The 56,373-nt window shown below is 66.8% G+C and carries 57 protein-coding genes (2 of these 57 cut by a window edge); 41 read left to right on the top strand and 16 right to left on the bottom strand.

The window, feature by feature from the left end; translation table 11 throughout:
• Positions 1-358, bottom strand: the 5' portion of a protein-coding gene (locus V2B31_RS19880) for a pyridoxamine 5'-phosphate oxidase family protein (RefSeq protein ID WP_328281931.1). The gene continues 248 nt to the left of window position 1, outside the view; 358 of the gene's 606 nt are visible here — the first part of the coding sequence; its start codon is at positions 356-358; its stop codon lies off the left edge, out of view.
• 73 nt (positions 359-431) lie between these two features.
• On the bottom strand, positions 432-983 hold the full coding sequence (locus V2B31_RS19875; protein WP_328281929.1) for a carboxymuconolactone decarboxylase family protein: 552 nt from the start codon (positions 981-983) through the stop codon (positions 432-434).
• A gap of 143 nt (positions 984-1,126) precedes the next feature.
• On the opposite strand from V2B31_RS19875, the gene V2B31_RS19870 reads away from it, so the two are divergent.
• The 13 genes from V2B31_RS19870 (at position 1,127) to V2B31_RS19810 (ending at position 13,389) form a co-directional block, all read left to right on the top strand.
• Positions 1,127-2,005, top strand: coding sequence for a LysR family transcriptional regulator (locus V2B31_RS19870; RefSeq protein ID WP_328281927.1), 879 nt, complete (start codon positions 1,127-1,129; stop codon positions 2,003-2,005).
• Between the two features lie 150 nt (positions 2,006-2,155).
• Positions 2,156-3,145, top strand: a complete 990-nt coding sequence (locus tag V2B31_RS19865) for an SPFH domain-containing protein (protein ID WP_328281925.1) — start codon at positions 2,156-2,158, stop codon at positions 3,143-3,145.
• Between the two features lie 7 nt (positions 3,146-3,152).
• The gene (locus V2B31_RS19860; RefSeq protein WP_328281924.1) at positions 3,153-3,818 is read left to right on the top strand and encodes a DUF4178 domain-containing protein; all 666 of its coding nucleotides are present in this window, start codon (positions 3,153-3,155) and stop codon (positions 3,816-3,818) included.
• Entirely contained in the window at positions 3,808-5,151 is a 1,344-nt protein-coding gene (locus V2B31_RS19855; RefSeq protein ID WP_328281922.1) for a DUF4178 domain-containing protein, read from the top strand. Before V2B31_RS19860 ends, V2B31_RS19855 begins: the two co-directional genes overlap by 11 nt.
• Entirely contained in the window at positions 5,148-5,294 is a 147-nt protein-coding gene (locus V2B31_RS19850) for a hypothetical protein (protein WP_328281920.1), read from the top strand. The genes V2B31_RS19855 and V2B31_RS19850 overlap by 4 nt, the downstream gene beginning before the upstream one ends.
• A 9-nt stretch (positions 5,295-5,303) precedes the next feature.
• Positions 5,304-5,516 (top strand): DUF350 domain-containing protein, encoded by a 213-nt coding sequence (locus tag V2B31_RS19845; protein WP_328281918.1) that lies wholly within the window; start codon positions 5,304-5,306, stop codon positions 5,514-5,516.
• Positions 5,509-7,059 (top strand): polyamine aminopropyltransferase, encoded by a 1,551-nt coding sequence (locus V2B31_RS19840; RefSeq protein ID WP_328281917.1) that lies wholly within the window; start codon positions 5,509-5,511, stop codon positions 7,057-7,059. The genes V2B31_RS19845 and V2B31_RS19840 overlap by 8 nt, the downstream gene beginning before the upstream one ends.
• Positions 7,049-8,644 (top strand): NAD(P)-binding protein, encoded by a 1,596-nt coding sequence (locus V2B31_RS19835; protein WP_328281916.1) that lies wholly within the window; start codon positions 7,049-7,051, stop codon positions 8,642-8,644. The genes V2B31_RS19840 and V2B31_RS19835 overlap by 11 nt, the downstream gene beginning before the upstream one ends.
• The gene (speD, locus tag V2B31_RS19830) at positions 8,641-8,994 is read left to right on the top strand and encodes an adenosylmethionine decarboxylase (protein ID WP_328281914.1); all 354 of its coding nucleotides are present in this window, start codon (positions 8,641-8,643) and stop codon (positions 8,992-8,994) included. The genes V2B31_RS19835 and speD overlap by 4 nt, the downstream gene beginning before the upstream one ends.
• Before the next feature lie 93 nt (positions 8,995-9,087).
• Positions 9,088-9,519: a MarR family winged helix-turn-helix transcriptional regulator gene (locus V2B31_RS19825; protein WP_328281912.1), complete on the top strand. Its 432-nt coding sequence runs from the start codon at positions 9,088-9,090 to the stop codon at positions 9,517-9,519.
• A 71-nt stretch (positions 9,520-9,590) separates the two neighbouring features.
• On the top strand, positions 9,591-10,097 hold the full coding sequence (locus V2B31_RS19820) for a 2Fe-2S iron-sulfur cluster-binding protein (RefSeq protein ID WP_328281910.1): 507 nt from the start codon (positions 9,591-9,593) through the stop codon (positions 10,095-10,097).
• Entirely contained in the window at positions 10,094-11,080 is a 987-nt protein-coding gene (locus tag V2B31_RS19815) for an FAD binding domain-containing protein (protein ID WP_328281909.1), read from the top strand. Before V2B31_RS19820 ends, V2B31_RS19815 begins: the two co-directional genes overlap by 4 nt.
• Positions 11,077-13,389, top strand: coding sequence for a xanthine dehydrogenase family protein molybdopterin-binding subunit (locus V2B31_RS19810; protein ID WP_328281907.1), 2,313 nt, complete (start codon positions 11,077-11,079; stop codon positions 13,387-13,389). The genes V2B31_RS19815 and V2B31_RS19810 overlap by 4 nt, the downstream gene beginning before the upstream one ends.
• Before the next feature lie 296 nt (positions 13,390-13,685).
• Here the strand turns inward: V2B31_RS19810 and V2B31_RS19805 are convergent, their stop codons facing one another.
• The 7 genes from V2B31_RS19805 to V2B31_RS19775 form a co-directional block, all read right to left on the bottom strand.
• Positions 13,686-13,955 carry a hypothetical protein gene (locus V2B31_RS19805; protein WP_328281905.1) on the bottom strand — a complete coding sequence of 90 codons (270 nt, stop codon included), beginning with the start codon at positions 13,953-13,955 and terminating at the stop codon, positions 13,686-13,688.
• A gap of 15 nt (positions 13,956-13,970) precedes the next feature.
• Complete coding sequence (locus tag V2B31_RS19800) at positions 13,971-14,615, bottom strand: TadE/TadG family type IV pilus assembly protein (protein WP_328281903.1); 645 nt, start codon at positions 14,613-14,615, stop codon at positions 13,971-13,973.
• A gap of 8 nt (positions 14,616-14,623) precedes the next feature.
• Entirely contained in the window at positions 14,624-15,226 is a 603-nt protein-coding gene (locus tag V2B31_RS19795; protein WP_328281901.1) for a TadE/TadG family type IV pilus assembly protein, read from the bottom strand.
• On the bottom strand, positions 15,223-17,196 hold the full coding sequence (locus V2B31_RS19790) for a pilus assembly protein (protein WP_328281899.1): 1,974 nt from the start codon (positions 17,194-17,196) through the stop codon (positions 15,223-15,225). Before V2B31_RS19790 ends, V2B31_RS19795 begins: the two co-directional genes overlap by 4 nt.
• A gap of 119 nt (positions 17,197-17,315) precedes the next feature.
• Complete coding sequence (locus V2B31_RS19785; RefSeq protein WP_328281946.1) at positions 17,316-18,773, bottom strand: TolC family protein; 1,458 nt, start codon at positions 18,771-18,773, stop codon at positions 17,316-17,318.
• A gap of 2 nt (positions 18,774-18,775) precedes the next feature.
• Positions 18,776-19,840 carry an efflux RND transporter periplasmic adaptor subunit gene (locus V2B31_RS19780; protein WP_328281897.1) on the bottom strand — a complete coding sequence of 355 codons (1,065 nt, stop codon included), beginning with the start codon at positions 19,838-19,840 and terminating at the stop codon, positions 18,776-18,778.
• Positions 19,837-21,519 (bottom strand): ABC transporter ATP-binding protein, encoded by a 1,683-nt coding sequence (locus V2B31_RS19775; protein WP_328281944.1) that lies wholly within the window; start codon positions 21,517-21,519, stop codon positions 19,837-19,839. The genes V2B31_RS19780 and V2B31_RS19775 overlap by 4 nt, the downstream gene beginning before the upstream one ends.
• Before the next feature lie 498 nt (positions 21,520-22,017).
• Between V2B31_RS19775 and V2B31_RS19770 the strand changes: the two genes are divergently transcribed.
• Both V2B31_RS19770 and V2B31_RS19765 read left to right on the top strand, forming a co-directional pair.
• Positions 22,018-23,748 (top strand): glycosyltransferase, encoded by a 1,731-nt coding sequence (locus V2B31_RS19770; RefSeq protein ID WP_328281896.1) that lies wholly within the window; start codon positions 22,018-22,020, stop codon positions 23,746-23,748.
• Complete coding sequence (locus V2B31_RS19765; protein WP_328281895.1) at positions 23,745-24,182, top strand: SPOR domain-containing protein; 438 nt, start codon at positions 23,745-23,747, stop codon at positions 24,180-24,182. The genes V2B31_RS19770 and V2B31_RS19765 overlap by 4 nt, the downstream gene beginning before the upstream one ends.
• On the opposite strand, the gene V2B31_RS19760 is transcribed toward V2B31_RS19765, so the two are convergent.
• Genes V2B31_RS19760 through V2B31_RS19750 form a run of 3 tightly spaced genes read right to left on the bottom strand, consistent with a single transcriptional unit; the run spans position 24,172 to position 26,145 of the window.
• On the bottom strand, positions 24,172-24,588 hold the full coding sequence (locus V2B31_RS19760) for an ATP-binding protein (RefSeq protein ID WP_328281894.1): 417 nt from the start codon (positions 24,586-24,588) through the stop codon (positions 24,172-24,174). The two genes, V2B31_RS19765 and V2B31_RS19760, sit on opposite strands and share 11 nt — an antisense overlap.
• The gene (locus V2B31_RS19755; protein ID WP_328281892.1) at positions 24,581-24,916 is read right to left on the bottom strand and encodes an STAS domain-containing protein; all 336 of its coding nucleotides are present in this window, start codon (positions 24,914-24,916) and stop codon (positions 24,581-24,583) included. The genes V2B31_RS19760 and V2B31_RS19755 overlap by 8 nt, the downstream gene beginning before the upstream one ends.
• Positions 24,913-26,145, bottom strand: a complete 1,233-nt coding sequence (locus tag V2B31_RS19750) for a PP2C family protein-serine/threonine phosphatase (RefSeq protein ID WP_328281890.1) — start codon at positions 26,143-26,145, stop codon at positions 24,913-24,915. Before V2B31_RS19750 ends, V2B31_RS19755 begins: the two co-directional genes overlap by 4 nt.
• A gap of 148 nt (positions 26,146-26,293) precedes the next feature.
• Here V2B31_RS19750 and bcsS point away from each other — a divergent pair, with 148 nt between their 5' ends.
• The 5 genes from bcsS to V2B31_RS19725 are packed head-to-tail and all read left to right on the top strand — an operon-like array spanning position 26,294 to position 30,964.
• Complete coding sequence (gene bcsS / locus V2B31_RS19745) at positions 26,294-26,980, top strand: cellulose biosynthesis protein BcsS (protein ID WP_328281888.1); 687 nt, start codon at positions 26,294-26,296, stop codon at positions 26,978-26,980.
• Between the two features lie 9 nt (positions 26,981-26,989).
• Entirely contained in the window at positions 26,990-27,859 is an 870-nt protein-coding gene (locus tag V2B31_RS19740) for a glycoside hydrolase family 16 protein (RefSeq protein ID WP_328281886.1), read from the top strand.
• Positions 27,856-30,339 carry a CHASE3 domain-containing protein gene (locus tag V2B31_RS19735; protein WP_328281884.1) on the top strand — a complete coding sequence of 828 codons (2,484 nt, stop codon included), beginning with the start codon at positions 27,856-27,858 and terminating at the stop codon, positions 30,337-30,339. Before V2B31_RS19740 ends, V2B31_RS19735 begins: the two co-directional genes overlap by 4 nt.
• Complete coding sequence (locus V2B31_RS19730; RefSeq protein WP_328281882.1) at positions 30,336-30,698, top strand: response regulator; 363 nt, start codon at positions 30,336-30,338, stop codon at positions 30,696-30,698. The genes V2B31_RS19735 and V2B31_RS19730 overlap by 4 nt, the downstream gene beginning before the upstream one ends.
• Entirely contained in the window at positions 30,695-30,964 is a 270-nt protein-coding gene (locus V2B31_RS19725; protein ID WP_328281880.1) for an Hpt domain-containing protein, read from the top strand. Before V2B31_RS19730 ends, V2B31_RS19725 begins: the two co-directional genes overlap by 4 nt.
• A gap of 24 nt (positions 30,965-30,988) precedes the next feature.
• On the opposite strand, the gene V2B31_RS19720 is transcribed toward V2B31_RS19725, so the two are convergent.
• From V2B31_RS19720 to V2B31_RS19705, 4 genes are read right to left on the bottom strand one after another with little or no spacing between them, the layout of a single operon-like run.
• Positions 30,989-31,327, bottom strand: coding sequence for a hypothetical protein (locus V2B31_RS19720; RefSeq protein ID WP_328281878.1), 339 nt, complete (start codon positions 31,325-31,327; stop codon positions 30,989-30,991).
• Positions 31,324-32,100, bottom strand: a complete 777-nt coding sequence (locus V2B31_RS19715) for an ion channel (RefSeq protein WP_328281876.1) — start codon at positions 32,098-32,100, stop codon at positions 31,324-31,326. Before V2B31_RS19715 ends, V2B31_RS19720 begins: the two co-directional genes overlap by 4 nt.
• 45 nt (positions 32,101-32,145) lie before the next feature.
• Positions 32,146-32,736, bottom strand: coding sequence for a hypothetical protein (locus V2B31_RS19710; RefSeq protein WP_328281874.1), 591 nt, complete (start codon positions 32,734-32,736; stop codon positions 32,146-32,148).
• A gap of 12 nt (positions 32,737-32,748) precedes the next feature.
• The gene (locus V2B31_RS19705) at positions 32,749-33,924 is read right to left on the bottom strand and encodes a zinc-dependent alcohol dehydrogenase (RefSeq protein ID WP_328281873.1); all 1,176 of its coding nucleotides are present in this window, start codon (positions 33,922-33,924) and stop codon (positions 32,749-32,751) included.
• Between the two features lie 135 nt (positions 33,925-34,059).
• Between V2B31_RS19705 and V2B31_RS19700 the strand changes: the two genes are divergently transcribed.
• The 21 genes from V2B31_RS19700 to V2B31_RS19600 form a co-directional block, all read left to right on the top strand.
• Positions 34,060-35,523, top strand: a complete 1,464-nt coding sequence (locus tag V2B31_RS19700; protein ID WP_328281871.1) for a PAS domain-containing protein — start codon at positions 34,060-34,062, stop codon at positions 35,521-35,523.
• Between the two features lie 162 nt (positions 35,524-35,685).
• Positions 35,686-36,891 (top strand): SorA family sulfite dehydrogenase catalytic subunit, encoded by a 1,206-nt coding sequence (sorA, locus tag V2B31_RS19695; protein WP_328281869.1) that lies wholly within the window; start codon positions 35,686-35,688, stop codon positions 36,889-36,891.
• A gap of 8 nt (positions 36,892-36,899) precedes the next feature.
• Complete coding sequence (sorB, locus tag V2B31_RS19690; RefSeq protein WP_328281867.1) at positions 36,900-37,220, top strand: SorB family sulfite dehydrogenase c-type cytochrome subunit; 321 nt, start codon at positions 36,900-36,902, stop codon at positions 37,218-37,220.
• 108 nt (positions 37,221-37,328) lie between these two features.
• Entirely contained in the window at positions 37,329-38,309 is a 981-nt protein-coding gene (locus tag V2B31_RS19685; RefSeq protein ID WP_328281865.1) for a bile acid:sodium symporter family protein, read from the top strand.
• 1 nt (position 38,310) lies between these two features.
• Positions 38,311-38,478: an AtzG-like protein gene (locus V2B31_RS19680; RefSeq protein ID WP_328281863.1), complete on the top strand. Its 168-nt coding sequence runs from the start codon at positions 38,311-38,313 to the stop codon at positions 38,476-38,478.
• Complete coding sequence (locus tag V2B31_RS19675) at positions 38,475-39,815, top strand: AtzE family amidohydrolase (RefSeq protein ID WP_328281942.1); 1,341 nt, start codon at positions 38,475-38,477, stop codon at positions 39,813-39,815. The genes V2B31_RS19680 and V2B31_RS19675 overlap by 4 nt, the downstream gene beginning before the upstream one ends.
• The gene (locus V2B31_RS19670) at positions 39,812-41,182 is read left to right on the top strand and encodes an NCS2 family permease (protein WP_328281861.1); all 1,371 of its coding nucleotides are present in this window, start codon (positions 39,812-39,814) and stop codon (positions 41,180-41,182) included. Before V2B31_RS19675 ends, V2B31_RS19670 begins: the two co-directional genes overlap by 4 nt.
• Complete coding sequence (locus tag V2B31_RS19665; protein ID WP_328281859.1) at positions 41,179-42,105, top strand: 5'-methylthioadenosine/S-adenosylhomocysteine nucleosidase; 927 nt, start codon at positions 41,179-41,181, stop codon at positions 42,103-42,105. The genes V2B31_RS19670 and V2B31_RS19665 overlap by 4 nt, the downstream gene beginning before the upstream one ends.
• Positions 42,105-43,688, top strand: a complete 1,584-nt coding sequence (locus tag V2B31_RS19660) for a gamma-glutamyltransferase family protein (protein WP_328281857.1) — start codon at positions 42,105-42,107, stop codon at positions 43,686-43,688. Before V2B31_RS19665 ends, V2B31_RS19660 begins: the two co-directional genes overlap by 1 nt.
• Positions 43,682-44,989 carry a Zn-dependent hydrolase gene (locus tag V2B31_RS19655; protein ID WP_328281855.1) on the top strand — a complete coding sequence of 436 codons (1,308 nt, stop codon included), beginning with the start codon at positions 43,682-43,684 and terminating at the stop codon, positions 44,987-44,989. Before V2B31_RS19660 ends, V2B31_RS19655 begins: the two co-directional genes overlap by 7 nt.
• 43 nt (positions 44,990-45,032) lie before the next feature.
• A complete protein-coding gene (locus V2B31_RS19650; RefSeq protein WP_328281940.1) occupies positions 45,033-46,214 on the top strand; it encodes a pyridoxal-phosphate-dependent aminotransferase family protein in 1,182 nt (393 codons plus the stop codon).
• Positions 46,211-47,080, top strand: coding sequence for an allantoinase PuuE (puuE, locus tag V2B31_RS19645; RefSeq protein WP_328281853.1), 870 nt, complete (start codon positions 46,211-46,213; stop codon positions 47,078-47,080). The genes V2B31_RS19650 and puuE overlap by 4 nt, the downstream gene beginning before the upstream one ends.
• The gene (gene hpxZ / locus V2B31_RS19640; protein WP_328281851.1) at positions 47,077-47,457 is read left to right on the top strand and encodes an oxalurate catabolism protein HpxZ; all 381 of its coding nucleotides are present in this window, start codon (positions 47,077-47,079) and stop codon (positions 47,455-47,457) included. Before puuE ends, hpxZ begins: the two co-directional genes overlap by 4 nt.
• Entirely contained in the window at positions 47,454-47,903 is a 450-nt protein-coding gene (uraD, locus tag V2B31_RS19635; RefSeq protein ID WP_328281849.1) for a 2-oxo-4-hydroxy-4-carboxy-5-ureidoimidazoline decarboxylase, read from the top strand. Before hpxZ ends, uraD begins: the two co-directional genes overlap by 4 nt.
• A gap of 124 nt (positions 47,904-48,027) precedes the next feature.
• Positions 48,028-49,449, top strand: a complete 1,422-nt coding sequence (locus tag V2B31_RS19630; protein WP_328281847.1) for an NAD(P)/FAD-dependent oxidoreductase — start codon at positions 48,028-48,030, stop codon at positions 49,447-49,449.
• Positions 49,446-49,778 carry a hydroxyisourate hydrolase gene (gene uraH / locus V2B31_RS19625; RefSeq protein ID WP_328281846.1) on the top strand — a complete coding sequence of 111 codons (333 nt, stop codon included), beginning with the start codon at positions 49,446-49,448 and terminating at the stop codon, positions 49,776-49,778. Before V2B31_RS19630 ends, uraH begins: the two co-directional genes overlap by 4 nt.
• A gap of 1 nt (position 49,779) precedes the next feature.
• Positions 49,780-51,210 (top strand): xanthine dehydrogenase small subunit, encoded by a 1,431-nt coding sequence (xdhA, locus tag V2B31_RS19620; protein ID WP_328281843.1) that lies wholly within the window; start codon positions 49,780-49,782, stop codon positions 51,208-51,210.
• Positions 51,203-53,512 carry a xanthine dehydrogenase molybdopterin binding subunit gene (gene xdhB, locus V2B31_RS19615; protein ID WP_328281841.1) on the top strand — a complete coding sequence of 770 codons (2,310 nt, stop codon included), beginning with the start codon at positions 51,203-51,205 and terminating at the stop codon, positions 53,510-53,512. Before xdhA ends, xdhB begins: the two co-directional genes overlap by 8 nt.
• A complete protein-coding gene (gene xdhC / locus V2B31_RS19610) occupies positions 53,509-54,429 on the top strand; it encodes a xanthine dehydrogenase accessory protein XdhC (protein WP_328281839.1) in 921 nt (306 codons plus the stop codon). The genes xdhB and xdhC overlap by 4 nt, the downstream gene beginning before the upstream one ends.
• A complete protein-coding gene (gene guaD, locus V2B31_RS19605) occupies positions 54,426-55,724 on the top strand; it encodes a guanine deaminase (protein ID WP_328281837.1) in 1,299 nt (432 codons plus the stop codon). The genes xdhC and guaD overlap by 4 nt, the downstream gene beginning before the upstream one ends.
• Positions 55,721-56,373, top strand: partial view of an adenosine deaminase gene (locus V2B31_RS19600; protein ID WP_328281835.1) — the 5' portion only. The gene runs 364 nt beyond the window's last position; the window shows 653 of its 1,017 coding nt (coding positions 1-653); the start codon lies at positions 55,721-55,723; its stop codon lies beyond the right edge, outside the window. Before guaD ends, V2B31_RS19600 begins: the two co-directional genes overlap by 4 nt.

The raw sequence follows: 56,373 nt of genomic DNA, 5'->3' as shown, positions 1-56,373 counted from the left end.
TGCGGCGCCGGTTGGCATAGTCCATCAGGAACAGGAAGGCCTTGTCGTTTTCGGCAAGGTTGCCGCTGGTCAGATACTGCCGATTGCCGGTGAAATCCGCAAAGCCGAGCGTCTGCTCATCGAGCACCCGGATGAACCCGGGAGGGCCGCCACGATGCTGGGCATAGGGCTGCCCTTCGGCCGTGGCCGTCGCCAGATAGGCGGTATCGATCCCGGCCAGGAAATCCGTCAGATCGGAGGTGATCTTGGTACGGAACCCGCCGCGCTGTTCGATCCGGGCGTAGCTGTCGCGCGATCCGCGCGCGGCCTGAAGCGCTTTCACCGTTGGCGTGAAGGCAATGTCGCTGGAAAATGTCATGCCATGCGTCCCCTGAAACTATGTCGCGGAAAGCCGCGAGCGCCCGCCGAAGCCGGCGCCGCCACCGTGCCGGTCAGGCCGCCTGGCGGGCGTCCACCACCGGAAAGTCGATGTCGGTCTGAAAGACATTGTTGAACATGTTGGTCCAGATGTTCAGCGCCACATGCTGGACGATCTCGATAATCTGGGCGTCGGTATAGCCGGCCTGCTTCACCGCAGCGAAATCCGCGTCGCTGACATGCCCGCGTGACCGCGCCACGTTGGCGGCAAAGCGTATGGCGGCGTCGGCCTTGGGATCGTTCGACGCGCCGCTCCTATTGGCGGCGATCTCGGCATCGTCCAGCTTGGCAAGGGTCTTGCCGAGATAGGTGTGGGCCGAGAGGCAATAGGCGCAGCCGTTGATCTCGGCGATCGCCAATGCGATGCGCTCGCGGGTTTGCGCCGGTAGGGCGCCCTTGCCGAGCGCGCCCGACAGAGCGAGATAGCCTTCGAGCGCCTGCGGGCTGGCAGCGACGAGGCGGAACAGGTTCGGCGCGGAGCCGAGTTGGCTGACCACCGTTTCGAGTAGCGGTCGAGACGCGGCAGGGGCGTCGGCGATCGTGGCGGGCTGGGAAATGCGGGGCATGAGGTCAGATCCTTGTGCGTGCGTTCACGGCCGGGTGTCGGCCGCGGACAAAGAGCTAGTTCCTTCCTGAATTTCTGAGTATCCAGCATTTCGGAGAATGTCTCTTCCGAAAAGTGGAAGCCTCAATGGATCGATTTGAAGCCATGAGAACGCTCGTCGCGGCGATCGACGGGGGCAGCCTTTCGGCTGCCTCGCGCAAGCTCGGCATCCCGCTGCCCACGGTGAGCCGGCGGGTTGCCGACCTTGAAACCCATCTGCGCGTCCAGCTTGTCGTGCGGACCAGCCGCAAGCTACTGCTGACCGAGGCGGGTCGGTCCTATGTCGCTTCCTGCCGGCAGATCCTCGACGAGTTGGATGACGCGGAGCGCCTTGCCACGGGCGAGTATCGGACCCCGCGTGGACAGCTGACCATTACGGCGCCTGTCATGTTCGGCCGGATACATGTCGAGCCTGTCATCCTGGAATTTCTCAAGGCCTATCCCGACATAGCGATCCAGCTGACGCTGGCGGACTATGTCGTCGACATAGTTGAGAACCGCATAGACCTGGCCGTGCGGATCGGAAGCCTTCCCGACAGCGGGCTGATAGTGACGCGACTGGGTTCGATAGGCTGGATCACCTGCGCCAGCCCGGCCTATCTCGCCGCGCGCGGGGTTCCTGAATCACCGCGCCATCTCTCCGCGCACGACTGTATCGGATTTGAACGCCTTCATGCCGACAGCATCTGGACATTCGACGGCGTGGATGGCCCGCAGCAGGTTGCAGTTTCGCCGCGCTTTTCCGTCAATACGGCAGACGGCGCGATCGATGCAGCGCTGGCAGGCGCCGGCATAATCCGGGTCTTATCCTATCAGGTGGCCGCCGCCGTCGCCGGGGGCTTGCTGGTAAAGGTGCTGGAGCCGTTCGACACCCCGCCGTTGCCGGTGCAGATGGTCTACCATGGCCAGAGAGTCATGCCGCTCAAGCTGAGGGCTTTCCTCGATTTTGCCGTCCCGCGACTGAAGGCAAGGCTGGAGCGATAGCCGGCCCGCGCCGTTCCGCCCGATCACCCCTCGGCTTCAGGATCGGCCTCAATCTGGTCCCGCCGTCACCGACAGACTTGTCCGCTCCGTTTGAATTCGCTTGTCCTGCACCCATGGTCACGTAAACTGCGCCGCGCACAGGGGGACTTTATGGGCATATTGGATTTTCTCTCGAAGCAGTTCGTCGATGTCATCGATTGGGTCGAGGAGCCCGGCCAACTCGGCTGGCGGGTGCCGCTCGCCGATCGCGAGATCCAGAATGGCGCGCAGCTGACGGTGCGCGAGGGGCAGATCGCCGCTTTCTTCAATGAAGGGCGCATCGCCGACATGTTCGGCCCCGGCCTCTACACGCTCGACACCGCCACGCTGCCGCTGCTCACCGCGCTCATGAACTGGGACAAGGCGTTCAAGTCGCCGTTCAAGTCGGACGTCTATTTCTTCTCGGAAAAGGAACAGATCGGCCTCAAATGGGGCACGGCGCAGCCGGTGACGCTGCGCGATCCCGAACTCGGCCCGCTGCGCGTCCGCGCCTTTGGCAGCTACAGCTTCCGCATCAGGGAGGTTGCGCCCTTCGCCTCCCGCATCATGGGAACGCTGGGCGAAGTCAAGGTGACGGATGTCGAGCCGCAGCTGCGCGCCGCGATCCAGACCGCGCTGGCGACTGGCGTCGCGGGCGGCGGCACCCCCTTCCTGGACCTTGCCGCCAGCCAGAGCGCACTGTCCGACGCGCTCAAGGCGGCGGTCGCGCCCGCCTTCGCTTTATGGGGCCTGTCGGTGGAGAGCTTCTTCGTCGAAAGCCTGTCGCTGCCCGAAGAGGTCCAGAAGCATCTCGACAAGGCAAGCTCCATGCGCGTGCTCGGCGATCTCGATCGCTACGCCAAGTTCCAGGCCGCCGAAGCGATCGAGACGGCGGCGGCGCAGTCGGGCGGTGTTGCGGGCATCGGCGCGGGCGCGGCGGCGGGTCTCGCCATCGGGCAGACCATGGCCGGCGCGCTCGGCGGGGCGGCGAGCGCGCCGGCCGCCCCGGCGGAGGACGCCTTCGCGCTCATTGAAAAGCTGCACAAGCTGCTGGAAATGGGCGCTCTCACCCAGGCGGAGTTTGACGCGAAGAAGGCGGAACTGCTCGGCCGCATCCGCTGATCCGCTCATGCAGTCGGTCGCCTGCCCCAATTGCGGCGCGGAGGTCAGCTTCCGCTCGCCGGCGCTGCCTGTCCGGGTATGCGACCATTGCCGCACGCTGGTCGTGCGCTACAGCCAGAGCGCGCAGGCGATGGGGGAGGCCGCCGTGCTGCCCTTCGACGTCAGCCCGATCCAGATCGGCACGCAGGGGCAATGCTTCGACCAGGGCTTTACCGTCATCGGTCGCGTCCGCTGGGCCTGGGACGATGGCGCGTGGAACGAATGGCTGATGCTGCTGGACGATGGCAGCCACGCCTGGATGGGCGAGGCGATGGGCCAGTTCATGGCGCTGCGGGAGGTCGAATTGGACACGGCGCCGCTCATCTGGGGGCTGTTGAATGGCGGCGAAGCCGTTCCCGGTCAAAGCGGCAGCATCGCCGGCCATGCCTATGAAGTCGCCGATGTGCGCACGGTACGCTGCATCGGCTGCGAAGGCGAACTGCCCTTCACCGCGCCTGCCGGCTGGGAAGCGCTGAGCGTCGATTTCCGCAACGCGGATGGCCGCTCCGCATCCTTTCAGAAGGATCGCCACGGCCCCTCGCTCTATGTCGGCCATTATGTGACCCTGGCGTCGCTCACCCCGCGCAACCTGCGGTCCCTGCCCGGCTGGAGCCTGCACCCGCATGTCGCCTGACGACAGCTGCGTCAGGACGCTGGCCTGCCCGGCGTGCGGCGGGACGATCGCGATGCGCGCGGCGGGCTACACCGTGACGCTGGCCTGCGAATATTGCGGCACGCTGATCGACGCCACCAATCCCGACGCGCGGATCATCACCCGCTATCATGAGCTTCAGGCCTTCCTTGCGATCCCGCTCGGCATGCGCGGCACGCTGCGCGGGGTCGAATGGGAAGTGGTCGGCTGGATGCAGCGGGCGGACGGATGGGCGACGTGGGAGGAATATCTCCTCTTCAACCCCTATGCCGGCTATCGCTGGCTGATCGCGCAGAACGGGCATTGGAGCTTCGGCACGATGCTGACCGCCGCGCCCCGGCTCGACGGCGCGGACGCGATCGTCGCGGGGCGGCGCTTCACCGTCTTCTACGGCGGCAACAGCGCGCGCGTCCTGCGCGTGGCCGGCGAATTCTACTGGCGGGTGAAGATTGGCGAGACGGTGCGCGCCACCGACTATGTCCGCCCCGGCGCGATGCTCAGCCTGGAACAGAATGACCGGGAAAGAAGCTGGACGCTGAACGAATGGCTGAGCGGCAAGGAGATACGCGCCGCCTTCGACGTGCCGCCGCCGCCGGCCTGGCTTCCGGGCATGACGCCGCTGGCGCATCAGCCGTCCCCCTTCGCCCGGCGCATCAAGGGCTGGTGGCCGATCGGCGCCGTCGCTTTCGTTGCTTTGCTGCTGATGTTGTCGCTGTTCGGCGCCACCATGCAGCCGCAGCGCTTCAGCCTGTCGGTCACGCCGGACGGTCCCTCCGTATCGCAGACCTTCGGCCCGATCGTCCTGCCGCTCGCGCGGCAGGCGATGACGGTGGAGGCGCATACGCCGGGCGTCGAGCAGGGCTGGGTCGATGTCGATGTGTCCTTCGTCAATCGCAAGACGCAGGACAGGTATGACGCCTACGCCCTCAACGAACATTATTCGGGTCAGGATTCGGACGGCTACTGGTCCGAGGGCGATCGGTCGCAGACGCTGAAGGTCGCGAGCCTGCCCGCCGGCACCTATGACCTTGTCGTCGACGCGCAGGCGCATCATTGGGGCAGTTCCGGCAGTTTCGCCTATGATCCGTCGAGCGGCACCTACAAAAGCGACGGACTGCCCCCCGTCGAGGTCGTCCTGACCGTAGCGCGGGGCGCGCGCTTCCTGTCCAACTTCTGGCTCGCGACGCTGATGATCCTGGCGCCCCCGCTGCTCATGCTGCTGTTCCACATCCTCTTTGAAAATGCCCGCCTTGCGCAAAAGGACGGCGCGCCGGCCGATGCCGATGACTGGTGGCAGGGGATGCAATCGCCATGAGCCGCGGCAGCTTCCTCTATGCGCTCTGGTGCCTGGGCGTGCTCGGCCTCTACCTCGCCGCGGCATCGCAGGGCTATTCCCCCTTCGCCGACGGCGGGCGGACAACGGGAGCCGCCCGCGCTTATGGTCCCACGCATAAATAGGAGACGTCGATGGTCACCTCGCTTCCCATCCTGCTCAATTCGCTGCTCTATGCCGGGGTCGGCATTGCCGTCTTCGTCGTCGGCTTCATCATCCTTGATCTGCTGACGCCCGGCAAATTGTGGGAGGAGATACGCGACAAGCAGAATGTCGCTGTTGCCCAGTTCGCGGGCGCGATCGCCATTGCTCTGGGCATCATCGTCGCCGCCGCCATTCATGGCTGATACGCCGCCGGCCCCGCAGGTCGGTTTGGCCGAGCGCAGGCGCACCGCGCTGGTCGGGCTGCTGCTGGCCAGCGTCTTTGCGGTTGCGACCTGCGGCCTCATCTACGAACTGCTCGCCGGTACCATCGCCAGCTATCTGCTGGGCGACAGCGTCACCCAATTCTCGACCATCATCGGCACCTATCTGTTCGCCATGGGCGTGGGCAGCTGGTGCTCGCGCTATGTGAAGCGCAACGAACTGCGCCTGTTCATCCGGGTCGAGATACTGGTCGCCCTGCTCGGCGGCTGGTCGGCGGCTGGGCTGTTCCTGCTGTTCCCGCTGGTGGAGCAGTTCCGGCCGATCCTCTACGGCCTCGTCTTCGTCATCGGCTTCCTTGTGGGGCTCGAAATCCCGCTGCTGATGCGCATCCTGCGCGATCGCTTCGACTTCAGCGAGACTGTGTCGAATGTCCTCACCTTCGACTATGTCGGCGCGCTGGCGGCGTCGCTGCTGTTTCCGTTGCTGCTGGTGCCGCATCTGGGGCTGATCCGCACCGGGCTGATGTTCGGCCTGCTCAATGTCGGCGTGGCGCTGCTCCTGCTCCTCCTAGTGCCCGCCCGCGCCAGCCTGATGCGCGAACGCATCCTGGCGCTCGTCGTCGCGGCCAGCCTGATCGCGGGCTTCCTGCTGGCCGACCGCATCCAGCGCTGGTCGGAAATCGCCGCCTATGGGGAGCGCGTCATCTATGCCACCTCCAGCCCCTATCAGCGGCTGGTGCTGACCCGCCATGACGACGACATCCGCCTCTATCTCAACGGCAATCTGCAATTCTCCTCGCGCGACGAATATCGCTATCATGACGCGCTGGTGCATCCGGCTATGGGCCGGGTGGCCCGCCCGGCGCATGTGCTGATCCTGGGCGGCGGCGACGGGCTCGCCGCGCGCGAAGTGTTCCGCCACCGCGAGGTGCGCAGCGTCACTCTGGTCGATCTCGACCCCGCCATGACCGGCCTGTTCAGCCGCACCAGCCTGCTGCGCGCGCTCAACGGCGGCGCGCTGACCGATCGGCGGATGCACGTCGTCAATGCCGACGCCTTTCGCTGGGTGCGGGAAACGAAGGCGCGGTTCGACGTCATCATCGTCGATTTCCCCGACCCGGTCGATTTTTCGGTGGGCAAGCTCTACACCGAGACCTTCTACCGGATGCTGCGCCCGCGTCTCGCGCCCGGCGGCATGGCGGTGATCCAGAGCACGTCGCCGCTGATCGCGCCCGCCGCCTTTTGGACCGTGGCGCAGACGCTGGAATCGGCCGGTTTCCAGACCCGTCCCTATCATGTCTATGTGCCGAGCTTCGGCGAATGGGGCTTCATCCTCGCCGGGCTGAGCGATCCCGGCGTTGCAACCCGGCTGCTGCCCGACAACCGCTTCCTGTCGGACGCGACCGCGCGACAGGCGCTGATCTTCCCGCCCGACATGGCGCGCCGCCCGGTGCCGGTGAACCGGCTCGACAATCAGGCGCTGGTGCGCAGCTTCGCCGAGGAATGGGCGCGCTATGAAGGCTGACCGGCGCGCCGTGCTCAAGGGCGGGGCGGCGGCGGCGACCGCTTTGGCCCTGCCGGGCTGCGAAGCGCCGGTCTCCGGCGGCAGCGGCGGCGCGAACATGGCCCTCGGCCATCGGTTGCGCGACGGCGCTTTCCCCGATCCGGTCCAGGAGGCGCATGTCCCTCTGCTGATCGCCGGCGGCGGGGTCGCGGGCCTTGCCGCCGGCTGGCGCCTGCGCGAAGCGGGGTTCGACGATTTCCTGCTGATCGAACTGGAAGGCCAGCCCGGCGGCAATGCCCGCTGCGGCCGCAACGGCGTTTCGGCCTATCCGCTGGGCGCCCATTATCTCCCCATCCCCAATCGGGAAGCGCGGGGCCTGCGCCATATGCTGCGCCAGTTCGGCATGATCGTGGGGGATCGCGACGGCCACCCGATCTACGACCCGCTTCAGCTTTGCGCCGACCTTCAGGAGCGGCTGCTGTGGCAGGGCAAATGGCAGGAAGGACTGGTACCGAAAACCGGCCTTACGCCAAAGGACAGGGCCGATCTCGCCGCCTTCGACCGCGCCATGGCCGATTTCTCCCGCCGCCGGGACGCGCAGGGCCGCCCCGCCTTCGCCATACCGATCGCCTACAGCGCGCAGGACGGCGATCTGCTGGCGCTCGACCGGATCAGCTTCGCGCACTGGCTCGACGCGCAAGGCTGGACCTCGCCGGTGCTGCGCGCCCATGTCCGCTACGCCTGCCGCGACGATTATGGCGCGGAGCCAGCCGACCTGTCCGCCTGGGCCGGCGTCCATTATTTCGCCAGCCGGCGCGGCTTCACCGCCGATGGCGCGGGCGACAATGACCTCACCTGGCCCGAAGGCAATGGCCGCCTGACCCGGCTGATGGCCGACCGGCTGGGAAGCCGCGTCGTGACCGGGCAGATCGCCTTCCGCGCCCGCACCGACGGCAAGGACGCGATCGTCGATGTGTTTGACGCCGCGCGGGGGACCAGCATCCGCTACCGCGCCGACGCCGTCATCCTCGCCATGCCGCACTTCATCGCCAGCCGCCTGCTGGGCGAAAAGCCCGATCCCGCCTTCAGCTACGCCCCCTGGCTCGTCGCCAACATCACCGTCGATCGCGCGCCGGCGGGCAAGGGGAGCGCGCTGGCATGGGACAATGTCTCGGCCACCAGCGCCTCGCTCGGCTATGTCGTCGCCACCCACCAGAGCGCCTCGCGCGAAGGCCCCACCGTCCTCACCTGGTACATGGCGCTGTCCGACATGCCGCCCGCCGCCGCGCGCCGCCTTCTGGTCGAGCGCACCGACGCCGACTGGCGGCGGCTGGTGCGCGACGATCTCCTCGAAATGAACCCCGATCTCGCCGGCGCGATCCGGTCGATCGACCTGTGGAAATGGGGCCATGCCATGATCCGGCCGACGCCCGGCTTTCTGTGGCAGGTCGCACCGGCTGAGCGGGCGGCGATCCGGCCGCCCTTCTTCCGCGCCCATTCGGACATGAGCGGCCTGTCCCTGTTCGAGGAAGCCCATTATCAGGGCATGACCGCCGCCGAAGCCGCGCTGTCCTCGCTCGGCCATGCGCATGAGACTTTCCTATGATCCCACCCTCCACCTATGACGGCCGGCACCTGCTGGCGGACTTCTACGGATGCCCGGTGCTGAACGATCCGGCGCTGATAGAAGCCGCCCTGCGCAGCGCGGCGGAAAGGGCAGGGGCGAGTGTGATCGGCCTTCACCTCCATCATTTCGGCGAAGGGCAGGGGGTCACCGGCGTCGTCCTGCTCGCCGAATCCCATATGTCGATCCACACATGGCCCGAACATGGCTATGCCGCCGCCGATATTTTCCTGTGCGGCGCGCGCCATGATCCAGCGGCGGCTCTGGCATCTTTGACCGAGCATTTGACCCCCGAACGGACGGTCACGAAGGAGGTCAAAAGAGGGGTCTAGGCGCCACCGTCGCTCGGTTCATCGACGGACGGGTTTACACCGACACCTGGGTAATGCTGGCCAATGGAGGCTGAAACGCGATATGCGGCGAGCATGACCGATCCGACCGAAGACCAGCTCGCCGCGCTCGGGACTGCGTTTGAAGCCTTCGCGCGACGATATAAGCTCGCCGCCGCCATGCGCACCGAGCGCCCGCTTGCCGAGTTGGACAAGGCGGTGCTGCTCTATGTCGCGGACCATGCCGGTTGCGGCCCGACCGATGTCGCCCGCTTCCTTGACGTACCCACCACCACCTTGTCCTCGGCGACCGACCGGCTCGTGCGGCGCGGCTTCCTCAGGCGCGACCGTATCGAGGCCGATCGGCGCGCCGTGGCGCTCACCCTGACCGAAGCCGGCGCGGCTTATGCGCAGGCACAGGTTGAGGCCTACCGGCAGATGTATATGCTGATGCTGTTACGGCTGTCCCCCGAGGAACGGGATCGGTTCATCGCAATGATTACCAAGATCGTCTATAACGATGGTTGAATAGTCCGAACTTCGTCATATCTCATGCCACGCTGAAGGAGCGGTGTCGCACCAGCACGAGGAGCGCAGTCATGGCGTTATGGGTGAACGGCACGGAGGTTTCCGTGCCTGACGATGCAAGAGTGTCGCTGCTCGACCTGTTGCGCGAGCATCTCCACCTCACCGGCACGAAGAAGGGGTGCGATCAGGGTGCTTGCGGCGCCTGCACGGTTCTGCTCGACGGCAACCGCGTCCTGTCTTGCCTGACGCTGGCGGCACAGGCGGACGGCGGCGAGGTGCGGACGATCGAAGGCCTCGCTGGCGAAGGCGGCGATCTTCACCTGTTGCAGCAGGCCTTCATCGCGCATGACGGGCTGCAATGCGGCTATTGCACCCCCGGCCAGATTTGCTCGGCGATCGCCATGGCGGAGGAACTGCGGCGCGGCGAGCCCAGCTATGTGACGCTCGATCTCGCCGCTGCGCCGGCCGTAACTCGGATGGAGATACGCGAACGCATGAGCGGCAATCTCTGCCGCTGCGGCGCGCATAACGGGATTGTCGAAGCGATCGAAGAGATGCTGGCGGAGACGGCGGCATGACGCCCTTGACCTATTTCCGCGCGGCGGATCGGGCCGACGCCCTTGCTCGCATCGAGAGTGGCGCACGGCTTCTGGGCGGCGGGACCAACCTCGTCGATCTTCTGCGCCAGAATGTCGAACAGGCGAGCGAACTGGTCGATGTCAGCCGTCTGGGCGGCGCCATCAGCGAAACCGATAGCGGCGGGCTGCTGATCGATGCGTCGGTCAGGAACGCCGCGCTCGCTGCCGATCCGCGCGTGCGCCGTCATTATCCGGTGCTTGCGCGCGCGCTGCTCGCCGGCGCGTCGGCGCAAATCCGCAATATGGCGACGGTCGGGGGCAATATTCTCCAGCGGACGCGCTGCCCCTATTTCTACGATGTCGATGGCGCACGCTGCAACAAGCGGCAGCCGGGCGCCGGCTGCGACGCGCTCGACGGCTTCAATCGCTATCATGCGATCCTGGGCGCGTCGGACCAATGCGTCGCGACCCACCCGTCCGATATGTGCGTGGCGCTCGCCATGCTCGATGCCGTGGTCCATCTCGCCGGTCCGGGCGGCGACCGATCGGTGCCGTTGACGGACTTTCATGTCCTGCCCGATGCGACGCCAGACGTGGAAACCGTGCTGAAGCCGGGCGAACTCATCACCGCCGTCGAACTGCCGCCGCCGTCGGCCGCAACCACGAACGCCGACTATCGCAAGGTCCGCGATCGCTCCAGCTACGCTTTCGCGCTGATCTCCGTTGCCGGCGGCCTGGCGCTCGCTGACGGGCGCGTCACGCAAGTCCGCATTGCGCTGGGTGGGCTCGCCGCCAGGCCCTGGCGGGCGACCAGGGCAGAGGCGGCGCTGGTCGGCGCCGCGCCGACGCCTGACGCATGTCTTGCCGCGATCCGCGAGGAACTGGCCGGCGCCCGGCCATTATCGGGCAATGGCTTCAAGATCGATCTGGTGGAACGAACGACGGTCGCTGTCCTGACCGCCCTTGCAGGAGCGCACCCATGAGCAAGCTGCAAAATGTCATCGTCGGCGGCGTGCGCGCCGTCATCGGCCATGTGCCGGCAAGCTGGTTGCCCGGCGGCACGCCCGATCCCCTGATCGACAAGCGCGTGTCGCTCGGCGAGCAACAGTCACGGATCGACGGACCCGACAAGGTCCGGGGCAAGGCGCGGTTCGCCGCCGAAGTGCCGATGGAGAAGCTCCTCTACGCCGCCTTCGTCCATTCCACGATCGCGCGGGGCCGCATCGCCGATATCGATGTATCGGCAGCCGAGGCGGCGCCGGGCGTCGCGCTGGTCATGACCTATCGCAACGCGCCCAAAATGAGCGTTCCGCCGCCGATCGGCATGACCAACCTCAAGGCCGCCGGCAATCACACATTGCCGATCATGCAGGATGCCGAAATACGCTGGAACGGGCAGGTCGTGGCGGTGGTGCTGGCCGACACGCGCGAGCAGGCCGACCATGCGGCCACCCTGATCCGGGTGCGCTATGACGCTGCGCCGGCGCGCACGCGGTTCGGGGAAGGCAAGGCCAGCGCCTATACGCCCGAATCGATCCTCGTCGAACGCAATCGTCTGGAAAAGGGCGACGCGAGCAAGAAGCTCGCGCAGGCCGCGTTCAAGATCGACGCCGTCTACACGACGCCCTGGGAGAATCACAATCCGATCGAGCCCCACGCCGCGACGATCGTCTGGCGCGACGGCAGGCTGATCGTTCACGACGCGACCCAGATGATCCACGGCACCGCCGGCTCGCTCGCGAAAATATTCGGACTGAAGCCGGACGATGTCGAGCTAAGCTCGCCCTATGTGGGCGGAGGCTTCGGTGCGAAGGGCCTGTGGGACCACCAGATTCTCGGCGCGGCCGCTGCAAAGCTCGCCAATCGCCCGGTGCGCGTAGCGCTGTCCCGCGCCAGCATGCACCGGCTGATCGGCGGACGCACCCAGACTGAGCAGCGGGTAGCGCTGGCCGCAGATGCCGACGGCAAGCTCAAGGCGCTGCTGCATCATGGCTATGGCGTCAAGCCGCTGCACAGCATCAGCGACGAAGGCTTCACCCTCACCGGCCGCTCGCTCTACGCATCCGAGAGCTTCGACATCGTCCAGCATTATGTCGATCTCGACCTGCTGGCGAACAGCTTCATGCGCGCGCCCGGGGAGGCGCCAGGCACTTTCGCCATCGAATGTGCGATGGACGAACTGGCGCATGCGCTTGGCATGGACCCCATCGAACTGCGCCGGCGCAACGTCGCGACCTGCGATCCGGTCAGCGGCGCGCCGCATTCGCAGAGCGCGATAATGAAGGCCTATGACCTCGGCGCGGCGCGCATCGGCTGGGACCGGCGCATCGCGCAGCCGGGGATGCGGCGCGAAGGCGAGTGGCTGATCGGCATGGGCTGCGCCACCGGCACCTTTCCGTTCATGCGTATGCCCGGCACGTCCGTGCGCATCACCATCGACGCCGATGGCATCGCGCATGTCGCCAGCGCCGCGCACGAGATGGGCATGGGCACGGCAACGGTGCAGCGGCAGCACGCCGCCGATCGCCTGGGCCTGCCGCTCGATCGCGTCACCGTGACGATCGGGGATTCAAGCCTGCCCTTCGCGAGCTTTGCCGGCGGGTCGTCGCAGACCGCGTCCCTGGCCGCGGCGATCAGCGCGGCGACCGGCAAGCTGGTGACAGACTTGCTGCGGCTGGCGGGCAACGACACGCCGCTCGCAGGCCTCAAGCCCAGCGAGGTCGAGTTCGCAGACGGCGGCCTTCGCAGCGTCGAAGATCCCGCCCGCCAGGAAAGCCTCGTCTCCATCCTGCGCCGTTCCGGCCGGGGCGAGGTGAGCGTGATCGGCGAAAGCGGCGCGCCGCTCGAGATCATGAAATATGCGATGCACAGCACGTCGGCCAACTTCTGCGAACTGCGCGTCAGCGCGGTCACGGGCGAAATCCGCGTCGATCGCCTCGTCGGCGCCTTCGACTGCGGCCGCATCCTCAATGCCAAGACCGCGACCAGCCAGTTCAAGGGCGGCATGATTATGGGCCTCGGCATGGCGCTGACCGAGGAAACGCTGCTTGACGAGCGGACCGGCCGCATCATGAGCACGTCACTCGCCGACTATCATGTGCCGGTGCATCTCGACGTGCCGGACATAGATGTGCTGTGGACCGACATCCCCGACCCCCGCACGCCGCTCGGCGCGCGCGGGATCGGCGAGATCGGAACAACGGGGGTAGCGGCCGCCATCGCCAACGCCGTCTTCAACGCAACCGGCAAGCGCGTGCGCGACCTGCCCCTAACGCTCGATCGCCTGATCTGATCTGTTGAAAGCGGTGTCGTCAGCTACCGCATTCCTGCCGATGCAAGGCCATGGCGATGAGAGGCGTCGCCGGCTGAGCATTAGGCGAGAGCGCCACCTTGTGTGGCCGGATCAATTTGAAACCCGATATGCTGTCGAGGTGCCGGGTTATTCGGGCCTCGGCGGCCGGGCGGCGTAAGTTGACCGTCGCCGTCTGGTCGCAGCATTTTGACCAGCCCGGCGGCGCTCTGCGATACGTCAGACTGGAAGATGAAATCGCGAAACTCATATCGCTGAACTAGCGCCGAGGCATTCCGTCAACCGTCCGGCTGGTAACGGTCGTCGATGACCTTGCCGTGCAGCGCCGATGCGGGCGGGATCGGGTTGACGGGTGTGAGCGGCTCGCGCTCGGGGCTGGGCGCCCCCGTCGCATAGGCGGGGCGCATCCCGCCCATGGGGACGGTCATGACGGCGCTTGCCGGCGTGCCTGGGACAGCCGCGCCCGCCTCGGCGTCGCCGCCGCTTTCATCCCCCATGGCAAGGATGAAGAGGCCGAGCCCGAGCACGATCAGGATGAGCTTTTCCATGGCGTTGCGCCCCTTTCAGCAGGTCGATGGGACCATATTCTCATTATTGTAGATGCCGTTGTTCCCGCCGCCGAAATCGCGCTGGTCGCGCACCGTCATGGCCGCGACCGCGGTGATCTGGCCGTTCGGGATGAAAAGGCGGGCGATCAACGGCTGGTAATTGTAGGCGACCTCGACAAACATCAGCGCGCCGTCGTCCGGCGCGGTTGCCAGTTGCCCGCCCACGGTTATGCCGGTGAGGTTGGTGTCGCCCGCCCGGCCATAAGAGGATGGCCAGACCTTTGCGCCGCGGCATCGCTGCCACCGGATGCGGAAGCGGTTGGTGGGGTTGGGATTGGCGACCGGTTCCAGGCTGCTCAATATCACCCGGCCATGGGTATAGAGGTCCAGCCGCCCGCCTTGCAGCCCCGCGCCGGTCAGTAGGTCGTTGATCTGCGCTTCAGTGATCTGCTTGTTCGCCAGCACTGTGCCGGTGCCGATCCGCGCCGCATTGTCGGCGACATGCAGCGCCAGTTGGCTGACCCGCATCTTGGTCGTCACATAATTGGTGAGTTCCGCCCCAGTGAAGGCGACCATCGTCATGAGGGGCAGCGCCAGCCCGAATTCGACCACGGCAACCGCGCGCCGGTCCCGGCGCAGCGCCGCGATGGTCCGCCCCAACCGCCGCCTCATACGCAATGCCCCACCAGCGGCGCGCCATAGCTGCCCTGCTCGCCGAACGGCTGGTTCTCCAGCACGGTGCGGGCCTCCACCGTGACATTGGCCGGAAGCCCGATCAGCTTTGCGACCGGCAGCAGGCGCGGATAGGTGATCCGCACCGTATAGACGACATCGTCCTTCGCTCCGCCCTGGCCGTTGTCGCCGCCATCCTTGTCCCACACCGTGTTGCGGTTATTGTCCTGGAACGGCTCGTCATTGTCGCACAGGCCGTTGCCGTTGATATCCTGATAGGCTTCGGCCGTTTGCTGCGCCGCCTTGGTGAAGTCGCGGAAATAGCGGCGCGAGAAACTGACTGTCGCGTTCGACGCCAGGTTCATCACCCGCTGCCGCACCATATCGTCCAGCAGCCCCTGCTGCGCCTCCGCCTTGCCGCTTTCCAGCGTCGCGTCGCGCGCGCTCTTCTGCACCGCGCCCTGAAGCACCGACTGCATATAGAGGCTGTGGCCCAGATCCAGGAAGCCCAGCAGGGTGGTCACGAACAGCGTGGAAATCAGGCCGAACTCCACCAGCGTCGCCCCCGTCTGATCCGTGGCAAGACGGCGCATCCTCATCGCGTCAGCCTCAGCTGCGAAATTTCGTCGGCGATCTGCTGGAAGTTGGAGATCAATGTGGCGCTGTTGCTGGCGACATAGAAGCGGTTGGGGGAGGCGCAGGACTGGAGCAGCGCCTGCGCCGCGGAACTGACGCCCGTGCCGAACGACACGACCCAAAGGGTGATGTTCTTCGCCTTGATCGCCGAACAGATCGCCTTGGTGCGTTCGTTGACGACCGCCGTCAGCAATTCGTTGCTCGGCGCGGCATTGTTACGCGTCTGCCGCCTGTCCCACCAGCCGACGCCATGCGCGGTATAGCCCTGATTGTTGGTGACGGTGTCACCGTCGGTCATGAACACCATATGTCGCTCGATCTCGCCGCCCGCTTGGGTGAAGGCGTTTTCGGACGCGAACAGGCCCGTTGGCGAGAGTAACCGCGCGCCCCACAGCAGGCCGATGTCGTGATAGGTGTTGCCGTTGGGGTAGAGGCTGTTGACATAGCCCTCGAACGCATTGGCGCTCGTGTAGATTTTGAGCTTGGATGCTGCCGCTGGGCAAGCATAGGTATAGTTGCGGCTGAGGTCGCTGGTCGTCTTGACCTTCGCCGTCGTCCAATTGCCCGCGCTGTCATAGCGGCCCCATACCAGGTCGGGCAGCAACGGCCGCCACCGGGTCGCCTCGACCGTGGTCGGGACCATGTCGATATTCATGTCATGGGCGCTAGCCGGGATAGGGCTGAACTCGCCGGTCGGGTCGTCGTCATTGTTACGGTATGTCTGCCGCTCCTCGATGCAGCCGTCCCAGCCGATCGATGCATTCTGCCCATAAGGGCCGACCGGCGCTGTGATCGCCGCGTTCCAACTGCTGCCCCCGGCCTTGAGCGCCGATACGTTGAAGCTCAGCCGCTCATAGGACCATTCCTTGAACCCCGACGCATCGCTGCGCTGATAATTACGCTTGAGATAGCCGCTCAGGTAACGCCGCTGAATCTGGCATTTTCCGCCGGTCATCACTCCCTGGAAATTATAATAGCGGCCGTCCTGATTGGTGGACCAGGTTACGGTTCGCGTGTCGCCGCTGACCGTGCTCGCCTCATTATAGGGCGCGCTTTCAACGCCGGTCATATCGATCGTATCGGCCGGAACGGTGCAGCTCGTCCCGCCTGGCGCGCCGACATTGTCCCAGGCGCTCCAGTTCATGTTATAGGGCACCTGCTCGGTCGACACGACCTGCGCTTCGCCTTCCTTATAGCCATCCACATCGGTCCCGCCCGCATTCTTGGCCTTGCGCGACTGGTACTGCGCGGCGTCCACCATCCAGTCATTGTGCAACAGGCGTCCTACATTGACGTTGGACGAATAGGGCACGAAGCCGAAGCGCAGCTGGACGTTGTTGTTGCTGCTGGCGGTCGGGCTGCTGCCGCATTCGGCGGTCGTGTCGATCTTCGCCAGCGCCTCGTAGAAGCATTTGACCGCCTTCTTGAGGCCGTTGATCTTGGTATCGCTGTCGCCCGTATTGATCGACCCCATCGATCCGGTGGTGTCGAGCACGAACATCACATCGGTATTGGGAATCCGCATTTCCGCGTCGCAGGTGACGCTGATCCGCTTGGTCGACTGGCCGAACAGCACCATGACGGTCATCGGGATAGTGACCGCCGCTGTCCCGGTCACCTTGCCCCGGCTTTCGGTAAAGCTCTTGGAAAGCGCGCTCGATCCATAAGCGCCGTCGAGATAGTTGATGTTGAAAATGCCCTCGGCGGTCCGCCGCGCCTTGTCGGCATTGGCGTTCCACGCGCCGCCCGCCATCTGCTTGCGCCCCGCCAGCGCGCCGGCGTCGCAGGTATGCTGCAACCGCGTCTTGACGAGGTAGATGCGCGCCATGTCCACGCCGCCGCCGATGAACCCCAGCAGCGGGATGAACCCGGCCGCGACCAGCACAAGCACATTGCCCGCCTGGTTATCGCGCAGCCTCTTCAATAATCCCATGCAACGCCCCTCCTGAAGAAGCGTCCATAGGGGAGGGAGGTTGAGAAGCGCTTAACCCTATGATTTTCAAAGAATAACCTAAGTTAAGATCGATGCGCCTGCCTGTCTGCCGGACGCGCTTATTCCACCGGCAACGGCCGATCGAGCCCAAGCGCATGTTCGTCGGCCGTCGCCGCCGCCAGTTCCGCGCGGGCGGCGGCGATACGCGCCTGCGCTTCGATCAGCTTCACTTGCGCGTTGGTCGCGCTTTCTTCGCGCTGGTTCACCAGGAAGAAATCGCTCGACCCCAGGCTGAAGCGCCGCCGCTCGGCGCTTGCCAGCCGCTCCGCCAGCACCCGCTCGCGCTCGGTGGTATCGACAAGCTGGCGGGCCGTATCCACTTCGATCCCGATTGCCGCCACTTCGGCGCGGATTTTCTCGGCCATAAAGCGTTGCTTCACCGACAGCTCATCGATCTTGGCCTGCGTCTCGGCCAGTTTGCCCCGCGCCTTGCGATTCTGGAGCGGAATCTTGAAGGTGACGCCGACGATCATTTCGAGCGGCGTCCGGCTGGACCCGCCCAGCCCCTCCGGCCCCACATCCTTGGCGACTTCGCCACTAAGGTCGAGCCGCGGCCGCATGTCGTTGCGCGCAAGCGCCAGCTTGACCGTCGCTTGGTCGATCTCCTCCAGCAGGATCGCGAAGTCAGGGCGCCCCTCGAGATTGAACGCAGGGTCCGTCCTGATCCCCTCAAGCGCGCGTGCATCCTCGGGCAGCCGTGCATCGTCGACCACGACGGGCAGGCCCTGCGCGTCACGGAAATAAAGCGAAAGCTTCACGGCCGCCGCGCGCAGCGCCTGCTCCGCTTCGACCACGAACGCCTGCCGCTTGACCAGATTGGCCTCATTCTCGACCAGCAATATGTCCGCCTTCGCGCCCAGCGCCACCTGCCGCTGGATGCCCTGGGTGCGGTCCTGCGCCAGCGCGAGCAGCGCTGCATAGGCTTTCAGCTTCAGCCCCGCCGCCACCCACTTCTGATAGGCTTCGATCGCGCGCGCCTGAACGCCGATGCTGGTGGCACGGGCCTCGAACCGGGCGATGTCGATATCGTTGGCGGCGAGGCGAAACTCGGACCTGCGCGCGTCGATCAGCCGGTCGCGAAGCAGGGAATAGAGCGCCCCGACCTTCAGTTCGCCCAGACGATTCGTGTAGCTCTTGTCTTCATAGACCGGAAAGTCGCCGCGCGACGCCCGATAGCCGCCATAGAGATAGCCGCCATTGTCGGTGAGCGGCTGCTCTGCCTTCCCGGCGATTTCCGTCCCGTCATAATAGCCCGCAATCCGGCTGCGCCCTTCGACCGCGAACACGGTGTCGAACGCGCCCTCAGCCGTCAACGCGCGAGCCTCTGCCTGGCGGTTGCGGGCCAGCGCCGCGATGATGTCGGGCGCGGAGCGGGCGGAGGATCGCAGCACCTCCTGCAAGGTCAACGGACCACCCGCGCGCGCCGGATCGGGCGAGGCGGCCGCGCTCTCCTGCCCATGCGCCGCCGATCCCGCAGCGGCGATCAGCAACGCAGCTATGCCGATCAAAGAGCGCATGGTCACTTCTTCTTCTTTTCGATCGAGCTTTTTTCCGCTTTTTCCTGCTGTTTCTGGGCAACCTGGTCCTGCCCGAAGTTCAGCGGGAAATCGTTGAGCTGCCGCCACAATTCATAGCCGACCGTGACATTGTCGCCCTGAATCCAGCCCAATACCTTGCCCCCCTGCCGCACGAAGCGGCGCTCCGGCCAGGCAGGCTTGCCGGGCATGGGTTCGACCAGCACACGGAACAGCCCGTCGGCGCGCGGCGTCGGATCGACCGACCGCACCTGCCCGTCATAGATGCCAATGGCGAAAGCCGGCCAGCCGCTGAACTGGAACGCCGGGAAGCCCTCGAATTCCAGCCGCACCGGCCGCCCCTGATCGACGAGCGGAACGTCGCGCCCGTCAATATAGAGTTCGACCGCCCGCTCGATCTGTTCGGGCGCAACCATAGCCAGCACAGTGCCGGCGGAGATCAGCGCGCCGCCGGCGGCGGCGTTCAAATCCTGCACCCGCCCGTCGCGCGGCGCGGTCACGATCTGGGCGGACTGCCGCCGCTGCCGCACCTCGATCTGCTTGAGCTTGGCCCGCGCTTCGGCCAGCTTGGCATTGGCGTCGGCGACCTTGATCTGGGTCTGCTCATAGTCGCGCCGGGCCGCCAGCCCTTCGGAAAAGAGCTGGCCGGTGCGGCCCACGTCGATCGAGGCGACCGCGCGCGCCTGCTCGATCGCGGCGATCTGCGCCTCGACCTCAGCCTTCTCGGCGGCGAGGCGGGCGAGGAAATCGGGATCGACATCGACCACCTGGACGATCGGATCGCCCGCCTCGACCAACTGGCCGTCGCGCACGAAGAAGCGCTGCACCCGGCCGTCGACCAGCGAGGAGACTTGCTGGGGCCGGTCGTCGGGGTCGAGCGAGATGACTTGCCCGCCGCCCTGCGCGGTCTGCCGCCAGGGCACGAACAGGATGGCGACCGCGAGGCAGAGGCCGAGCAGGATCAGCCACGCCACGACGATCGCCACCCTCGGCGGCCTCAGGCGCGCGAGCGAGCGGAAATGGGTGAGCTGCGCCGGTTCGATCGTCATGCCCGCCCCTCCTGCGTCGCAAGGAAGCCCGCCAGCTCGGCCCGGTCGGCGAAGCGGTGCTGCGCCCGCGTGCCGAGCCAGAAGCAGCTGTCGAGCGCAAGCGCTTCGGGGCGGCCTGTGAACAGCAGCACCGTCGTGCCCTCTTCGCGCAAAACGCCCAGCGTCGCGCGCAGCGGCTGCGCGGGCATCATGTCGTAGAGCTGCGAGAGCAGGAGAACCTTGGGCCGGCTGAGCAGCGCGTTGGCGAGCTTGAGCTGCATCACTTCGACGATCGAGAGCGGCGAACCGGAGCTTGCCAGTTGGGTGTCGAGACCGTCGGGCAGGCTGGCGATCCGCGCCGCCAGCCCCACCAGATCCAGCGTCCGCATGACCGTCGCGCCATCGGCATCGCGGCCGGCGGCCAGCTTCAGATAGTCGCGGATCGTCACATCAACGATGGTCGGCCGGTTCATGACCATCACCGCCGACCGCAGCAGATACATGTCGAAACTGCCCAGTTCGCTGCCGCCGATCGACAGCAATCCCCGCTCAGGCGTCGCGTGGCGCTTGAGCAGCAGCGCGATCTGGTTCTCCACTCCTGGCTCCGCGACGATGACGGCCTGCTCGCCGCTGGCGATCGCGAAATCGAAGCGGGATTCGCCAAGCTCGACGCTGCGGAACCGGACCGATCCGTCGGGCGGCGCTTGCCCGCTCAGGCCGCGGGGCTCCTGCGGAATCGCGAATATCTGCGACAGCTCCTCGGAACTGGCGACCAGATCGTAGAATGTGTCGAGATACCAGCCGAGCTGATAGATGCCGTAGAACACGCCCGACAGGATGAGTTCGGCCGCGACCAGCTGCCCGATCGAAAGCTGGCCGGCGAGGATGAGGTTTCCGCCCAGCGCTAACAGCGCCGCCGCCGCGATTGCGTAGACCAGGAAATAGCCCAGCGCCTGCGCGAAGCTGTAGCGGAAATAGGCGCGGTGCGCCCGGATATAGTTCGCCGTCACCGCTTCGGACCGGTCCATGGCGAAGTCCAGATGGCGGGCGGACTTGTAGAAGCCGTTGGATGCGCCGACGCTCTCCAGCCAGTGCGCCGCCTCATGCTTGGCATGGGACACGCCGACTGCGCCGGTGATCGCGCCCTGCCGCCAGACCAGCCAGATCAGCAGGCAGGTCGCCACCAGCACGATGTTGAACGCGAGGAAAAAGGGATGGTAGAAACTTGTCACCACCAGCCCGACCGCCGCCTGAAGGATGATCGTGAAAGCGCCGATCACCAGGCTCGGAACGGCCTTCTGCACCACCACCATGTCGAAATAGCGGTTGAACAGGCTGCCCCGGCTTTCGTCGGAGAAGAAGGGGTTTTGGGCATGGACGGCGCGCACGGTGACCTCCGCCACCACGCGCGCGAAGATGCGGCGCTCGAACATCGCCAGCAGATAGATGCGCAGCGCGCTGAGGCAGGCGACCAGCAGCAGAAGGACCAACAGGACGCCGGACAATATCCATAATGGCGCGACAAGCGCAGTCCGCGCCACCGAGTTGATGAGCAGCTGCACGGAAATCGGCGTCGCCAGGGACAGCAGGGTGATCGCCAACGTGTAGACGATGCCGACATTCACATAGCCCCTGTCCGGCCCCACAATCTCGGAAAGCCAAGCGGCAGCATGCCGCAGACCCAAACGCTCCCCAGCCAATTTCGACCTCATGTCTGTGATTATGCGGTCAGCTATAGGAAGGGTCGTCAGCGAGACAAGTTCCGGCATCCGCGCGGCAACATTACCTCACAAAATGGTTACATTGATGTGGCTCTGATCTGTTCGGCCTGTAACTTTGTCGAACCGTTGTGCGTCCTCACGCTCTTTGACTCCAGTCAAACGGGGCGCGAAGTCCGAGACCCACGAGGTCCGTCTAATGGGAAATGCGACGGCAGCCGCCGCAATGCGCGCCGTCGCTTGGTTGTGCCCGTGCCTGTCGGCCGCAGACCGGAAGCCGGCCCGCATCTTAATTTCTGCTTAATTTTATAGTCTTAACTTTTTACCCATGCAGATGCGACGATCCCACCCGATCCGGTCGGCAGGCAGCGGGTCCAAGCCGGGTGGGGGCTGGGCTTTAGCTTCTACTTCTCCCGTTTCGAGCATCGCCGGCCCCCTGATCCGCTTCCACGGTCGGTCATCGGCGAGAAAATCTGGCAATTGCTCGCTTTGGCGAGCCTCGCTTTGGGTGCGCGTTACATCGCCTGGCGGTGGTCGGAGTCGCTGAACTGGGACGCGCTGTGGTTCTCCATTCCCCTCGTTCTGGCGGAAAGCTGCGCCTATTTCGGGCTGATCCTGTTCACGCTCAACCTGTGGAAAACCCAGGATTACCCCCTGAGGCCGCCGCCCGAGACGATCGGCCAGTGCGTCCAGGCCCATGCGGGCGACGACCGCCCCGTCAGCGTCGATGTGTTCATCGCCACCTATAATGAGGAAGAGGAACTGGTCCGGCTCAGCATCCGCGACGCTAAGTCGATGACCTATCCGCACCCGATCGCCTGCTCCATCTATGTGCTGGACGATGGCCGGCGGCCGACGATGCGCGCCGTCGCGGACGAGGAGGGCGTGGGCTATATCAGCCGCGACAATAATGTCGGCTTCAAGGCCGGTAATCTGCGCAACGCCATGGAGCAGACGGGCGGCGACTTCATCCTGATCTGCGACGCCGACACCCGGCCTTTCCCGACCCTGCTAGAACGCACACTCGGCTATTTCCGCGACCCCGATGTCGCTTTCGTGCAGACCCCCCAATGGTTCTACGACCTGCCGGAGGGCGAGCGGCTGCGCGACTGGATGGGCGCGCGCCTCGGGCGGCCGGGGCGATGGATTGGCGGCGCGGTCGAGGCGGTTTTCGGCGAAATCAGGATTGGCGAAGACCCGTTCGCCAATGATCCGGCCATGTTCTACGACATCATCCAGCGCCGTCGGAACGCCTTCAATGCCGCATTCTGCTGTGGCGCGGCCTCGCTACACCGGCGCGAAGCGGTGATGTTTGTGGCGCTACGCGCCTATGGCGACGCCATCGCCAAGGCGGGCGGCGAGACGCGGTCGCGGCTCGCGCGGATCGGCCGCCGCAGCGCCGACCCGCAGGCGCAGGCGCAGGCGCTGGCCCGCTGGCAGGCGGCGCAGGCGGAGGAACTGACCCCGTATAAATTCCATGTGTCGGAGGATATCTACACCTCCATCGTCCTGCATCAGGACCGGCACCGGCGCTGGAAGTCCGTGCTGCACCCATATGTCGAATCGAAGATGCTCTCGCCCCAGGATCTGCTGACCTGGACCATCCAGCGGTTCAAATATGCAGGCGGCAGCCTCGACATCTTCTTCCACGACAATCCGGTTACCGCTCCCGGCATGTCGATCGGCCAGCGGCTCATGTATCTGACGACCTTCTGGTCCTATCTGGGGGCGGTATGGAACCTTGCCTTCCTGCTCGCGCCGCTCGTCTATCTGTTCTTTGGCGTCGCGCCAGTCAGCGCCTATACCGGCGATTTCTTCGGCCATGCGCTGCCCTTCCTCATCATGAACGAACTGGCGTTCATGGCCGGCACCTGGGGCATGTCGGGCTATAAGGGGAAGGTCAGCTATCTCGCCTCCTTCCCCATATCGCTGCGCGCGCTCTGGGCGGTCCTCCGCAAGCAGAAGATCAAGTTTCCGGTCACGCCCAAGGAGCGGCAGGACGGCAATTTCCTGCACCTCGTCTGGCCGCAGGTGGCGGTGATGGTCGCGACTCTAGCGGGGCTGGCCTGGGCGGCGACCGCCTTCGCGCTGGGAATCGGCCCCTATACGCTGGGCGGCCTCATCGCCAACGGACTCTGGGGGCTTAACAATATTCTCGCCATGGCGATCATGGTCCGGGCCGCCTTCTGGAAGCCGGAGCAGGCGGCATGAGCTTTCGCGAGGGATTGCGCAAAGGCCGCAGCCACCTGATCTTCGCGACGATATTGGCGGTCGCGGGCACGCTTGTCGTCAGGATCGAGGACGATCATCTGGAGCAGGAGACCGGCAGGCGACCGGCCGCCCACGCCGGGGTGCCGGAGATTGATCCTGCGCGTCCGAACCCGCCACCGTCGAACCGGCCGACAGCGGCCCCGCCCGCCGCGACCTATGTGCAGATCGGCGCCTATGCCAGCCAGGCGCTGGCGGAGCGGAAGGCGCAGGCCGCGCGGGAGACGTTGGATGCGGCGAATCGGCCGGGGGTGCGGGTCGACCCTTTCCGAAAATTATATCGGGCGCAATTGGGGCCGATGCCGGAACAAGATGCCCGTGCCTTGTGCGATGCGATGACGGCGCGAGGCGAAGCGTGTCGGCTGGTCAGTCCCTAGCCGGCAGTCGCTTGGTCAGCCGCAGATGATTGCGGTCGCCCTCGCGGTTATAGGCGATATCGTCAATACAGGACTGGATGATGCCGATCCCGCGCCCGCTTTCCGCATCGAGCGAAAAGGGGCGGCAGGCGGACAGCTGGCCTTCCGGCATCCGCGCGCCGTCATCCCACAGGTCGAGCATGATCGCCGCTTCGTCATGCGCCACCGTCATCTCGATGACGCCATCGTCCCGGCCGGCATAGCCATGGATCACGATATTGTTGGCCGCTTCGACTAGGGCGAGTTCCAGGTCGATCAGCGCGGCGTCGGGCACCGCCCCGCCGGCGCAGCAGCGGCGCAGATGATCGGCAAGGCTCGGCACGCAATCGAGCCGCGCGAGGCACGTAAAGGGGGCGGGCTCAGCCACGAAGCGCCGCCCGGCCTTCGTCCAGCCCGTCGGTAAGCCGGAACACGCTGTCCAGCCGGGTCAGTTCGAACAGCCGCCGCACCGAAGGCTGCGCGCCCGCGACCGCCACCGCGCCATCCTTGCCCAGCATCTTGAGCAGCGACACGAGCGCGCCGAGGCCCGTGCTGTCCATGAAGGCGACCCGGCGCAGATCGAGCAGCACCTTGCGCGCCGACCGGTCGAGCTGGCCCTGCACCTGCGTCTTGAAAGCCGGCGCGGCCGCTGCGTCGAGCCGTTCGGCATCGACCGCGATCACCGTCACATCGCCGTCCAGACTGATCGTCGTCACGCTCTTTCTCCTTCCTTCAGTTCCAGCGCCAGCAGCGACACATCATCCTCGAACCCCACCAGCCCCCGCCGCGCGCGCAGCGCCTCCTCGACATGCCGCACCATGGCGTCGATGGGCGCGGCAGCGGCGCGCGCGAGCAGATCGCACAGGCCGGGGAGGTCGAGCTGGACGCCATTGCCGTCGCTGCACTCGGTCACCCCGTCCGAATAGAGGATGAGCCGGTCGCCGGGCGCAAGCCAGAAGGGCGCAGGCTCGAATATCGCATCCTCGAACCAGCCGAGCGGGAAAGCGCCCGGCATGTCCAGAGGCCTCACTTGCGCGTCCGACATCAGCAGCGGTGCGGGATGGCCGGCGCGGATGATGCATCCCTCCCGCCGGTCGGGCCACAGCAGGCCGCAGACCAGCGTCGCATAGCTTTCGGAGCGCTCGCCGGTCAGCTCGCGATTGAGGTCGGCGATGGCGGCCGACAGGGCAGGGGGCGTCTCCGGCGCAAGCTGGGCGAGGCGATGATGGATGTGGAAGGAGGAAAGCGCCGCCGGCACGCCGTGCCCCTGAACGTCGGCGAGGAAAAAGAGCCGCGCGCCGTTGCGCATCGGGATGAGGCCGATCGTGTCGCCGCTGACATGCTGCGCCGGGCGATAGGCGCAGGCCAGGCGCACCGGATCGGCGGGGTCGGGCTCGGGCAGCAGCCGCCGGTGCAGCCCGGCGGCGGCGTCGAGGTCCGCCTCCAGCCGGCGATAGGCTTCCCTGGTGCGCGCATGGGCGACCGCCAGATGATGATTGCGCCGATGCAACCGGCGGTGGAGCAGCACATTGCGCCGGGCCGAAGCCATCGCCAGTTCCAGCTGAAGCCGGTCGAGCGGCTTGAACAGGAAATCGTCGACCCCCGCCTCCAGCGCGGCGCGCACCGTGCTCGAATCGCCGCGCGCGGTGGTCATGACGACATGGAGGAAGGCGTCGCGGCCATGGCGGGCGCGGACCTGCTCGACCAGTGCGATCCCGTCCGTGCCGGGCATCTGCCAGTCGGTGACGAACATGTCGAACGCGCCCTCCGCAAGCAGGGTCAGCGCCCGGTCGGGATCGGTCACGGCGGTGACCGAGGCATTCAGCGTCTCCAGCTCCCAGGTCAGATAATCGAGGAAGAGGTCATCGTCATCGACCGCGAGGATCGACAGCGACCGCCCGCCGCGCTCCAGTTCCGCAAAGGCCGACCCGTCCACCTGCTCCATTCGCCACATCCCATGCTCGGCCCACCTGCCGCAAGCCTCAAACTCCCCCTAACCGATTGATCCTGCTTGAATAGAAGGGATCGGAGTTAAGAAAAAATTAAACTGTGGCGGGGAGAGTCGGGGTCTGGTCATCGACGGAGCCTGATGCGTGACGATCCGATTCATCCTGGGCGCGCTTGCCCTGCTCGCGCCGTCCGGCGTTGCCTTCGCGCAGGATCGGGGCGTTATCTATGCCGGCGGCAGCGTCGGGGACGGCGCGGGCGGCTATGCCGGCGGGCTGGTCGCGCTTCCCGGCGGATCGCTGGGGCATGGCCTCGCGGTCCGAGCCGGGGTCAATGGCGGCACTTATCGTTACCGCACCAGCGAGCGCATCGAAGCGACCTATGTCGGCGCGGAAGTAGCGCTGGTCTATCAGTTTTCGGGCGACTGGGGCTGGGTCAACCTGTCGGCCGGCCCGCGCATCACCGACACCAATCTCGATCCCGACGATCCGGGCAACAAGCTGCGCGGCACCCGCATCGACGCCGGCCTCCAGACCGACGGCGCGCTGGGCAACCAGTGGCGGCTGGGCTGGTTCGGCTCATGGGGCGTTCGCAACGAGTCCTATATCGGCCAGCTGCGCCTGACCCGGCTGGTCGACGAACGCAGCCAGACCCGCATCGGCCTCGAAACCCTGTTGCAGGGCGATCCCACCTATACCCGCGTCAGCCTGGGCGGGCATCTCTCCACCGCGCTGGGCGGCGACTGGCAGGGGCAGCTGTCGGCGGGCGCGAGCGAACAGGCCGGACGAAAGGCGAAACCCTATGTCGCGCTGGGCGTCAGCCGGGTCTTCTAGGCCGCTTCGATGCCGGCCATGCGCCTCGTGCCGGCCGGCCTGATGGCCGCGCTCCTCCCGCTTTCAGGCTGCATCCCCGCCGCGCAGCCGGGCCAGTCCAGCGCACCTCCGCCCGCATCCCTGGCCGTGCCGGAAGGTTACCGGTTGACTTGGTCGGAAGAATTCGACGGCGGCGACAGCCCCGATCCCGCCAAATGGACATACGACACGCATCGCAACCGGCAGGGCTGGTATAATGGCGAAGCGCAATATTATGCGCGCGACCGCCGCCGCAACATCCGTGTCGAAAACGGCGTGTTGCTGATCGAGGCGCATCGCGAAACGCTAGATCGCGCGCGCCATCCCGACTGGGGCGGACAGCATTACACGTCCGGGCGGCTGGTGACGCGCGGCCGTCGAAGCTGGACGCGGGGCTATTTCGAGGTCCGCGCCAAAATGCCCTGCGCGCGCGGCACCTGGCCCGCAATCTGGCTGCTGCCGGTGCGGGAAAGCCGGCGCTGGCAGGGCGGCGAGATCGACATGGCCGAGCATGTCGGCGCGCAACCTGGCATCATCCACCATTCGGTGCAGACGCCCGCGCGCAATTTCCGCAACGGCGATCATCCGACCGCGACCACGCAGGTGGCAGACGCCTGCGCCGCCTTCCACCGCTATCAATTGCACTGGACCGACCAGTGGGTCCGCATCGGCGTCGATGATCGCGTCGCGCTCACGGTTCACCCGGCCGATCTCGGCGTCGCGCTCGACAGCCCCATGTACCTGATCCTCAACCTCGCCATCGGCGGAGACTGGGGCGGGGCCAAAGGGATCGACGACGATGCCCTGCCCGCGCGGCTGGAGGTCGACTATGTGCGGGTCTTCGAGGAAGGCGCGGCATGAACATGGCGCTGGGCTGGCGGCGTTGGGCCATTGTCGCAGCCGCGTTGGGCGTCATCCTGCTGATCGCTGGGGTCGGCGTCATGCTGGCGGCGCAGGCGGATGAAAGCCGCAGCCTTCAGCAGGAGGTCGAGCGGTCCCATCATCGGCGCTGGTTGCTCCAGACCATATTGTCCGAACATCAGGATATGGAAACGGGCCAGCGCGGCTATCTCCTGTCCGGCCAGCGCGCCTTTCTTGAACCCTATGATGAAGCGCGCCGTCATATAGACGCCAGCCTGACGGCGCTTGAGCGCCTGCCGGTCACTGGGGGGACCAAGGCCGACCTCACGCGGCTGAGACGCTTGTCGGCGCAGAAATTGGCCTTTGCCGCCCGCACCATCCGCTTGCGCCAGGCAGGCGACTGGAGCGGCGCGGTCGCGATGGTGACGGGCGGCGAAGGCAAGCGCGTCATGGACCGGATCAGGGGGGAAATCGGCCGCCTGCGGACGGCGGAGGAACGGCGGCTCGCCTCCGTCCTCGCCCGGTCCAACCAGGCGCAGGACGCGATGCGGCGCAATAGCCTGCTGCTGCTCGGCGCGCTGGCGGTGCTGCTGGGCGCAAGCGGATTTGTCGTGCTTCAGGCGCTGCGGTCGCGGCGGCGCGCGTTCGAGCGGCTCGACGATATCTCGCGGCGGCGGCAAGCGATCCTCGACAGCGCGATGGACGGCATCTTCATCCTCAACCCCAGCGGCAGCATCGAGGCGATGAACCGCGCCGCATCCCGCATGTTCGGCTATGCCTATCAGGATCTGCTGCGCCGCGACGTCGGCATGTTGTTTGCCGATCAACCCGCGCGCGGGCAGGTCGCCGCCCAGCTGCGCGCCATGCGCCTGGTGGAGGGGGAGCCGGGCCAGATGCAGGAAATCCTGAGCCGGCGCAGCGACGGCAGTATCTTTTCCTGCGACGTGGCGGTGTCGGCCGTCTCGTTGGCGGACGGCATCCATTATGTTGCGGTCGCGCGCGACATTTCGGAGCGCAAGCGGGTGGAGCGCCTGAAGGCCGAGTTTGTCGCAAGCGTCAGTCACGAGCTGCGCACCCCGCTCACCTCGATCGCCGGATCGCTCGGACTGCTGGTCGGCGGCGCGGGCGGCGCCTTGCCGGAGCGGGCGCAGCGGCTGATCGTCATCGCCCGCGACAATGCCGACCGGCTGGTGCGGCTCATCAACGACATATTGGATATCGAGAAGATCGATTCCGGGCAGATGCGCTTCGTCAATCGCTATGTCGATCTGTCCGCCATGCTGGCGCAAGCGCGGGATCAGCACCAGGGCTATGCCGACAAGTTCGGCGTGGCGCTGCATCTGGAGCCGGTGCCGGAGGGCAGTTTCGTCTGGGCCGATCCCGACCGGCTGATGCAGGTCTTCGCCAACCTCATCTCCAACGCGGTCAAATTCTCCCCCACGGGAGAGATGGTCGGCATCGCTCTGACAACCGAGGGGGGACACCACCGGGTCAGCGTGTCGGACTGCGGGCGCGGCATCGACGCGGCCTTCCGCGCGCGCATCTTCGAGCGCTTCGCCCAAGCGGACTCGTCCGATGCGCGGGAAAAGGGCGGGACGGGGCTAGGGCTCAGCATCGTCAAGGAAATCGTCACACGGCTGGGCGGCACGGTCAGCTTCGATTCCGCGCCAGGTCAGGGCACGACCTTCCAAGTCACCCTTCCGGCCGCGACGCCGGAAGAAGCCGAGGGCGCGGTCGACCGCCTGCTGATCTGTGAGCGCGACCCCGATCTCGCCGCGAAGATGGCCGATGCGCTGGCCGGCACCGGCATGGCCTGTGACCGGGTGCACAGCAGCGCGCAGGCGATGAAGGCGGTGCAGGAACGTCGCTATCGCCTGGTGCTGGTCGACTCCAACCTGCCCAGCGGCGGCGGCATCGCGCTCGTGCGCGGCCTACGCCAGATAGAGGGAATGCAGGCCGTGCCGATCCTGATGATCTCGGCGGACAAGAAACAGGGCGGGATCGAGGTCGAGGCGCTCCAGATCATCGACTGGCTGCAAAAGCCGTTGCCGCTCGACCGGCTGGTCGCCGCCGTCCGGCGTGTGGTGGATAAGGAGCGGCGGGCCGGAACGCCCCGGCTGCTGCATGTCGATGACGATCCCGATGTGCTGCGGCTGGTCGCGACCGCGCTGGAGGGGCAGGTCGATATCGTCTCGGTCGAGAGCCTGAAGGCCGCACGCGCCGCGCTGGCGGGCGCTGCCTTCGATCTCGCCATTCTCGACTTGGGCCTCGGCGACGGGTCGGGCCTGGACCTGCTGCCGGACCTGCGCCGCGACGATGCGCCGCCGGTGCCGGTCATCATCTTTTCGGCGCAGGACGCCGACCCCGATGTCGCGCGCACGGTCGAAGCCTATCTCACCAAGGCGCGCACACCGATTGAGCGGCTGGTCGCGACGGTGCAGCATCTGTGGCGTGAGGCAGCACCGGAGGCGCAATCATGATACGCATCCTCTATGTGGACGATGAGCCGGACATTCGCGAAGTGGCCGACATCGCGCTCGGCCTCGACCCGGAGCTGGATGTGCGGCTGTGCGCGTCGGGCGGCGAAGCCGTGGAGGTGGCGCGCGACTGGCAGCCGCATCTCATCCTGCTCGACTTCATGATGCCGGTGATGGACGGCCCCGCGACCTTGCGTGCCCTGCGCGCGCAGGAGGAGACCGCGGTTATTCCGATCGTCTTCATCACCGCGCGCAGCTCGCAACGCGATGCCGATCATCTGCTTGCCTTGGGCGCGGCCGGCGTGCTTGCCAAGCCGTTCGATCCCATGGCGCTGGCGGCGGAAGCGCGGCAGTTTCTATGACCGACATCGACGCCCGGCTGGCGCAGATCAGATCACGCTTCCGGCAGCGATGCCGGGAGGATCTGGCCGCGATCGAGGCGGGCGACATGCCGGCGGCTGAATTGCAGCGGGTAGCGCATCGCATGGCCGGGATGGCAGGAACATTGGGTATGAACGCGCTGGGCGAGGCGGCTCGAGCGCTCGATGCCGGGATTGGCGCCGGCGAGCCCTCTCTCGAGCGAAAGCGCGCGTTGATCGAAGCGTTGCGGGTCGAACTGGCAGAGTGACTTGCCGACTGCGGTGGCGGCTGTTCAATCTCGCGGCCCGATCGGCCCTTTCTGCAACCGCTCTCTATCCTCTGTCCGTCGGCTGTCGATCTCGGTAATGGTATAGCCCAAAACCGGCGCGACACGCTGGATCGCCGGCTCCCAGGCCCGTCGCGCCGCGACATACGGTTCGATGCCGTCGGTCTGGACCGCGATCCCTGCCGCCTTGAGCGTCTCGATAGCGTCCAGATAGCTTTGGCGAAGGCGCCATGTATCGATCGCGTCATCGACATGCTCGTCTGCGGTCGGGAAATTGGACTGCAACGTCTTGAGCAGCAGGCTGACGCCGCGCCGCAATGACGCGACAGAAGCAGAGGCTATCACAGCGCCATAGCGCCGCGGTCCAGCGCGGTGTCGATCAGCGTCGCCGCGTCGAGCAGGACGAAGCTGAACCGCGACACGGCGTAGAAGGGCTCCTTGAACCGGAAATAGAAGAGCAGCGGGTAGAAATGATGCGCCTCCTTGGTCGCGGCGAGCGAGCGGGCTAGATTGCCCAGATCGCTCGTCGCGTCACCGGCTTCGCCTTCGGGCATGAGCCGCGCCAGCATCACCGCCGCGTCCCCGGTGCCGTCGCTCATCAGATCCACCGTCAGCGCCAACGCGTTGCGCGCCTGAAGGGCGGAATAGACCTGCACCAGGTAGCTCAGCACCAGCGACAGCATCGACGCGCCGATCAGCGAGTTGATGAGGAAGAGCAGGCGCGTGCCGGTCGTGTGCGGCGAATAGTCCCCGCCGCCCACGATCGATAGGCTGTTGCCCGCCACCATTAGCGCAGTGACGAAATCGGTCGAGGCTTTACCGCTGGAAGGCCGGATCGCCGTTCCGAGTTCAGGGTGGATCGCAAGCGCGGCGCCGGCCGCCATGCCGATCGCCCAGAAGCCGATCAGCGACACGACGATCAATGGCCCGACGACCGACAGAACTTCGCCGCGACGCCGGCCGAAAGGAGCCGCAACCGCGCGGAGCAAGGCCCAGATCAGGCGGCTCCAGTGCGGCGCGATCAATCCGGTGCCAGCCCGCGCGTAGAGCACTGTAAGGAAGATATCGGCGAGGAACAGCAGCATCAGCGCTGCTCCGATCATCTGCTCGATCATCATGGTTCAGGTCATGGCTTGGGCTGGACCTCTCACCAACGGGGTGCGCTATGCGGCCGGCGCGGGCAGTGCCGCGGCCACCGTTCCTTCCGCTCGATAGTCGGAGGGAATATCAAAGTCCTCGCGCGCAAGCCCGCGCGACGCTTCCGGTCCGCGCGGCAGGCCCGATCGGGACGAATAATCCCGCCTGGCGCTGCCCCGGTCGCGATGATGCGCCGCCTGCACGCCGGCATAAGCGAGGATGTCGAGCAGGGTGATGCCGGCTACCGCCGCGAACGCCAGCGCGGCATTGCCGCGCTTGGGATTGCCGGGGTGCAGCGCCGTCGCCAGCGTGGCGAGGTCGAGCGCGTCGCCGCCGATCCGCGCCGCGAGCCCAACCTGCTTGTCGAACGACAGGGTCGGCACGGCGCTCGCCAGTTCGCGCAGGCCATAGGCCCGGATCAGCTCCTCGCTGCCTTCAAGTCCGAGCGAGCGGGCGATGCGATGGGGTGCGACCAATTCCGCGACGCCGAGGCCGATCGAGAACCAGCCGAGCGCCCGCGCCAGCCGGTCGGGCGCGGTCAGCGAACTCGGCCCTTTCTCCTCGACGCGAGGGTCGCCCTTGGAGCGGGTGATGCCGGTGAGATTGGTGAGAGGCATGGGGAGCTTCCTTCAGGGCTGGAGCATGACCTTGATGCAGCCGTCCGCCTTGTCGCGGAAGGTGGCGTACATCTCTGGGCCTTGGGACAGGTCGACCTTGTGGGTGATGACGAAGGAGGGGTCGATCTGCCCGTCCTCGATCCGGCGAAGGAGATCGCCGGTCCATCGCGGCACATGCGCCTGCGCCATGCGGAAGGTCAGCCCCTTGTTCATCGCCTGACCCATCGGCATTTTGTCGACGAGGCCGAGATAGACGCCGATGATCGAGATGACCCCGCCCGGCCGGCAGACATAGATCATTTCGCGCAGCACATGCGGCCGGTCATTCTCCTGTATCAGCATCTGCTTCGCGCGGTCGAGCAGCGTGTCGGGCTGGCCGAGGTTAACATGCGCCTCGGTGCCGACCGCGTCGATGCATTTGTGCGGTCCCTCTCCGCCCGTCAGCTCATTGAGCCGCTCGACGACGCTTTCCTGCGTGAAGTCGATCGTGATGGCGCCGGCCGCTGCCGCCATGGACAGACGCTCGGGCAAGTGGTCGATCGCGATCACCTGTTCGGCGCCCAGCAGGATCGCCGAGCGGATCGTCATCTGGCCGACCGGGCCGCAGCCCCAGACCGCGACCGTGTCGCCCGGCTGAATGTCGGCCTGCACCGCCGCCTGCCAGCCGGTCGGCAATATGTCGGAGAGGAACAGCAGCTTCTCGTCGTCTATCCCGTCGGGCACCTTGATGTGGGTCGTGTCGGCGAAGGGCACGCGCAGATATTCGGCCTGTCCGCCCGGATAGCCGCCGGTCAGGTGGGTATAGCCGAACAGCCCCGCCGTCCGGTGGCCGAACGCCTTGTCGCCGAGCGCGCCCTTGCGGTTCGTCCGCTGGCAGACCGAGAAGTTGCCGCGCCGGCACTGGTCGCATTCGCCGCACTGGATGGTGAACGGGATGACGACGCGGTCGCCCTTCTGGAGCGATCCCTTGGCCGCGCTGCCCACCTCGACCACTTCGCCCATCGTCTCATGACCCATGATATCGCCCGGCAACATGGCCGGCACCAGGTTATGAAACAGGTGCAGGTCGGACCCGCAAATGGCGCAACTTGTAACCTTGATTATAGCGTCGCGGGGGCTTTCGATCGAAGGGTCGGACACCGTGTCGTATCGGATGTCCTCCTTGCCATGCCAGACTAGGGCTTTCATGCCGGTCTCCTTGGTTTGGGTGACGCCGATCTAGGTCTCGCCTCGTTCCAACCCCATAAGGGCGATCCCTAGGGAACCTTCCCGTGCCACGGGATTTGCCGGCTGCGCCGGCAAGATCCGAGGAGAGCCGAAACCGTGGCGGAAAAATTGCCAGCCGCGCGCGCGTCAAGCGATCGTGCCGACCCATTTCCCGCCGACGACGCGCTGCGGCGAAGCGAAGCGCGGCTCAAGGCGGCGACCGAGCTGGTCGGCATCGGCATCTATGCCTGGGATCCGGCCACCGGCGCGTTGGAATGGGACGATCGGGTGCGGGCGATGTGGGGACTGCCGCCCGATACGCCCGTCGATATGGCGCTGTTTGAAGGCGGCATCCATCCGAATGATCGCGCCAAGGTGCGCGACGCCATCGCCCGCTGCGTCGATCCCGCCGGCGATGGCAGCTATCATGTCGAATATCGCGTGATCGGGCGCGACGATGGCGTCACCCGCCGCATTGCCACGTCCGGCCGCACCAGCTTCGCCGACGGGCGCGCGGCCGGCTTCATCGGCGCGGCGATCGACGTGACGGCGCAGCGGCGGGCGGAGGCGGCGATCCGCGCGAGCGAAGCCCAGTTCCGCAGCTTCGCCGCGCACAGCAGCAACCTCATCTGGATCGGCGATCCGGCCGCCAACCGGATCATCTATCGGAGCGCGGCCTATGAACGCATCTGGGGCATCAGCTGCGAAGCGGCCGCGAGCGAACTTGGCGACTGGATGACGGACGTTCACCCCGATGACCGCCCGCAGGTCGGCCATGCGCTAGAAGCCGTGAAAGCCGGCGATGTCGTTCAATATGAATATCGGATCATGCGCCCCCGCGACGGGGCGATCCGCTGGCTGCGCGACACCAGCTTCCCGATCTTCGACGAAGGTGGCGCGGTGACTCGCATCGGCGGGATCGCCGAAGATCTGACGCAGGACGATATGCGCCACGTCTATATCGTCAGCGGCGAGGCGCGGGAAGCGCGCGCGCTAAGCACCATCGTCCGCGCTCTTGGTTATCGCACGCGGACCTTTGACAGCGGGGCCGCCTTTCTCGACATCGCGCCCGTGCTGGCCGCGGGCTGCATCCTTCTCGACCTGCGCAAGGGGCGAGACGAAGCGCTGTCCGTGCCGCGTGAACTGCGGGCGCGGTCGATCCCCATGCCCACGATCGCGCTCGACGAAGCCGGCGCGGACGTGACATGCGCGGTTGCAGCGATGAAGGCAGGCGCGATCGACTATGTCGCGGCTGGCGAGGAACCAGCGATGCGCGCCAGCCTTGCCACCGCCATTGCCGAGTGCCAGGGCTCCGCCCGCGCGGCGACGCGCGACGAGAATGCGAGCGCCCGCATCGCGCGCCTGACCCCCCGTGAGCGCGAGGTACTGGCCGGACTCATCGACGGCGGAACCAACAAGGTGATCGCCCAGAAACTCGGCATCAGTCCCCGCACGGTCGAACTGCACCGCGCCCAGGTGATGAGCCGGCTGAATGCAGGCAGCCTCACCGTACTTCTCCAGATCGCCCTTGCCGCCGGCATCACGCCGTCAAGCGGCGAAGCGGGCGATCAGCGGGCTTGATCCGGGCCCCTATCTTCAAAGCGGGCGGAGCGTCCCATTTGTGCCGATGGCTGACCTATCAGATATTCTCATAGATGATGTTCCCCCTTGTGCAGATCGCGCCTTCGCCCGGCGGCGGAAATGGAGTAGCGATCGGTCCGGGAACGGCTTGCGGAGGCGTTTTTGACGGAGACGGATCGGCGTGGCGTCATCGCCGCTTTGGCGGTAGGTGGCGTTGCGGGCATCGCCGCCCCAGGCGCGGCCGCGCGCGGGATCGTGCTGCCTTTCGGTAACGGCGCGCGATCGCTGATCGCCTGTCCGCAGAAGCGGCCGCTGATCCGCCTCACCGAGCGCCCGCCGCAGCTTGAAACGCCGCTCGGCGTCTTTACCGAAGGTCCGATCACGCCGAACGACGCCTTTTTCGTGCGTTACCACCTGTCCGATCTGCCGCTCGATATCGATCCCGCGCGTTTTCGCCTGACCCTGGGCGGTCATGTGGAACGGCCGCTGTCGCTGTCGTTGGCCGATCTAAAGCGGGACTTTCCGGTGCAGGAGGTTGTCGCGGTCAACCAATGTTCGGGCAACAGCCGGGGCTTTTCCGATCCGCGCGTTGGCGGGGGCCAGCTCGGCCATGGGGCGATGGGCAATGCGCGCTGGACCGGCGTGCCGCTGCGTGCGCTCCTCGACCGCGCGGGGGTGCGGGCAGGGGCGCGGCAGGTAACCTTCAACGGCCTCGACAACCCGCCGGTGGAGGGCGTGCCCGATTTCATCAAGGCGCTGGACATCGACCATGCCGGCGATGGAGAGGTCATGCTCGCCTGGGGCATGAACGGGGCCGACCTGCCCTTCCTCAATGGCTATCCGCTGCGGCTGGTAGTGCCGGGCCATTATGGCACCTACTGGATCAAGCATCTGAACGAGATCAATGTGGTGGATGCCGCCTATGACGGCTATTGGATGAAGACCGCCTACCGCATCCCCGACAATGACTGCGCCTGCGTTCCGCCGGGCACAAAGCCGGAGAAGACGCGACCGATCGGGCGGCTCAATGTCCGGTCGTTCCTGACCAGCCATGCCGACGGTGCGCGGGTCAAGGCCGGGCGGCGAGAGCTTGTGTCGGGCATCGCCTTCGATGGTGGCTCCGGGATCGCGCAGGTGGCGCTGTCGACCGATGGCGGGCGGCAATGGCGGGCGGCAGCTCTGGGACAGGATCTGGGTCGCTACAGTTTCCGGCCCTGGTCGCTGCCGGTGGCGCTCGATCGCGGCGCGCACCGCATTCTCGTCCGCGCGACCGGCCGGAACGGCGAGACCCAGCCGATGGAGCAGCGCTGGCAGCCGGCCGGCTATATGCGCAACCAGGTAGAGGCGGTGGAGGTCATTGCGCAATGAGGTTGCGCTTGCCCGCAGCGCTCCTGATCGCCGGTACAGCCTGCGCGAGCGCAGCGACGGCGATGACCTATCGGCTGCCGGCGGAACGACCCGTCGCCTTGCTGCCAGGGCCGGACCGCGATCTTGCGGCGGGCATCTGTTCGGCCTGCCATTCGCTCGACTATATCACGACCCAGCCCAGGGGTAAGGGCGCGCAATATTGGAAGGACAGCGTCGCCAAGATGGTGACGGTCTATGGCGCGCCGATCGAACCCGCCGATGCGGACCGGATCGCCGCTTATCTGGGGGCGACCTATGGCGCGATGCCGGGCGACGGTCAGGGGCGCTGAACGCGCTGCTTGCCTGTGGGCATTTGGGAATGTGCGCATTTTTTTGCAACGATCCGTCCCGATCATTGCGTTGGATAGATCGGGGCGAAACAGGCATCAGCATGCTGCATGCGTGCAATCCGCCTTATCCGATCCTTTGACCCGTTTCTGCTGTTCCTTGTCGCAACGGTAGCGGCTGCGTCGCTCCTGCCGGTGCGCGGGATGGCAGCGGAGTGGGTCGGGGTGGTCGCCGATCTCGCAATTGCGTTGCTGTTCTTCCTGCATGGCGCGAAGCTCTCGCGCGAAGCGATCGTGCAGGGCATCGGCAATTGGCGGCTGCATCTGCTGGTGTTCGGCTCTACCTACATAGTGTTTCCCGCGATCGGGTTGGCGTCGGTCAGTCTGTCGGGCCGCTGGGTCGATCCGCTGCTGCTGTCGGGCCTGCTTTATCTGACGCTGCTGCCGTCCACGGTGCAATCGTCCATCGCCTTCACCGCGATCGCCGGCGGCAATGTCGCGGCGGCGGTGTGCAGCGCGTCGCTCTCCAACCTGATCGGCATCGTGCTGACGCCGCTACTCGTCAGCCAGCTGATGACCACCAGCGGCAGCGGCGTGCAGATGAGCTGGCATTCGATCGAAGCCATATTGCTGCAATTGCTGCTGCCCTTCGTCGCAGGGCATCTGCTGCGCCCGCTGATCGGCGGGTTCGTGGCGGGGCACAAGGCAATCCTCCAGATCGTCGATCGGGGGTCGATCCTGCTGGTCGTCTATTCCGCTTTCAGCGCGGCGGTGGTGAACGGCATCTGGTCGATATTGGGATGGGGCGACATGGCGGCGCTGCTGGGGCTAAGCGCGCTCATTCTGGCGATCGTCATGGGGGCCAATCTGCTCGCCGCGCGGCTGCTGAAGCTGCCGCGCGAGGACGGGATCGTGCTGCTCTTTTGCGGCTCGAAGAAAAGCCTGGTCTCGGGCGTGCCGATGGCGGGCGCCTTGTTCGCGCCGGCGAGCGTCGGCATGATCGTGCTGCCGCTGATGATCTTCCACCAGTTGCAGCTGTTCGTCTGCGCCGCGCTCGCCGCGCGCTACCGCCGGCAGATGGAGGCGGGCTGACATGGGGGAGCCCCGCATCCCCCTGACCGAGGACGAAGCGCTCGCCGTAGCCGCGGCGCTCGACCTGCCGATCCTTCCGGCCTGTATGCCGGGCGTGCTCGCCAATCTGGCGCTGCTCGACCGTCATGCGCGCACGCTGCTGGCGGAAGGGGGTGCGGAATGCGCATGACCTCCGCCACGGCCATCGCCGATGCCGTCAACTCCGGCGCGGTGACGGCCATGTCCGTACTGGAGCATTGCCTGTCCGGACTGGAACGCGAAGGCGGAAGGCTGGTCGCCGTCACCCGACTTCTCGCCGACCGGGCGCGGCGGGAGGCGGAGGCCGTGGACGCCATCGTTGCGGCGGGCGGCGATCCGGGGCCGCTGGCGGGCGTGCCCTATGGGGTCAAGGATCTGTTCGACGTCGCGGGTCTGCCGACGACGGCCGGGTCCAGCCTCTATGCCGATGCGCCGCCCGCGACCGCCGACGCCGAAGCGATCGGGAAGCTGCGGGCCGCCGGCGCGGTGCTGGTCGCGACGCTCAACATGGACGAGTTCGCCTACGGCTTCGCGACGATCAACGCGCATCATGGCACGACGCGCAATCCCCACGATCTGGACCGGCTGGCGGGCGGATCATCGGGGGGATCGGCGGCGGTCGTCGCCGCCGGACTGCTGCCCTTTTCGCTCGGCTCCGACACCAATGGATCGGTGCGGGTGCCCGCCAGCCTGACCGGCATTTACGGCCTGAAGCCGACGCATGATGGCTTGCCCATGGGCGGCGTCTTGCCCTTTGCCCATAGTTTCGACGATGTCGGACCTTTCACCTTGTCCATCCAGGACATGCAATGCGTTTGGAGCGTTCTGGCAGGGGCAACGTCCTCCCCCCGCACCGGGGCGCTCCGCATCGCGCGGCTGGATGGGCGGTTCCGCGACAATGCCGATCCCGGCCAGATTGAGGCCATCGACGCAATCGCGCCCGATGCGCCGCTGATCGAACTGCCCGATATCGGCGCGGCGCGGTCGGCGGCGTTCCTGATTACTGCGGCGGAGGGCGGGGCGCTGCACCGGGCAGCGCTAGCGCGCGATCCCATAGCGTTCGATCCCGCGACCCGCGACCGGCTGATCGCCGGCGCGCTGCTGCCGCCGGAACTCTATGCGGCCGCGCAGGACTTCAAAGCGCGCTATCGCCAGCAGGTAAATGCGCTGATTGCCGATTATGACGTGCTGCTCGCGCCGGCGACGCCCTGCGTCGCGCCGTTGATCGCCGATCCGCGCATCCGCATAGATGGCGCCTGGTCTCCGGCCCGCGCCGACCTCGGCATTCACAGCCAGCCGATCAGCTTTACCGGCCTGCCATCCTTGTCCGTCCCGCTCAACCGGCCGGGCAAGCTGCCGATCGGCATCCAGCTGATCGGCAAGGCGGGTGACGAAGCCACTTTATTCCGCTTCGCAGCGATGCTGGAAGAAGAAGGGCGGATCGGCGTAACGTCGCCGGCGGGCTTGTTTCAGGGGGACTCAGTATGACCGAAGCCGTTTCGCCGGAACTGGCGGCGACCGCGCCGCCGCCGACCAGCCGTCTGGACCGCTATTTCGCCCTCACCGAACGCGGCACGACCCCGCGCACCGAAATATTGGCGGGCGTCACCACCTTCCTCACCATGGCCTATATCGTGCTGGTCAACCCGTCGATCCTGAGCGCGGCGGGAATGCCGGTGGCATCGGTCGCCGCCGCCACCTGCTTCGCCGCCGCCTTCGCGTCCATATTGATGGGTATGGTCGCCAACACGCCGCTGGCGCTGGCGCCGGGCATGGGGCTCAACGCCTATTTCGCCTTCACTGTCGTCGGCCAGATGGGGGTGCCGTGGCCGGTGGCGCTGGGATGCGTGTTCATTTCCGGCGTCGCCTTCCTGATCCTGACGCTGACCGGCGTGCGGCAGATGATCGTCGCGGTGATCCCCACTTATCTGTTCGCCGCGGTGGCAGGCGGCATCGGGCTCTTCATCGGCTTCATCGGTCTCAAGAACGCCGGCATCATCGCCGCCAATCCCGCGACCTTCGTGGCGCTCGGCGATCTCAAGGCGCCCGGCGCGGCGCTCGCCCTGCTGGGTCTCGCGATCATCGGCGCGCTCAGCGTCTGGAATGTGCGCGGCGCGATGCTGTTCGGGATCGTCGGAACGACCATCATCGGCTGGCTGACCGGGCAAGTGACGGTCAAGCCCGAACCCTATGACCTCACCGCGCTGACCGGCACGGCGTTCAAGCTCGACCTGCCCGGCGTGTTCGGCCTGACCGGGTCGCACGGCATCGGCCTGATCGAAATCCTCTTCGTATTCCTGTTCGTCGATCTGTTCGACAATATCGGCACGCTGGTCGCGGTCACCAAGCGCGCGGGGCTGATGGACGCGGCGGGGCGTATTCCCGGCCTCAACCGCATCCTGATGACCGACGCGGTCGCGACCATGGTGGGGTCGATCGCGGGCACCAGCACTGTCACCTCCTATGTCGAGAGCGCGGCCGGGGTGCAGGCCGGCGGGCGCACGGGCCTAACCGCGGTGGTCACCGGCATCCTGTTCCTGGCAACCATGTTCGTCGCGCACTATGCGCAGATCGTGCCGCTGGCGGCGACCGCGCCCGCGCTTATCATCGTCGGCGGGCTGATGCTGCTGCCGCTGACGGAGATCGAGTGGGAAGACCCGATGGCGGCGATCCCCGCCTTCCTCACCGTGGCGATGATCCCGCTGACCTTCTCGATTGCCAACGGCCTCGCCTTCGGCATCACCGCCCATGCGGCGCTTAAGCTGATTCGGGGACGCGCGACGCGGACGGACTGGTTCCTGTTCCTGCTCGCGGGACTCTTCGTCGTGCGCTTCGTCTGGATGTCGGCCGCATGATCCGTTTTCTGGCCCTCGCTCTTTCCGCACTGTTCGCCGCGCCCGCTTCGGCGCAGAAGCTGGATGAGACGCCCCGGACGGTCGTGATGACCGCCTATCGGCCGGAGTGGAATGCGCTGGTCGCCCATGTCGAACAGCCGCGCGAGCACAAGATCAACGGCATGACGCTGCTGACCGGCACGATGTCGGGCAAGCCGATCGTCCTGATGATGAGCGGCGTGTCGATCGTGAATGCGGCGATGAACAGCCAGCTTGCGATCGATCGTTTCGCGGTGAAGCGCATCGTCTTTTCCGGCATCGCCGGCGGCGTCGATCCGGCGCTGTCGATCGGCGACGTGATCGTGGCGGACAGCTGGGGCCAATATCTGGAAGCGAGCTTCGCCCGGCGCACCAAGCGGGGCTATGTCCCGCCCGAAAATGCCGGGCCGGACGCACCCGCCAACTGGAACTTCATCTTTCCGCGCGGCACCACGGTCGGCAACGACGCGACGCCGGTAAAGCGCGTCTTCCGCTTCGCGGTCGATCCCGCGCTGCTGGACATCGCCCGAAAAGTCGTGCCCGACGTGCAGTTGGAACGCTGTGTCCCGCCGCATCCCGAAGCGCTGCCGGGCTCTGAACTCTGCCTGCCCAAATCGCCGAAGATCGTCGTCGGCGGCACCGGCGTATCGGCCGGCATCTTCGCCGACAATGCGGCCTTCCGCCAATATCTGCACAAGGCGTGGGGCGCGCGCCTCTTGGACATGGAAAGCGCGGCCGTGGCGCAGGTCGCCTATGCCAATCGCGTGCCGGCGATCTTCTTCCGCAGCCTCTCCGATCTTGCCGGCGGCGACGCCACCAAGAATATGGAGGATACCTTCGAGCATCTCGCGTCGGTCAACAGCGCGCATGTCGTGCGCGCCTATGTCGCGGCCTTGCCGGACTGATGGCGATGCGGACTATATCCGGCCGGGGCGGCATGACGACCGCGCCTCATCATCTGGCCGCGCAGGCCGGGTGCGACGTGCTGCGCGACGGCGGCAATGCGGTGGAAGCCTGCGTGGCGATCGCCGCGACGCTGGCGGTCGCCTATCCGCATATGACGGGGATAGGCGGCGACGGTTTCTGGCTGATTGCCGAACCGGACGGGCGCGTGCATGGCGTCCATGGCTGCGGCGGGGCGGCGGTGAAGGCGGACCTATCGCTCTATGCGGGCATGGCTGCCGTGCCGACACGCGGGCCGCTGGCGGCGAACACCGTGGCGGGGACGATCTCCGGCTGGGCAGCAGCCTTGGCGGGCAGCGGCGGGATGCTGCCGCTCGACCGCCTGCTGCGCGACGCTTGTCGCCATGCGCGCGCCGGCGTGACGGTGACGAAGGGCGGCGCGGGCATCGCAGCGGCCAAGGGCGAAGAACTGCGCGTGCAGCCGGGTGCCTATGCTGCGATCTTCGAGCCGGAAGGCCGGCCGCTCGTGGAAGGCGAAATTCTCAAGCAGCCGCTGCTCGCCGACACGCTGGAACGGTTGGCGCAGGATGGGCTGGGCAGCTTCTACACTGGCGCGCTGGCCGCCGACATCGCCGCCGATCTCGACGCGCTGGGCAGCCCGGTGTCCGCCGCCGATCTCGCCGCGCACGAAGCCTCCCGCCCCACGCCGCTCCATGTTCCGATCAGCGGCGCGACCCTCTACAACAGCGCGCCGCCCACGCAGGGTTTCGCCTCTCTGCTTATTCTCGCGCTGTTCGACCGGCTGGGGGCCGAGACCGCTGACGGCTTCGATCATGTCCATGGCCTGGTCGAGGCGACCAAGCGGGCCTTCCTGCTGCGGGACGCCCATGTCGGCGACCCGGCGTTCCATGATTATGACTATCAGGGGCTACTGGACGACTACCAGGCGCTCGACAGCCTGGCCGCGCAGATCGATCCGGCCCGCGCCCTGCCATGGCCGCAGCCGCCGCAATGGGGCGACACCTGCTGGTTCGCGGCGGCGGACAGCGAAGGCCGCGTCGTCAGTTGCATCCAGTCCACCTATTTCGAGTTCGGCTCCGGCGTGGTGCTGCCCAGGACCGGCATCACCTGGCAGAACCGGGGGTCCAGCTTCCGCCTTGCACCGGATGGCTGGAACGCGCTGAGGCCCGGCCGCAAGCCTTTCCACACGCTCAACCCGGCGCTCGCGCGGTTCGATGACGGCCGGGTCATGGCCTATGGCACGATGGGCGGCGAAGGCCAGCCGCAGACGCAGGCGGCGCTCTTCACCCGCTACGCCCGCTTCGGCGTCGATCTCCAGCAGGCGATCAGCGCGCCGCGCTGGCTGCTCGGCCGCACCTGGGGCGAGGAGAGCACGACGCTGAAGCTGGAAGACGGGTTCGATGAACAGCTTTATGTGGACCTTGCCGAAGCTGGCCATGATGTCGAGCAGGTCGGGCCGCTGACCGCCACCATGGGCCATGCCGGCGCGATCGTGCGGCATCCCGACGGACGGCTCGACGGCGCGACCGATCCCCGCAGCGACGGCGCGGTGGCGACATGGTGAGCGGGGGCGCACGGGCTGTGACGCGCTGCGACGCGCTGGGCGTCGCGCCCTACAGCGACATGGAGGGCGGGCTGTTCCGCGCCTATCTGACGCCCGCCTATGCGGCGGCGCAGGGTGCGCTGGCCGGCTGGATGGAGGACGCGGGCATGCGCGTCCGCCTCGATCCGGCAGCCAATCTGATCGGGCGCTACGAGGGCGAGATCGCCGATGCGCCGGCGCTGCTGATCGGCAGTCATCTGGACAGCGTGCGGGACGCGGGACGCTATGACGGGCCGCTCGGCATCATGCTGGGCGTGGAGGCCGTGGACGCGCTGCACCGCGCGGGCAAGCGGATGCCTTTTCCCATCGAGGTGATTGCGTTCGGCGACGAAGAGGGATCGCGCTTTCCCGCCGCGATGCTGACCAGCCGTGCGGTGGCGGGCGTGCTGGAGGCGGACGCGCTGGATCTGGTGGATGGGGATGGGGTGACGTTGCAGGACGCCATCGCTCATTTCCGTCACCCCGGGCTTGTTCCGGGGTCCCGCTTCTTATCGGACGCCGGAAAAGACAGCGGGACCCCGGAACAAGTCCGGGGTGACGAATATCTCTCAGCAAGGCACCCGTCCGCCCTCGCTTATCTTGAAGCACATATCGAGCAAGGCCCGGTCCTAGAAGCCGAGGGTCTCGCCGTCGGAACCGTCACTGGCATTGCGGCGCAGTTGCGGTATCAGGCGATCGTGACCGGGCAGGCCAATCATGCCGGCACCACCACCATGCCGCTCCGCCGTGACGCGCTGGCAGGCGCGGCGGAGATGCTGCTGGCGATTGAGCGGATCGCGCACGGGGACGCTTCCGATCTCGTCGCCACGGTCGGCCGGATCGAGGCGCTGCCCGGCGCGGCCAATGTCATTCCGGGCGAGGTGCGCTTCACCCTCGATATCCGCTCGGGCGATCCGGCACGGCGCGACAAGGCGGCCGAGGACATTATCGAGGCCATTCAGGGTATCGCCGACGCCCGCAGTCTCGATTTCGACCTGCAGCGCATCCACGATCTGCCCGCCAGCCCCTGCGCGCCCGATCTCATGGCCATGATGGACGCGGCGATCGCTGGTGCCGGCCAGCCGCCCTTTCGCCTCGTCTCCGGCGCGGGCCATGACGCGACGGTGATGGCCGCGCTCTGCCCGACCGCGATGCTGTTCATCCGGTGCAGGGACGGCGTCAGCCACAACCCCGCCGAGCATGTCGATCCCGCCGACGCGGAGATTGCGCTACAGGTGATGCTGGGCTTCATCGATCGACTGGGAGATTCCTTTGCCGCTTGACCCGACCTTCTTCGGCGAGATCGACCCGCCCCAGCGCCTGCTGATGGGGCCTGGCCCCGTCAACGCGCATCCGCGCGTGCTGCGCGCCATGTCGGCGGACCTCTTGGGCCAGTTCGATCCCGAAATGACCGGCTATATGAACCAGGTCATGGCGCTCTACCGCCCGATCTTCGGCACGGGCAATCGTTGGACCATGCTGATCGATGGCACCGCGCGCGCAGCCATAGAGGCGTCGCTGGTCAGTCTCGTCATACCGGGCGACACCGTGCTGGTGGTCAATTTCGGCCGCTTTGGCTTGCTGCTCCAAGAGATATTGGGGCGGATCGGCGCTATCGTCGAAACGGTTGATGTTCCTTGGGGCGAAACCGTCCCGCTTGAAGCCGTCGCCGCCGCCATAGCGCGAACCGGACCGAAAATCGTCGCCACCGTGCATGGCGACACTTCGACGACGATGGCGCAGCCGCTCGATGGCCTGGGCGACCTTGCCCACGCGGCCGGCGCGCTGCTTTATGTCGATGCGACCGCAACGATCGGCGGCATGGAAATGACGAGCGACCGCTGGGGCGCGGATATCGTCACCGGCGGGCTTCAGAAATGCCTCGGCGGCCCCTCGGGATCGGCACCGATCACCATCTCGGACGCTGCCGCCGACCATATCTTCGCCCGTCGCCATGTCGAAGCTGGCATAAGGGCGGCCGGCATGACGGACGGCGCGGGGCCGCGCATCGGCTCCAACTATTTCGATCTCGCCATGATTATGGATTATTGGAGCGAAAAACGCCTCAACCACCATACCGAGGCGACGTCGATGCTGTACGCCGCGCGGGAATGCGCGCGGATCATGCTGGGGGAAGGGTTGGAGGCGCGCTACGACCGCCATGCGCGCGCCGGTCGCGCGGTGACGGCGGGGCTGCGCGCCATGGGGCTGACCGTCTTCGGAGACGACGCCCATCGCATGACCAATGTGACCGGGGTGTATATCCCTGAAGGCGTGGACGGCGAGCGCATCCGCACGATGATGCGCGAGGCGTTCGAGATCGAGATCGGCACCGCCTTCGGCCCGCTTACCGGCAAGATCTGGCGGATCGGCGCGATGGGCTACAATGCCGCCCGGCACAAGGTGCTGATTACGCTCGGCGCGCTGGAGACCTGCCTGCGGCGCGAGGGATATGGCCTGCCGACGGGCGCGGCGGTGGACGCGGCGATGGAGGCGTGGGAAGGATGAGTCGCGACCTCATCGGCTATGGCGCTACGCCGCCCGATCCCCGCTGGCCCGGCGGCGCGCGGGTCGCGGTGCAGTTCGTCATCAATTATGAGGAAGGGGCAGAAAATTCAGTCCTGAACGGCGACGCCCGGTCGGAAGCCTTCCTGTCCGAAATGGTCGGCGCGGCGAGCCACCCGGACCGCGCCATGGCGATGGAAAGCCTCTACGAATATGGCAGCCGCGCCGGCTTCTGGCGGCTGCACCGGCTGTTCACCGAACGGGGGCTGCCGGTGACCGTCTTCGGCGTGGCGAGCGCGATGGCGATGAACCCGCAAGCGGTCAAGGCGATGATCCAGGCTGGCTGGGAAATAGCGAGCCATGGGCTGCGCTGGATCGACTATCAATATGTGCCCGAAGAGGTGGAGCGCGACCATATCGCGCAGGCGGTGGCGCTCCACGAAGAACTCACCGGCGCGCGCCCGCTCGGCTGGTATCAGGGGCGCACCTCGCCCAACACTGCGCGGCTTGTGCGCGAGGAAGGCGGCTTTCTCTACGACGCGGACAGCTATGCCGACGACCTGCCCTATTATGCCGAGGGCCAGTTGATCGTCCCCTACACGCTCGACGCCAACGACATGAAGATCGTGGCCTACAACGGCTTTACCGAAGGCGAGCAGTTCTTCCGTTATCTGCGCGACACGTTCGATCAGTTGCGCGAGGAAGGCGGCCGCATGATGTCGGTCGGCCTGCACGGCCGGATCGCCGGACGCCCCGGCCGCGCCCGCGCCCTTGCTCGTTTCCTCGATCATGTCACCGCCGCCGGCGACGCCTGGATCGCGCGCCGCATCGACATCGCCCGCCACTGGATGGAGGTCCACCCCGCATGAAGATTGATGATCCGGTCCTGCTGGCGCAAGTCACCGCCGCCTTCATGGAATATGAGCGCGCGCTGATGGAGGACGACATCCCGGCGATGGACGCACTGTTCCACGACGCGCCGACCACCAACCGCTATGGCGTCGGCGAGGTGCTGTACGGCATCGAGGAGATACGCGAGTTCCGCAAGGGCCGCGGCGGATCGCCGCAGCGCCGGTTGGGGAAGGTCGCCATCACCGTCTATGGTGACAGCTTTGCGACCGCCGACGCCGAATTCTTCCGCGAGAATAGCGACCGGCGCGGCCGTCAGACGCAGAGCTGGGTCAAGTTCCCCGATGGCTGGAAAGTCGTCTCCGCCCATGTATCCCTCGAAGGAAACACGCATTGACGGCCCTGTTCGAACATAGCCCCTGGATCGAGGCGCGCGCCGATGCGCGGCCTTCGTCCGGCGACCGCCATGCCGATCTGATGGCGGTGCTGTATGCGGCGACGCCCGACGAGCAGTTGGCGCTGATCCGCGCACATCCCGAACTGGCGGGCAAGGCCGCGATCGACCGGACCCTGACCGATGCGTCGGCCGCCGAGCAGGCGTCCGCCGGGCTGGACCGGCTGACGCCGGAGGAGTTCGCGCGCTTCCACGACCTCAATGCCGCCTATCGCGACCGCTTCGGCTTCCCCTTCATCATCTGCGTGCGGCTGACCGACAAGGCCGGGATTTTGGCAGCGATGGAGGCGCGCCTGTCGCACGACCGCGACACCGAAATCGCGAACGCGCTGGCGCAGATCGGCGAGATCGTGAGGCTCAGGCTCAAGGAGAGGGAGGCGCAGATATGATGTCCTCTTCTTTCGTCATTCCCGCGGAAGCGGGAACCCATCTCCCGCCCTATCTTCTGCCGCAAGGTTCGGAGATGGATCCCCGCCTGCGCGGGAATGACGGAATTTGTGGAGGGCATCTCGCATGACCGTTGCTGGCCTCCCCGCGCTCGAAGCGGAGCTTGCCCGCCAGCTTTCGCTCATCGGCTTCGGCGGCGCGGACTGGACGCGGCCGCGCAGCCATCCGCAAGGGCATGTCCATGACGCCGTCATCGTCGGCGGCGGGCAGAGCGGACTCGCCGCCGCCTTCGGCCTGCTGCGCGAGCGCGTGTCCAACATCCTCATCATCGACGAAAGCCCGGCCGGCTATGAAGGCCCATGGGGCACCTATGCGCGGATGATTACGCTGCGCACGCCCAAGGAACTTAATCCGATCGACTTCGGCATCCCCGCCCTGACCTACCGCGCCTGGTGGGAAGCACAGCATGGCCCGGCGGGGTGGGAGGCGGTGGACAAGATCGCGCGCGGCGACTGGATGGACTATCTGCGCTGGTATCGGCGGGTGCTGCGCCTGCCGGTGCGCAACGATACGCGCCTGACCGCGATCGAGCCGATTGGCGACGGGCTCCACAGGCTGCATATCGAAGGGCAGCCCGCGCTTCTCGCGCGCAAGGTCGTCCTGGCGACCGGCATTCAGGGCGGGGGCGAATGGCATATGCCGGCCATGGTCAAGGACGCGCTGCCTCGGCATCTCTATGCCCATACCAGCGAGCCGGTGGATTATGCCGCGTTGGCCGGCAAGCGCGTCGGCATATTGGGCGGCGGCGCGTCGGCGTTCGATAACGCCAACGCCGCGCTCAGTCTTGGCGTCGCGCAAGCGCATGTCTTCATCCGCCGCAAGATACTGCCGCGAATCAACCCCATCCGCTTCATGGAGCGGGTCGGCTTCACCGGCCGCTATCCGGTGCTGTCGGACGCCGAAAAATATGCGGTGATGGCGAGCTTTCTCGGCCACAACCAGCCGCCGACCAACGACACGTTCGAGCGCGCGGCGCGCTGGCCCGGCTTCGACCTGCATCTGGGGTCGCCCTGGACGGCAGTCGCGCATGTGGATGGAAAGGTGCGGGTGACGACGCCGACCGCCACGCATGATTTCGATTTCGTGCTGCTGTCGACCGGCCTTGTCAGCGACCCCGGCCTGCGCCCGGAGCTTGCCGCCCTGTCGCCGCATATCGCCCGCTGGGCCGATCGCTTCGCCCCGGCGGGCGCCACCAACGCCCTGATCGACGCGCATCCCTATCTCGGCCCCTGCTTCGAGCTGCTGCCCCGCACGCCGGAAGGCGAAGCCCTGCTGCACGGCCTGTTCGCGTTTAATTACTCCGCGCTCATCAGCCTCGGCCTGTCCGCCTCGGCGCTGTCGGGTCTCCAGACCGCCTTGCCGCGCCTAGTGCGTGGCGTAACCGATCAGCTGTTCCTCGACGACCGGGACGCGTTGATCGCCGACCTCCTCGCCTATGACGAGGCCGAATTCGTCGGCGAGTGGCCGCGCCGGGAGGCGGCGGCATGAGCAGCCTGTCCACCCATGTCCTCGACACCGCCCATGGCTACCCGGCGGCGGGTATGGCGTTGCATTTGCTCGGTGGGGACGGCGCATCGCTGTTCAGCGGCGTGACCGACGCCGACGGCCGCTGCCCCGGCCTGCCGGCGCTCGCCCCCGGCCGCTATGCGCTGCGCTTCGCCGTGGCCGATTATTTCCGCGCGCGCGGGGTCGATCTGCCCGATCCGCCCTTCCTCGACGTCGTGACGATCGACTTTGGCATCGCCGATGCGGATGGCCATTATCATGTGCCGCTGCTCGTTTCGCCCTTTGCCTACTCCACCTACCGGGGGAGCTGAGATGGGCGTGCGCTTCCTGCTCGACGGCGATGTCGTGGAGATCGCGGATGTCGATCCGACTGCCACGCTGCTCGACCATCTGCGCTATCGCATGGGTTGCACCGGCACCAAGGAGGGCTGCGCGGAGGGCGACTGTGGCGCCTGCACCGTGCTGGTGGGCGAACTTAATGGAGACGGTGTGCAATGGCGCGCGGTCAATAGCTGCATCACCTTCCTGCCGATGCTGGACGGCCGGGCGCTGATGACCGTCGAAAGTCTGGCGGGCGCGGACGGCGCGCTCACCCCGCTGCAAGCCTGCATGGCCGCCAATGGCAGTTCGCAATGCGGCTTCTGCACGCCGGGGTTCGTCATGTCGCTCCATGGCCGATGCATCGGCGCGGTGGGCCATGACCTGCCGGTTGCTGACGTGATCGCGGGCAATCTCTGCCGCTGCACCGGCTATGGGCCGATCCTGGCGGCGGGGGAGACTACCGCAGCGGTGACGCAGGATGATGCGGCGGTTGCGCATACCCTCAAGGATTTATCTTCGCCCGACACCGTCTCTGGCGAGTATCAGGGCCGGCGGTGGTTCGCGCCCCGGACCATGGAGGCTTTAGTCGCGCTTCTCGCCGAGTATCCCGACGCGCGGATGGTGGCGGGCGCGACCGATGTCGGCCTCTGGGTGACGAAGGGGATGCGCACGCTCGACACGCTCATCTTCCTGGGCGATATCGCCGAACTGCGCGGGATCGAGGAAGAGGCGGAGGGCCTGCGGCTCGGCGCGGGCGTGCGCTATGCCGACGCGCACGCGGCCATGGCGCGGCTGCACCCCGACCTTGGCGAACTGGTGCGCCGGATCGGCGGGCTTCAGGTGCGCAATGCCGGCACGGTCGGCGGCAATATCGCCAACGGGTCGCCGATCGGCGACGGACCGCCGGCGCTCATCGCGATGGGCGCGGAACTCACCTTACGCAGCATCGAAGGCGCCCGCACGATGCCGCTGGAGGCCTATTTCCTCGATTACGGCAAGCAGGATCGCCGCCCAGGCGAATTTGTCGAGAGCGTCTGGATACCTCGACCGGCAAAGCACGCCGTCATCCATATCTCCAAGCTCTCGCGCCGGTTCGATAGCGATATTTCGGCGGTCTGCGGCGCATTCAACCTGTCGATCGAGGGTGAAAGGATCACGAGCGCGCGTGTCGCCTTCGGCGGCATGGCGGGCACGCCGCGCCGGGCGAGCGAGTGCGAAGCCGCGCTTACGGGGCAGCCCTTCACGCGCGCGACCTTCGAAAATGCGGCCGACGCCCTGCGCGCCGACTTTGCGCCGCTCAGCGACGTTCGGGGCTCGTCCGACTATCGCCTGGAGGCCGCCGCCAACCTGCTGCTGCGCCTGTGGCATGGCGCGCAGGGCGACACCGTGTCGGTGCTGGACGGGCTGGCCGCTCATGGCTGAGCGCGATCCCGACTGGCCGGTGCTGGCCAAGCCCTCGCACCCGCACGATAGCGCACGGCTCCATGTCAGCGGCGCGGCGCGCTACGCCGACGATGTCCCCGAACCCGCCGACATGCTCCACCTCGCCTTCGGCCAGAGCAGCCAGGCCCATGCGCGCATCGTCGCCATGGACCTCGACGCCGTCCGCGCCGCGCCCGGCGTGGTCGCCGTCTTCACTGCCGCCGATATTCCCGGCGCTAATGATGTCAGCCCGGTCGCGGGCGACGACCGGCTGCTGGCGGACGGCGAAGTGCTGCATGTCGGGCAGGCGGTCTTTCTGGTCGCCGCCACCAGCCAGCTGGCCGCGCGCAAAGCCGCTCGGCTCGGCCGGATCGACTATGAACCGCTGCCCGCGCTGCTCACGATCGAGGCGGCGCAGGCGGCCGGATCGCTGATCGAGCCCACGCAGCGCATGGCGCGGGGCGACGCCGACGCCGCTCTGGCGGCCGCGCCGCTCGGCCTCACCGGCGGGTTCGATATCGGCGGGCAGGATCATTTCTACCTGGAGGGGCAGGTTGCCGTCGCCACGCCGGGCGAGGACGGGCAGATGCACATCCTCTCCTCCACCCAGCATCCGAGCGAAGTGCAGCATCTGGTCGCCCATATGCTCCACCGCAGTTCGGCCGACGTGACGGTGGAAGTGCGGCGCATGGGCGGCGCGTTCGGCGGCAAGGAGACGCAGGCCGCCCTGTTCGCCGCCGCCGCCGCGCTGGTCGCGCATCGCACCGGCCGCCCGGCCAAGTTCCGCTGCGACCGAGACGATGACATGGCGATGACGGGGAAGCGCCATGCCTTCCGCATCGGCTATGATGTGGGCTTCGACGCGCAGGGCCATGTGCTGGCGCTCAAGCTGCGCCTGGCGTCGCGCTGCGGCGCGACGGTGGACCTGTCGCCCGCGATCAACGATCGCGCGATGTTCCATGCCGACAATTGCTACTATCTGCCCGCCATCAAGATCCTGTCCGAGCGGCTGAAGACCAATACCGTGTCCGACACCGCCTTTCGCGGCTTCGGCGGGCCGCAGGGCATGATCGCGATCGAGCGGATCATGGACGATGTCGCTGCGCATCTGGGCCTTGATCCGCTCGATGTGCGAACCGCCAATCTCTACGGACCCGGCCGCGATGTCGCGCCCTACGGCATGACCATCGCCGACAATATCGCGCCGCAGATCATCGCCCGGCTGCGCGCCGACTCGCGCTATGACGCGCGCAGCGCCGAGATCGCCGCCTTCAACGCGGCCAGCCCGATCATCAAGAAAGGGATTGCGCTGACACCGGTCAAGTTCGGGATCAGCTTCACGACGACTCATCTCAACCAGGCCGGCGCGCTGGTGCTGGTCTATGCCGACGGCAGCATCCAGATCAATCATGGCGGCACCGAGATGGGGCAGGGGCTGTACATCAAGGTCGCGCAGGTCGTGGCGGACGTGTTCGCCGTGCCGATCGATCAGGTGCGGATCACCGCGACCCGCACCGACAAGGTGCCCAACACCTCGGCGACGGCGGCGTCGTCCGGCGCGGACCTGAACGGCATGGCCGCCTACAATGCCGCGATGACCATCCGCGCGCGGCTGATCGACTTTGCGGCGCGAACTTTCGGTTGCCTGGCCGAGGAGGTGCATTTCACTCCGAATGGCGTTATCGCCGGCCGGGAAAGCCTGTCCTTCGGCCAGCTTTGCCGCAAGGCGCATATCGGCCGCGTCTCGCTCGCCTCGACCGGCTACTATGCGACGCCCGACATCGCCTATGATCGCGCCGCGCACAAAGGGCGGCCCTTCTATTATTTTGCTTATGGCGCGGCGGTCAGCGAGGTTGCGATCGACACGCTCACCGGTGAGCATAAGGTGCTGGCCGTGGACATTCTCCATGACGTCGGCAAATCGCTCAATCCGCTCATCGATCTCGGCCAGATCGAGGGCGGCTTCCTCCAGGGGCAGGGCTGGCTGACGACCGAGGAGCTGGTCTTCGACGACAAGGGCCGGCTGCTCACCCATTCGCCCGCAACCTACAAAATCCCGACCGCATCGGATCGGCCGCTGCGGATGAGCATCTCGCTGTGGGACGGGGAGAATGTGCAGCCGACCATCAACCGGTCGAAAGCCGTCGGGGAGCCGCCCTTCATGCTGGCGATCTCGGTCTTCTCGGCTCTCACCCGCGCGATCGCGTCGGTCGCGCTGGACAAGCGTGCCCTGCCGGCGCTCAGCGCACCGGCAACGCCCGAGCGGATTTTGCTGGCCGTGCGGGATCATCGCGCGCCATGATCGAATGGCTCGGCTGGCTGGATGATGTCGCCCGCAAGCACCCCAGCGCGCTGGTCAGCGTCCTTGCCAGCGAAGGGTCCGCGCCGCGCGGCGCTGGCACCCGAATGCTGGTAACGGCCGACGCGCTGCTGGGCACCATCGGCGGCGGGCAGCTCGAATATCGGGCGGTGGAGCAGGCGCGGGCGATCCTTGCCCTGCCGCCGGGCAGCTGGCGCGTGCAGGACTATCCTCTGGGGCCGCTGCTCGGCCAATGCTGCGGCGGGCGGGTGCGGCTGCTGATCGAGCATGTCGATCCGGCCGGGCTGGGCTGGATCGCTGACGCCGGGGAGGAGAGGGCGCTAGTCTCGACCTTCACGGCCGACCGGATCGACCGGCACTGCACCCATGCCGTGCCGGCGTCCCCGCTGTCGGCGCGGGGCGACCGGCCGCGCGCGGGGAGCAGCGTGGTGGAGATATTCGGGCAGCGCCGCCGCCCGCTCTATCTGTTCGGCGCGGGGCATGTCGGCCAGGCCATCGCGCGTCATAGCGCGGGCCTCCCCTTCCGCCTCGCCTGGTTCGACACGCGGCCAGTGTTCGAGACGGTCGAGGGCGTTACCGTCGTGCCCGAGGGGGCGATCGAGCAATGCGTCACCGAAGCGCCGGAGGACGCCGCGATCCTGATCCTGACCCACGATCACGCCCTTGATTACACGCTGACAAAGGCGGCGCTCGGCGGGCGTCCGGTGGCCTTCATCGGGCTGATCGGATCGGAGACCAAGCGGGCGCGCTTCCATGCCCGGCTGGAGCGGGACGGCATAGACGCCGAAACGCGCGCGCGGCTGACATGCCCGATCGGTATCGCGGACATCGCGGGCAAGGAACCGGACGTCATCGCCATCGCCACGCTGGCCCAACTGCTTCAGATGAGGCAGCCATGACGCGCAAAGCCTATCGCGGCGAAATCCTGTCGGTCCCACACGATCCCCGCCATCACTCGGAAGCCGTGCGGCACGAGCCTGACGGGCTGCTGGTGATCGAGGACGGCGTCATCGTGGCGCGGGGCGCTTACGCGGATTTCGCCGACCAGTATCAGGGCATCCCCGTGGAACGCCTGCCCGGCCTGATCGTGCCGGGCTTCATCGACGCCCATGTCCATTATCCGCAGATGGACCGCATCGCCGCCCATGGCGAGCAATTGCTCGACTGGCTGGAACGGCATATCTTCCCGGCCGAACAAGCCTTTGCAGATCGCGCTCATGCAGGCGAAGTGGCGGACCTGTTCCTGGACGAACTGCTCCGCAACGGCACGACCAGCGCACTGGTCTTTCCGACGGTTCATGCCCATTCGGTCGATGCGCTGTTCGACGCGGCGCTTGCCCGGAACATGCGGATCGCGTCGGGCAAGGTGCTGATGGACTTGGGGCCGGACGGTCTGCGCGACACGGTTGAAACCGCGCGCGATGACAGCGAGGCGCTCATCCGGCGCTGGCGCGGACGGGGGCGCTTGTCCTATGCGGTGACGCCCCGCTTCGCACTGACCTCCAGCGACGCGCAACTGCGGCTCGCGGGCGATCTGCTGGCCGCGCACCCGGACGTGCTGCTGCATACGCATCTTGCGGAAAATCTGCGCGAATGCGCGGCGGTGATCGATCGCTTTCCCGACGCCTATCATTATATCGACGCCTATGACCGGTTCGGGCTGGTGGGCGCGCGATCCGTCTTTGCCCATGGCGTTCATATGTGCGACCGATCCTGCGCGCGCATGGCGGAAGCGGGCGCGGGGATCGCCATCTGCGCCAGTTCCAACCTGTTCCTGGGATCGGGCTTCTTCGATTTCGGTCAGGCGGACGCGCATGGCGTCCGCCTGGGGCTCGGCACCGACATCGGCGCGGGCACCTCCTTCTCGATGCTGTTCACCGCGGGCCTCGCTTATCAGGCGGCGCTGGCGCGCGGCGCCGCACTCGATCCGTTTCGCGCGCTCTATCTCGCGACGGCGGGCAGCGCGGCGCTGCTGCATATAGACGACCGGGTCGGCAGCCTCCTGCCGGGCCAGGAAGCCGATTTCGTGGTGCTGGACAGCAGCTCGACGCCCTTGCTCGCCCGCCGGACGGCCGGCGCATCGTTGATGGAGCGATTGTTCGCACTACAGATATTGGGCGACGATCGCGCGATTGCGCGGACCTACATCATGGGCGAATGCGCCTGGGACAGGACGAGCGGAGGCACCCCGTGACCGATATCGACGCTTTCATCGCCGGCCTGCCCAAGGCGGAACTGCACCTGCATATCGAAGGCAGCCTGGAGCCCGAATTGATGTTCGCGCTCGCCAGGCGCAACGGCGTCGCCATCCCCTATGCCTCGGTCGAGGATGTCCGCGCCGCCTACGCCTTCTCCAACCTCCAGGATTTCCTCGACATCTATTATGCCGGGGCGGATGTGCTGCGGACGCGGCAGGACTTCCACGATCTCGCGACCGCCTATTTCGACCGGGCGGCGGCGGACGGCGTTCTTCACGCCGAAATCATGTTCGACCCGCAGACCCACACAGCCCGCGGCATCGCGTTCGAGACGGTGATCGAGGGGCTGCTGTCCGCCTGCGCGCAGGCGGAAGCGGACCATGGCCTTACCAGCCGCCTCATCCTCTGCTTCCTGCGCCATCTGAGCGAGGCGGAAGCCTTCGAGACGCTGGCGCAGGCGGAACCCTGGCTGGACCGGATCGCGGCGGTGGGTCTGGACTCGTCGGAGGTCGGCCACCCGCCCGAGAAATTCGCCCGCGTCTTCGCCGCCGCGCGGGCCAAGGGGCTGAAGCTGGTCGCCCATGCCGGCGAGGAAGGGCCGCCCGCCTATGTCATCCAAGCGCTCGATCGTCTTCAGGTCGATCG

This window comes from Sphingobium sp. (assembly GCF_036170395.1).
Taxonomy (GTDB): Bacteria; Pseudomonadota; Alphaproteobacteria; order Sphingomonadales; family Sphingomonadaceae; genus Sphingobium.
This window is presented reverse-complemented; position numbering and strand designations above follow the sequence as displayed.

Excerpts from the sequence above, each read along its gene's own strand:
- V2B31_RS19875 (WP_328281929.1), bottom strand. The coding sequence starts at position 983 with ATGCCCCGCATTTCCCAGCCCGCCACGATCGCCGACGCCCCTGCCGCG.
- V2B31_RS19870 (WP_328281927.1), top strand. The coding sequence starts at position 1,127 with ATGAGAACGCTCGTCGCGGCGATCGACGGGGGCAGCCTTTCGGCTGCC.
- V2B31_RS19865 (WP_328281925.1), top strand. The coding sequence starts at position 2,156 with ATGGGCATATTGGATTTTCTCTCGAAGCAGTTCGTCGATGTCATCGAT.
- V2B31_RS19860 (WP_328281924.1), top strand. The coding sequence starts at position 3,153 with ATGCAGTCGGTCGCCTGCCCCAATTGCGGCGCGGAGGTCAGCTTCCGC.
- V2B31_RS19855 (WP_328281922.1), top strand. The coding sequence starts at position 3,808 with ATGTCGCCTGACGACAGCTGCGTCAGGACGCTGGCCTGCCCGGCGTGC.
- V2B31_RS19850 (WP_328281920.1), top strand. The coding sequence starts at position 5,148 with ATGAGCCGCGGCAGCTTCCTCTATGCGCTCTGGTGCCTGGGCGTGCTC.
- V2B31_RS19845 (WP_328281918.1), top strand. The coding sequence starts at position 5,304 with ATGGTCACCTCGCTTCCCATCCTGCTCAATTCGCTGCTCTATGCCGGG.
- V2B31_RS19840 (WP_328281917.1), top strand. The coding sequence starts at position 5,509 with ATGGCTGATACGCCGCCGGCCCCGCAGGTCGGTTTGGCCGAGCGCAGG.
- V2B31_RS19835 (WP_328281916.1), top strand. The coding sequence starts at position 7,049 with ATGAAGGCTGACCGGCGCGCCGTGCTCAAGGGCGGGGCGGCGGCGGCG.
- speD (WP_328281914.1), top strand. The coding sequence starts at position 8,641 with ATGATCCCACCCTCCACCTATGACGGCCGGCACCTGCTGGCGGACTTC.
- V2B31_RS19825 (WP_328281912.1), top strand. The coding sequence starts at position 9,088 with ATGACCGATCCGACCGAAGACCAGCTCGCCGCGCTCGGGACTGCGTTT.
- V2B31_RS19820 (WP_328281910.1), top strand. The coding sequence starts at position 9,591 with ATGGCGTTATGGGTGAACGGCACGGAGGTTTCCGTGCCTGACGATGCA.
- V2B31_RS19815 (WP_328281909.1), top strand. The coding sequence starts at position 10,094 with ATGACGCCCTTGACCTATTTCCGCGCGGCGGATCGGGCCGACGCCCTT.
- V2B31_RS19810 (WP_328281907.1), top strand. The coding sequence starts at position 11,077 with ATGAGCAAGCTGCAAAATGTCATCGTCGGCGGCGTGCGCGCCGTCATC.
- V2B31_RS19805 (WP_328281905.1), bottom strand. The coding sequence starts at position 13,955 with ATGGAAAAGCTCATCCTGATCGTGCTCGGGCTCGGCCTCTTCATCCTT.
- V2B31_RS19795 (WP_328281901.1), bottom strand. The coding sequence starts at position 15,226 with ATGAGGATGCGCCGTCTTGCCACGGATCAGACGGGGGCGACGCTGGTG.
- V2B31_RS19790 (WP_328281899.1), bottom strand. The coding sequence starts at position 17,196 with ATGGGATTATTGAAGAGGCTGCGCGATAACCAGGCGGGCAATGTGCTT.
- V2B31_RS19785 (WP_328281946.1), bottom strand. The coding sequence starts at position 18,773 with ATGCGCTCTTTGATCGGCATAGCTGCGTTGCTGATCGCCGCTGCGGGA.
- V2B31_RS19780 (WP_328281897.1), bottom strand. The coding sequence starts at position 19,840 with ATGACGATCGAACCGGCGCAGCTCACCCATTTCCGCTCGCTCGCGCGC.
- V2B31_RS19765 (WP_328281895.1), top strand. The coding sequence starts at position 23,745 with ATGAGCTTTCGCGAGGGATTGCGCAAAGGCCGCAGCCACCTGATCTTC.
- V2B31_RS19750 (WP_328281890.1), bottom strand. The coding sequence starts at position 26,145 with ATGGAGCAGGTGGACGGGTCGGCCTTTGCGGAACTGGAGCGCGGCGGG.
- V2B31_RS19740 (WP_328281886.1), top strand. The coding sequence starts at position 26,990 with ATGCCGGCCATGCGCCTCGTGCCGGCCGGCCTGATGGCCGCGCTCCTC.
- V2B31_RS19735 (WP_328281884.1), top strand. The coding sequence starts at position 27,856 with ATGAACATGGCGCTGGGCTGGCGGCGTTGGGCCATTGTCGCAGCCGCG.
- V2B31_RS19730 (WP_328281882.1), top strand. The coding sequence starts at position 30,336 with ATGATACGCATCCTCTATGTGGACGATGAGCCGGACATTCGCGAAGTG.
- V2B31_RS19725 (WP_328281880.1), top strand. The coding sequence starts at position 30,695 with ATGACCGACATCGACGCCCGGCTGGCGCAGATCAGATCACGCTTCCGG.
- V2B31_RS19715 (WP_328281876.1), bottom strand. The coding sequence starts at position 32,100 with ATGATGATCGAGCAGATGATCGGAGCAGCGCTGATGCTGCTGTTCCTC.
- V2B31_RS19710 (WP_328281874.1), bottom strand. The coding sequence starts at position 32,736 with ATGCCTCTCACCAATCTCACCGGCATCACCCGCTCCAAGGGCGACCCT.
- V2B31_RS19705 (WP_328281873.1), bottom strand. The coding sequence starts at position 33,924 with ATGAAAGCCCTAGTCTGGCATGGCAAGGAGGACATCCGATACGACACG.
- V2B31_RS19685 (WP_328281865.1), top strand. The coding sequence starts at position 37,329 with ATGCGTGCAATCCGCCTTATCCGATCCTTTGACCCGTTTCTGCTGTTC.
- V2B31_RS19680 (WP_328281863.1), top strand. The coding sequence starts at position 38,311 with ATGGGGGAGCCCCGCATCCCCCTGACCGAGGACGAAGCGCTCGCCGTA.
- V2B31_RS19675 (WP_328281942.1), top strand. The coding sequence starts at position 38,475 with ATGACCTCCGCCACGGCCATCGCCGATGCCGTCAACTCCGGCGCGGTG.
- V2B31_RS19670 (WP_328281861.1), top strand. The coding sequence starts at position 39,812 with ATGACCGAAGCCGTTTCGCCGGAACTGGCGGCGACCGCGCCGCCGCCG.
- V2B31_RS19665 (WP_328281859.1), top strand. The coding sequence starts at position 41,179 with ATGATCCGTTTTCTGGCCCTCGCTCTTTCCGCACTGTTCGCCGCGCCC.
- V2B31_RS19660 (WP_328281857.1), top strand. The coding sequence starts at position 42,105 with ATGGCGATGCGGACTATATCCGGCCGGGGCGGCATGACGACCGCGCCT.
- V2B31_RS19655 (WP_328281855.1), top strand. The coding sequence starts at position 43,682 with ATGGTGAGCGGGGGCGCACGGGCTGTGACGCGCTGCGACGCGCTGGGC.
- V2B31_RS19650 (WP_328281940.1), top strand. The coding sequence starts at position 45,033 with ATGGGGCCTGGCCCCGTCAACGCGCATCCGCGCGTGCTGCGCGCCATG.
- puuE (WP_328281853.1), top strand. The coding sequence starts at position 46,211 with ATGAGTCGCGACCTCATCGGCTATGGCGCTACGCCGCCCGATCCCCGC.
- hpxZ (WP_328281851.1), top strand. The coding sequence starts at position 47,077 with ATGAAGATTGATGATCCGGTCCTGCTGGCGCAAGTCACCGCCGCCTTC.
- V2B31_RS19630 (WP_328281847.1), top strand. The coding sequence starts at position 48,028 with ATGACCGTTGCTGGCCTCCCCGCGCTCGAAGCGGAGCTTGCCCGCCAG.
- uraH (WP_328281846.1), top strand. The coding sequence starts at position 49,446 with ATGAGCAGCCTGTCCACCCATGTCCTCGACACCGCCCATGGCTACCCG.
- xdhA (WP_328281843.1), top strand. The coding sequence starts at position 49,780 with ATGGGCGTGCGCTTCCTGCTCGACGGCGATGTCGTGGAGATCGCGGAT.
- xdhB (WP_328281841.1), top strand. The coding sequence starts at position 51,203 with ATGGCTGAGCGCGATCCCGACTGGCCGGTGCTGGCCAAGCCCTCGCAC.
- xdhC (WP_328281839.1), top strand. The coding sequence starts at position 53,509 with ATGATCGAATGGCTCGGCTGGCTGGATGATGTCGCCCGCAAGCACCCC.
- guaD (WP_328281837.1), top strand. The coding sequence starts at position 54,426 with ATGACGCGCAAAGCCTATCGCGGCGAAATCCTGTCGGTCCCACACGAT.